The 57,671-nt window shown below is 64.6% G+C and carries 48 protein-coding genes, 1 tRNA gene and 3 pseudogenes; 30 read left to right on the forward strand and 22 right to left on the reverse strand.

Translation table 11 applies throughout. The features are described from left to right. A pseudogene (locus tag AC1D2L_RS16650) lies at positions 1-245 on the forward strand (ferredoxin--NADP reductase); the annotation flags it as partial. A 91-nt stretch (positions 246-336) separates the two neighbouring features. Beyond that, a pseudogene (locus tag AC1D2L_RS16655) lies at positions 337-932 on the forward strand (nitroreductase family protein). Between the two features lie 456 nt (positions 933-1,388). Here the strand turns inward: AC1D2L_RS16655 and AC1D2L_RS16660 are convergent. The 3 genes from AC1D2L_RS16660 to AC1D2L_RS16670 all read right to left on the reverse strand — a co-directional run bounded on the left by AC1D2L_RS16660 (position 1,389) and on the right by AC1D2L_RS16670 (position 4,617). Then, the gene (locus AC1D2L_RS16660; protein WP_476847005.1) at positions 1,389-2,459 is read right to left on the reverse strand and encodes a GDP-mannose 4,6-dehydratase; all 1,071 of its coding nucleotides are present in this window, start codon (positions 2,457-2,459) and stop codon (positions 1,389-1,391) included. Next, positions 2,419-3,120: a sugar phosphate nucleotidyltransferase gene (locus tag AC1D2L_RS16665; RefSeq protein ID WP_476847006.1), complete on the reverse strand. Its 702-nt coding sequence runs from the start codon at positions 3,118-3,120 to the stop codon at positions 2,419-2,421. Before AC1D2L_RS16665 ends, AC1D2L_RS16660 begins: the two co-directional genes overlap by 41 nt. Before the next feature lie 225 nt (positions 3,121-3,345). Then, complete coding sequence (locus tag AC1D2L_RS16670) at positions 3,346-4,617, reverse strand: polysaccharide biosynthesis/export family protein (protein WP_476847007.1); 1,272 nt, start codon at positions 4,615-4,617, stop codon at positions 3,346-3,348. Positions 4,618-5,116: 499 nt separating this feature from the next. Here AC1D2L_RS16670 and AC1D2L_RS16675 point away from each other — a divergent pair, with 499 nt between their 5' ends. From AC1D2L_RS16675 to AC1D2L_RS16720, 10 genes are read left to right on the forward strand one after another with little or no spacing between them, the layout of a single operon-like run. Next, positions 5,117-6,670 (forward strand): GumC domain-containing protein, encoded by a 1,554-nt coding sequence (locus AC1D2L_RS16675; RefSeq protein ID WP_476847008.1) that lies wholly within the window; start codon positions 5,117-5,119, stop codon positions 6,668-6,670. A gap of 12 nt (positions 6,671-6,682) precedes the next feature. After that, positions 6,683-7,684, forward strand: coding sequence for a glycosyltransferase family 2 protein (locus tag AC1D2L_RS16680; protein WP_476847009.1), 1,002 nt, complete (start codon positions 6,683-6,685; stop codon positions 7,682-7,684). Beyond that, entirely contained in the window at positions 7,681-8,991 is a 1,311-nt protein-coding gene (locus AC1D2L_RS16685) for a lipopolysaccharide biosynthesis protein (protein ID WP_476847010.1), read from the forward strand. Before AC1D2L_RS16680 ends, AC1D2L_RS16685 begins: the two co-directional genes overlap by 4 nt. Beyond that, complete coding sequence (locus AC1D2L_RS16690) at positions 8,970-10,424, forward strand: O-antigen ligase family protein (protein ID WP_476847011.1); 1,455 nt, start codon at positions 8,970-8,972, stop codon at positions 10,422-10,424. The genes AC1D2L_RS16685 and AC1D2L_RS16690 overlap by 22 nt, the downstream gene beginning before the upstream one ends. Beyond that, positions 10,421-11,371, forward strand: a complete 951-nt coding sequence (locus AC1D2L_RS16695) for a hypothetical protein (protein ID WP_476847012.1) — start codon at positions 10,421-10,423, stop codon at positions 11,369-11,371. Before AC1D2L_RS16690 ends, AC1D2L_RS16695 begins: the two co-directional genes overlap by 4 nt. Next, on the forward strand, positions 11,371-12,528 hold the full coding sequence (locus tag AC1D2L_RS16700; RefSeq protein WP_476847013.1) for a glycosyltransferase family 4 protein: 1,158 nt from the start codon (positions 11,371-11,373) through the stop codon (positions 12,526-12,528). The genes AC1D2L_RS16695 and AC1D2L_RS16700 overlap by 1 nt, the downstream gene beginning before the upstream one ends. After that, a complete protein-coding gene (locus AC1D2L_RS16705) occupies positions 12,518-13,702 on the forward strand; it encodes a glycosyltransferase family 4 protein (RefSeq protein WP_476847014.1) in 1,185 nt (394 codons plus the stop codon). Before AC1D2L_RS16700 ends, AC1D2L_RS16705 begins: the two co-directional genes overlap by 11 nt. Continuing rightward, positions 13,699-14,544 (forward strand): glycosyltransferase family 2 protein, encoded by an 846-nt coding sequence (locus AC1D2L_RS16710; RefSeq protein ID WP_476847015.1) that lies wholly within the window; start codon positions 13,699-13,701, stop codon positions 14,542-14,544. Before AC1D2L_RS16705 ends, AC1D2L_RS16710 begins: the two co-directional genes overlap by 4 nt. Then, on the forward strand, positions 14,541-15,641 hold the full coding sequence (locus AC1D2L_RS16715) for a glycoside hydrolase family protein (RefSeq protein ID WP_476847016.1): 1,101 nt from the start codon (positions 14,541-14,543) through the stop codon (positions 15,639-15,641). The genes AC1D2L_RS16710 and AC1D2L_RS16715 overlap by 4 nt, the downstream gene beginning before the upstream one ends. Continuing rightward, positions 15,638-16,645 carry a polysaccharide deacetylase family protein gene (locus AC1D2L_RS16720; protein ID WP_476847017.1) on the forward strand — a complete coding sequence of 336 codons (1,008 nt, stop codon included), beginning with the start codon at positions 15,638-15,640 and terminating at the stop codon, positions 16,643-16,645. The genes AC1D2L_RS16715 and AC1D2L_RS16720 overlap by 4 nt, the downstream gene beginning before the upstream one ends. Positions 16,646-16,657: 12 nt before the next feature. Here AC1D2L_RS16720 and AC1D2L_RS16725 read toward each other — a convergent pair whose 3' ends face one another. After that, entirely contained in the window at positions 16,658-17,488 is an 831-nt protein-coding gene (locus AC1D2L_RS16725; RefSeq protein WP_476847018.1) for a class I SAM-dependent methyltransferase, read from the reverse strand. 151 nt (positions 17,489-17,639) lie between these two features. On the opposite strand from AC1D2L_RS16725, the gene AC1D2L_RS16730 reads away from it, so the two are divergent. From AC1D2L_RS16730 to AC1D2L_RS16745, 4 genes are read left to right on the forward strand one after another with little or no spacing between them, the layout of a single operon-like run. After that, the gene (locus AC1D2L_RS16730; RefSeq protein WP_476847019.1) at positions 17,640-18,617 is read left to right on the forward strand and encodes an NAD-dependent epimerase/dehydratase family protein; all 978 of its coding nucleotides are present in this window, start codon (positions 17,640-17,642) and stop codon (positions 18,615-18,617) included. Next, a complete protein-coding gene (locus AC1D2L_RS16735; protein WP_476847020.1) occupies positions 18,614-19,606 on the forward strand; it encodes an SDR family NAD(P)-dependent oxidoreductase in 993 nt (330 codons plus the stop codon). The genes AC1D2L_RS16730 and AC1D2L_RS16735 overlap by 4 nt, the downstream gene beginning before the upstream one ends. Before the next feature lie 27 nt (positions 19,607-19,633). Next, positions 19,634-20,350 carry a sugar phosphate nucleotidyltransferase gene (locus AC1D2L_RS16740; RefSeq protein ID WP_476847021.1) on the forward strand — a complete coding sequence of 239 codons (717 nt, stop codon included), beginning with the start codon at positions 19,634-19,636 and terminating at the stop codon, positions 20,348-20,350. Between the two features lie 33 nt (positions 20,351-20,383). Further along, positions 20,384-21,703, forward strand: coding sequence for a methyltransferase domain-containing protein (locus AC1D2L_RS16745; RefSeq protein ID WP_476847022.1), 1,320 nt, complete (start codon positions 20,384-20,386; stop codon positions 21,701-21,703). Between the two features lie 7 nt (positions 21,704-21,710). Here the strand turns inward: AC1D2L_RS16745 and AC1D2L_RS16750 are convergent, their stop codons facing one another. After that, on the reverse strand, positions 21,711-22,580 hold the full coding sequence (locus AC1D2L_RS16750) for an NAD-dependent epimerase/dehydratase family protein (RefSeq protein WP_476847023.1): 870 nt from the start codon (positions 22,578-22,580) through the stop codon (positions 21,711-21,713). Positions 22,581-22,584: 4 nt separating this feature from the next. Then, complete coding sequence (gene rfbC / locus AC1D2L_RS16755; protein ID WP_476847024.1) at positions 22,585-23,136, reverse strand: dTDP-4-dehydrorhamnose 3,5-epimerase; 552 nt, start codon at positions 23,134-23,136, stop codon at positions 22,585-22,587. 461 nt (positions 23,137-23,597) lie between these two features. Here rfbC and AC1D2L_RS16760 point away from each other — a divergent pair, with 461 nt between their 5' ends. After that, positions 23,598-24,446, forward strand: coding sequence for a sugar transferase (locus AC1D2L_RS16760; protein ID WP_476847025.1), 849 nt, complete (start codon positions 23,598-23,600; stop codon positions 24,444-24,446). Positions 24,447-24,816: 370 nt separating this feature from the next. Here the strand turns inward: AC1D2L_RS16760 and AC1D2L_RS16765 are convergent, their stop codons facing one another. Further along, a complete protein-coding gene (locus AC1D2L_RS16765) occupies positions 24,817-24,948 on the reverse strand; it encodes a hypothetical protein (protein WP_476847026.1) in 132 nt (43 codons plus the stop codon). Between the two features lie 166 nt (positions 24,949-25,114). On the opposite strand from AC1D2L_RS16765, the pseudogene AC1D2L_RS16770 reads away from it, so the two are divergent. Then, positions 25,115-25,291, forward strand: a pseudogene (locus AC1D2L_RS16770) (IS6 family transposase); the annotation flags it as partial. Positions 25,292-26,250: 959 nt separating this feature from the next. Here AC1D2L_RS16770 and AC1D2L_RS16775 read toward each other — a convergent pair. Then, a tRNA-Glu gene (locus AC1D2L_RS16775) sits at positions 26,251-26,325 on the reverse strand. Between the two features lie 128 nt (positions 26,326-26,453). Beyond that, positions 26,454-27,566, reverse strand: a complete 1,113-nt coding sequence (locus tag AC1D2L_RS16780) for an alkene reductase (protein WP_476847027.1) — start codon at positions 27,564-27,566, stop codon at positions 26,454-26,456. Between the two features lie 180 nt (positions 27,567-27,746). On the opposite strand from AC1D2L_RS16780, the gene AC1D2L_RS16785 reads away from it, so the two are divergent. The 4 genes from AC1D2L_RS16785 (at position 27,747) to AC1D2L_RS16800 (ending at position 30,625) form a co-directional block, all read left to right on the forward strand. Further along, positions 27,747-28,547, forward strand: a complete 801-nt coding sequence (locus AC1D2L_RS16785; RefSeq protein ID WP_476847028.1) for a ComF family protein — start codon at positions 27,747-27,749, stop codon at positions 28,545-28,547. Between the two features lie 72 nt (positions 28,548-28,619). Beyond that, positions 28,620-28,877 carry a glutaredoxin 3 gene (gene grxC, locus AC1D2L_RS16790; protein WP_476847029.1) on the forward strand — a complete coding sequence of 86 codons (258 nt, stop codon included), beginning with the start codon at positions 28,620-28,622 and terminating at the stop codon, positions 28,875-28,877. Positions 28,878-28,904: 27 nt separating this feature from the next. Beyond that, a complete protein-coding gene (locus AC1D2L_RS16795; RefSeq protein WP_476847030.1) occupies positions 28,905-29,390 on the forward strand; it encodes a DUF1178 family protein in 486 nt (161 codons plus the stop codon). A gap of 71 nt (positions 29,391-29,461) precedes the next feature. After that, a complete protein-coding gene (locus AC1D2L_RS16800; RefSeq protein ID WP_476847031.1) occupies positions 29,462-30,625 on the forward strand; it encodes a mandelate racemase/muconate lactonizing enzyme family protein in 1,164 nt (387 codons plus the stop codon). A 130-nt stretch (positions 30,626-30,755) separates the two neighbouring features. Here the strand turns inward: AC1D2L_RS16800 and putA are convergent, their stop codons facing one another. After that, entirely contained in the window at positions 30,756-33,869 is a 3,114-nt protein-coding gene (gene putA, locus AC1D2L_RS16805) for a bifunctional proline dehydrogenase/L-glutamate gamma-semialdehyde dehydrogenase PutA (protein WP_476847032.1), read from the reverse strand. A gap of 133 nt (positions 33,870-34,002) precedes the next feature. On the opposite strand from putA, the gene AC1D2L_RS16810 reads away from it, so the two are divergent. The 3 genes from AC1D2L_RS16810 (at position 34,003) to AC1D2L_RS16820 (ending at position 37,499) form a co-directional block, all read left to right on the forward strand. Further along, entirely contained in the window at positions 34,003-34,458 is a 456-nt protein-coding gene (locus AC1D2L_RS16810) for an Lrp/AsnC ligand binding domain-containing protein (protein ID WP_476847033.1), read from the forward strand. A gap of 192 nt (positions 34,459-34,650) precedes the next feature. Next, positions 34,651-35,727: an ABC transporter substrate-binding protein gene (locus tag AC1D2L_RS16815; protein ID WP_476847034.1), complete on the forward strand. Its 1,077-nt coding sequence runs from the start codon at positions 34,651-34,653 to the stop codon at positions 35,725-35,727. Between the two features lie 152 nt (positions 35,728-35,879). Continuing rightward, on the forward strand, positions 35,880-37,499 hold the full coding sequence (locus tag AC1D2L_RS16820) for an AMP-binding protein (RefSeq protein ID WP_476847035.1): 1,620 nt from the start codon (positions 35,880-35,882) through the stop codon (positions 37,497-37,499). Here AC1D2L_RS16820 and AC1D2L_RS16825 read toward each other — a convergent pair. The 4 genes from AC1D2L_RS16825 to AC1D2L_RS16840 form a co-directional block, all read right to left on the reverse strand. After that, positions 37,471-38,595: a GNAT family N-acetyltransferase gene (locus tag AC1D2L_RS16825; RefSeq protein ID WP_476847036.1), complete on the reverse strand. Its 1,125-nt coding sequence runs from the start codon at positions 38,593-38,595 to the stop codon at positions 37,471-37,473. The two genes, AC1D2L_RS16820 and AC1D2L_RS16825, sit on opposite strands and share 29 nt — an antisense overlap. A gap of 122 nt (positions 38,596-38,717) precedes the next feature. Then, positions 38,718-39,851 (reverse strand): CobW family GTP-binding protein, encoded by a 1,134-nt coding sequence (locus AC1D2L_RS16830; protein ID WP_476847037.1) that lies wholly within the window; start codon positions 39,849-39,851, stop codon positions 38,718-38,720. A gap of 14 nt (positions 39,852-39,865) precedes the next feature. Further along, positions 39,866-40,768, reverse strand: a complete 903-nt coding sequence (locus tag AC1D2L_RS16835) for a DMT family transporter (RefSeq protein ID WP_476847038.1) — start codon at positions 40,766-40,768, stop codon at positions 39,866-39,868. Positions 40,769-40,778: 10 nt separating this feature from the next. Continuing rightward, positions 40,779-42,374 (reverse strand): D-alanyl-D-alanine carboxypeptidase family protein, encoded by a 1,596-nt coding sequence (locus AC1D2L_RS16840; protein ID WP_476847039.1) that lies wholly within the window; start codon positions 42,372-42,374, stop codon positions 40,779-40,781. Positions 42,375-42,586: 212 nt separating this feature from the next. Here AC1D2L_RS16840 and AC1D2L_RS16845 point away from each other — a divergent pair, with 212 nt between their 5' ends. From AC1D2L_RS16845 to AC1D2L_RS16855, 3 genes are all read left to right on the forward strand, one after another. Then, positions 42,587-43,492 carry an EamA family transporter gene (locus AC1D2L_RS16845; protein WP_476847040.1) on the forward strand — a complete coding sequence of 302 codons (906 nt, stop codon included), beginning with the start codon at positions 42,587-42,589 and terminating at the stop codon, positions 43,490-43,492. 141 nt (positions 43,493-43,633) lie between these two features. Further along, on the forward strand, positions 43,634-44,803 hold the full coding sequence (locus AC1D2L_RS16850) for an acetyl-CoA acetyltransferase (RefSeq protein WP_476847041.1): 1,170 nt from the start codon (positions 43,634-43,636) through the stop codon (positions 44,801-44,803). 100 nt (positions 44,804-44,903) lie between these two features. Next, entirely contained in the window at positions 44,904-46,094 is a 1,191-nt protein-coding gene (locus AC1D2L_RS16855; protein WP_476847042.1) for an MFS transporter, read from the forward strand. Between the two features lie 3 nt (positions 46,095-46,097). On the opposite strand, the gene AC1D2L_RS16860 is transcribed toward AC1D2L_RS16855, so the two are convergent. Next, positions 46,098-46,370, reverse strand: a complete 273-nt coding sequence (locus AC1D2L_RS16860) for a BolA family protein (RefSeq protein WP_476847043.1) — start codon at positions 46,368-46,370, stop codon at positions 46,098-46,100. Between the two features lie 141 nt (positions 46,371-46,511). Between AC1D2L_RS16860 and AC1D2L_RS16865 the strand changes: the two genes are divergently transcribed. After that, positions 46,512-47,126 carry a J domain-containing protein gene (locus tag AC1D2L_RS16865; protein WP_476847044.1) on the forward strand — a complete coding sequence of 205 codons (615 nt, stop codon included), beginning with the start codon at positions 46,512-46,514 and terminating at the stop codon, positions 47,124-47,126. Between the two features lie 23 nt (positions 47,127-47,149). On the opposite strand, the gene AC1D2L_RS16870 is transcribed toward AC1D2L_RS16865, so the two are convergent. Continuing rightward, on the reverse strand, positions 47,150-49,138 hold the full coding sequence (locus AC1D2L_RS16870) for a methylmalonyl-CoA mutase family protein (RefSeq protein ID WP_476847045.1): 1,989 nt from the start codon (positions 49,136-49,138) through the stop codon (positions 47,150-47,152). Between the two features lie 167 nt (positions 49,139-49,305). Between AC1D2L_RS16870 and AC1D2L_RS16875 the strand changes: the two genes are divergently transcribed. Continuing rightward, on the forward strand, positions 49,306-49,812 hold the full coding sequence (locus tag AC1D2L_RS16875) for an RNA pyrophosphohydrolase (protein ID WP_476847046.1): 507 nt from the start codon (positions 49,306-49,308) through the stop codon (positions 49,810-49,812). 219 nt (positions 49,813-50,031) lie between these two features. On the opposite strand, the gene AC1D2L_RS16880 is transcribed toward AC1D2L_RS16875, so the two are convergent. The 6 genes from AC1D2L_RS16880 to AC1D2L_RS16905 all read right to left on the reverse strand — a co-directional run bounded on the left by AC1D2L_RS16880 (position 50,032) and on the right by AC1D2L_RS16905 (position 57,539). Next, entirely contained in the window at positions 50,032-50,445 is a 414-nt protein-coding gene (locus AC1D2L_RS16880) for a F0F1 ATP synthase subunit epsilon (protein ID WP_476847047.1), read from the reverse strand. Positions 50,446-50,472: 27 nt separating this feature from the next. Then, positions 50,473-51,945, reverse strand: coding sequence for a F0F1 ATP synthase subunit beta (atpD, locus tag AC1D2L_RS16885; RefSeq protein ID WP_476847048.1), 1,473 nt, complete (start codon positions 51,943-51,945; stop codon positions 50,473-50,475). A 75-nt stretch (positions 51,946-52,020) separates the two neighbouring features. After that, entirely contained in the window at positions 52,021-52,890 is an 870-nt protein-coding gene (locus AC1D2L_RS16890; RefSeq protein WP_476847049.1) for a F0F1 ATP synthase subunit gamma, read from the reverse strand. A 135-nt stretch (positions 52,891-53,025) separates the two neighbouring features. Further along, positions 53,026-54,555: a F0F1 ATP synthase subunit alpha gene (atpA, locus tag AC1D2L_RS16895; RefSeq protein WP_476847050.1), complete on the reverse strand. Its 1,530-nt coding sequence runs from the start codon at positions 54,553-54,555 to the stop codon at positions 53,026-53,028. Then, positions 54,555-55,127 carry a F0F1 ATP synthase subunit delta gene (locus AC1D2L_RS16900; RefSeq protein WP_476847051.1) on the reverse strand — a complete coding sequence of 191 codons (573 nt, stop codon included), beginning with the start codon at positions 55,125-55,127 and terminating at the stop codon, positions 54,555-54,557. Before AC1D2L_RS16900 ends, atpA begins: the two co-directional genes overlap by 1 nt. Before the next feature lie 210 nt (positions 55,128-55,337). After that, a complete protein-coding gene (locus AC1D2L_RS16905) occupies positions 55,338-57,539 on the reverse strand; it encodes a primosomal protein N' (RefSeq protein WP_476847052.1) in 2,202 nt (733 codons plus the stop codon). Between the last annotated feature and the right edge of the window lie 132 nt (positions 57,540-57,671).

Here is a 57,671-nt window from a genome sequence, read left to right on the forward strand (position 1 = left end):
ACCCGACGGTGACGCGCGAGCCCTTCCGCAACCGCGGCCGCGTCACGGAACTGCTGACCTCGGGCAAGCTGGCGCAGGATATCGGCCTGCCGCCGATGGACCCCGAGACCGACCGCTTCATGATGTGCGGCAGCCCGCAGATGATGACCGATCTCAAGGCGATCTTCACCGAGGCCGGCTTCAGCGAAGGCAACCACGGCGAGGCCGGCGAATTCGTGCTGGAAAGAGCCTTCGCCGAACGGTAGGAGCAGCGGCTTGCCGGCCAGCCAGCGCTTTTTTGCCTTGCTTCGGCGGGCATTTTCCGGGCGCCCTTATTCCTTCTGCGAGACGAGTTTCATGACCGCCACGTCCAACCGCACTGCCGATTATCAGATCTCTGACATCTTCCTGGAGCGCTGGTCGCCGCGCGCTTTCTCTCCGGTCGAGATTGGCCGTGACGAGTTGTTCAGCCTCTTCGAGGCGGCGCGCTGGGCCCCATCGGCTTTCAACGCCCAACCCTGGCAGTTCATCTATGCGCGCCGCGGTGATGCGCATTGGGACAGCTTCGTGGGGCTTCTGAACCCGTTCAACGCCGGCTGGGCCAAAGAAGCCTCGGCCCTTGTCGCCGTCTTCTCCAAGACCACTTTGCAGGCAAAGCAGGACGCTCCCGAAACCGCCAACTACAGCCACTCCTTCGACGCCGGCGCCGCCTGGGCCTGCCTGGCCCTGCAAGCCTCACAGCTTGGCTGGCAGGCGCATGGCATGGCCGGCTTCGACCATGAGCGCGCCGTGCAGGAACTCGGCGTACCCCCGAACTACCGGCCCGAGGCTATGATCGCGATCGGCCGCCCGGCGACAAGGAAACCCTGTCCGAAGCCCTGCAGGCTCGCGAAACGCCAAGCCAGCGTGATCCCATCATCAGCCGCGTCTTTGAAGGCACGTTTGGCGGCTGATCACGATACAGCGCCCATGCGCGGCGACGCCGCGACATGGGCGCCAGGCACGCTTGACGCGACATCGCTGTCGAGTGTCACGTCCCGGCAAGTTGCCGCTGTAACGGGACGACAGGCAATGTCATGATGTTCGAATTGGACTTCAGGCTCGAGTTCGGCGGTAAAAACCGTCCGGACGATCAATCATGGCCTCTCGCCACGATCCGTCGATGAGGAACGTCAGCAATCTGTTCTCGAGGTCGTGCCACGGTCGAAGAACTGGGATCTGCCCATCGGGGCTCTCAAGACTGAGAAGGCTACGAAATTCGAAGAGACGTTCTGGCTTCATACTATCAGTCGGCCCGATCGCGAGTCGCACCTCACGAAGCATCTTTGCCATCAACTGCCGAGTATACGTCGTGACTTTATGGGACGGAAGCGCACGATGCGCGGGGCTCGCCGTTCCAGCCTAAGAAATCACGAAGTCAGCTTTTGCCCGGCCAGCCAGTCGCGGTACCAGACGACAGTCTCCGCCAACGCTGTCGCAAGACTGTACGACGGCGACCATCCAAGCAGCGCGCGCGCCTTGGCTGCTGACAGATGCTGCGCGGGGATCTCGTGCGTCGCCTCGCCGAGGACTGTCGGTTCGAGATCCTCGCGTCGCGCCGCCACCAGGATCCGTCGCACGAGATCGATAACCGACAGGGGCTGTTCAGTCGAGAAATTGAACGCTTGACCATGCAGGTCGCTGTCTTCCATCTTCTCGGCCAGGTTAAGATAGGCCAGCACGACGTCGCGCACATAGATGTAGTCGCGTATCATCGAGCCATCAGAACGCAGCACAGGCCGCTGGCCGTTGATCGCCCAACGGGCTACTCCTGGAACGATCCGGTTGAAATTGAGATCGCGGCCGCCGAAAAAATTACCCGATCGCGTCACGCAGACGGGCAAACCATACGTGTTGTGATAAGTCTGCGCGATGATGTCCGTGCAGGATTTCGAGGCGTCATAGGGATGACGGCCATTCAGCGGCATTGTTTCATCATAAGGTAGCGTCGGGGCTGCCCCATAGGCTTTGTCCGAAGAGGCAACGATGATGCGCCTGACGCGACGTCCCAGTTCCCGGCAGGCATCCAGCACATTCCATGTGCCGCGTATATTGGTCTCGAAGGTGGACCGCGGATTGGTTGTGGCAATGCCGACGATCGGCTGCGCGGCCAGATGAAAAACTGTGTCGGCTTCGTGCTCGTTGATCGCGCGCAGCAGCGTTTCGTAGTCTTCCAGGCGGCCGGACACCACGAACTGCGGTTCGGTCGCCGGGTCCTCGCGCCGAGAAAGATGCCAGCCGCCGTCGCGAACATAGCCGATTGTGGTCGCTCCCCGACGATTCAGTTCCTGCACCATCCATGAGCCCAGGAAGCCCGACGAGCCGGTTATGAAAACGCGCTTGTCTGCCCAGAAATCGGGCTTGACTACGGCCTGTTCGCGCGACGTCGCGCTTTCGCTGTCAGGCGACATTTTGGACCCAGGGCGTCGCGCCTTCGACATACATGGCCTCAATCTCCTGTTGGTCCTTGTAGGTGTCCATCGATTTGAAAAAACCATCATGACGATAGGTTACGAGATGGCGATCGGGCAAAAGCGCCGGCAGCACGTCGCGCTCTAAGCTGTCACCGCGCCAATGGTCGAATACGCGCTTTTCCATCACAAAGAATCCGGCATTGATCCAATGGCCGCGTAACACCGGCTTCTCGCGGAAATCGCTAATCAGGCCCGTCGGGTCCGCTTCGATCGTCCCGTATTGCGAGCGCAGCGGAACCGACGTGATCGTGACGAGGCGTCCTGCCTCGCGATGGAATGCCAGCAGATCGGGCAGAATGACGTCAGAGAGCCCGTCGCCATAAGTGGCCATGAATGTGTCGCCGAGCATGTGGCGGCAACCCCAGATCCTCCCGCCCGTATCGGTTTGGGCGCCCGTGTCGACGATGTCGATCGTCCAGCCGAAGCTTCGTCCATCGAAGTAGTCGATGATTACTTCCTTGCGGTGGCCTACCGATATGACGAACTCGGTGAGGCCCTGGCTTGCATAGATCTCCATCACGCGCAGCAGGATCGGCTTGCCCCCGACCGGCATCATAGGTTTAGGGAGATATTCCGTGAACGGATAGGCGCGCGTGCCGGAGCCGCCCGCCAAGATCACGACCTTCATCGTCACCTCCTCCATCGTTGTCACGCGCGCGCAACCTATCCACCGGCACCACTTGCGGCGAATGTCGTCAGAGCGCCAATATTGTGTGACCTGGCCTAAGTCCCCCGCAGCCCGGACTACCCAACTTGTCTTGCCCATGCCGCCCCAATCGGGATCCGGGCGGTACAAATCTGTCGCTTGCTGAACTCGTACTGCAATCCCTGCAGCGGGAAGCCCCGGCCAAAGTCACTGCTTGGCCTCCCGAGGGGCGCTTGCGGCTGTCTCCTCCGGTACGCCACCCGAGGCCAGCCGGCGCATCAGCACACCATCCTCGGGCGTGGCGTCGACGAGATCGCCCGGCATCAGTTCTGTCTGCGCCTCGGCTTTGATGCGCTGCGGCGGCCCGGAGCGCACCCGCAAGATCGAGACGACCCCCGGCTGGCTGGGGCCGAGCGGTTCATCGTCACCTGGAAGCGCGTCTCGCAACTGCGCCAAGCCCGCACGGCCCTCTTCGATTCCGACCCGCAGCGTGGCAATCGTATCGTCAACGTCTTTGAGCGCAGTGGCGATCTCCAGCCGGCGCGATGTGATGGAGGTGATCCGCGTTTGCTCTAACCGCACGATCTCCTGCCGGGCGCGCGCAGCGAAGGCCTGAATCTGCCGCCGGTCCCCTTCGACCTGCACGGCGAAGCGCGCAAGTTCGCTCACGCGGCTCGTTCGCGGCGATAGGCCCTTCCGGATGAGATCGTCGAGATAGGTGCTCTCGTCCGTCAGCAGTTGGAGTTCGCGCCCCTTGGTGGCGTCCTGGTCCGTCAGAGCGCGAATTTCATCCTCATAGGAAGTCGTCTGCGTGGCGAGCATCGTGATCGTGCTCGTGTGCGCGGCAAGGCGTCGTCGCATGATCTCCTGCTCCGCCTCGACGGTCTGGCGTAGCCGTTCTTCGGAGAGGTGGCGCACTGTGAGGGACGAAACCTTCAGCTCCTCCTGCTCCGCAGCTTCTGCACGTAGCCGCGCTTGTCGGACCAAAGCGACGCCGAGCGCGTCCTGAGCCAAGCGGAGCTTCTCCCGCAAACGAAGAACTTCGATACGTGCCCCGATCTCGTCTGGCTCGAAACGCCGTAGTCCGCCCGCAGCAGCCAGCGCATGACCGACTGTCATGCCGAACTGAAAAGGATATTGGCCCGGCCGGCGTACAGAACCCGCAACCAGGATCGGCTGCATCTCGGATATTTCGACAGAGACGCGGGGATCCAGCAGTCCAGCATCCTCTCTCAGCCGTTGGGCGATAAGATCGCGGATCTGGTCGATGGGGCGGTTGGCAACAGCCAGGTTGCCGACGAGAGGCAGAGAGAGCGCTCCGCTCGGGAGGACGCGAAATTCGCCGGACAGGTCAGCCCGCCGATGAACGGTGACAGATAGACGATCTCCCGGGCCGGCCACAAAAGTCTCCACGGCCTTGCTGGGCTCTGCCCACACGGTGCATGTCGCGAGAATGACTGCGATCGCCCTGCCGATCATCTAACGCCTTTCAAGCTTAAAAACCTGGCGTCGTACGCGAATGCTCGTTGAGTGGCGCATCAATCGCCGAACGCGAGATCAGGACGCCACGCACTGACGTACAAGACCGTCCATGAAAGCGTCACGCCTCACGGTAACATCCGACTACTCTTTTTGCGCCGCCAAACTTCTCCATTACGGACAGTAATAGACCAGTCGATCGAGACCTAATTCGTGAACTTTTAAATGCCGAGTTGTAAGCGAACAGATCTGCATGTATAATGCTCCATTCATATGTACCGTCAACGGATTTTAATGAGCCCGCGAAGGTCATGAGGCGAATACAGATAAATCTGCATCTTAATACGCCAGATTGGCGTTGCGTAATCATGGCGATACTACCTCGAAATCGCAGGGCTAATCATCCTTACGCGCATTTCGCAGTATCGCGCCCAGAAGTCGGAGCGATCCACGTGCCAAGCCCCTTCTATGGCAGCCGGCCATGAGGCGGGAAGATCTGATGGAGGGCCCGCGTCAGATCGCCAGCGAACTGCAGTTATCTGCACCGGCGCGGGGCCGATTGATCCCGACTGACTTTTTCGGGTTACTCAATCTGCTCCGTCGCTACTGGCTGCTGATGCTGGGATGTTGCATCGCGTGTGTTGTGGCGATGGTTGCCTCGTCCATTTTGATCAGCGGTCGCAGTTACGAGGTCACTGCGAAGGTCATGGTAAATCTGGGACCGGAGATGATCGGTTCTCCCTTGCTCGCCGTGCGAGAGGGGACGGCTGCCGCTCCAGCCATGCGCAGACCCGAGGATTCTGCGACAGGAGCCGAGATATTCGCCAACCCTAGATTGGTTCGTGAACTTGTGAAGCAACTGGGCGAGAGGTTCTTTGCGGATCCGCCTGCTGTGACCGTGTTCCAGCGCATCAAGCAGGCCGGAAAACAGGCAGTGAGCAGGCTACGTGCTTCCGCGCGTGAGGCCTCGGTTCTCCTCGGGATTACCCCCCGCACGACGCAAGCCGACCGTCTTGCGCTGGCTATCGGCAACGCTCTGCGCGTCGAGCCGGTGCGGCGGTCCGACGTGATCAACCTGATCCTCACATTTCCTGATCCCCGTGCCGGTGAGGTCATCTTGAATCGGTTCATTTCTATCGCTCTGGCCGGACACATCCATGCCTATCGCACGCCCGGCGTGACAGAATTCTTTCGAAACGCTCGCGCCGAGCGCCGAGCCGAGTTCGATGCCGTAGAGAAGCGGCTGCTCGCGATGCGGGTGCATTCGGAACAACCGGTCTGGTCCGTGGCAGAACAGCGCTCGGGGTTGATCCGGTCAGAGTCGGACCTGCAACAGCAACTCAGGCAGGTTTCCGGAGCGATCGCCGCGACCGAGGCAGAGATCGCCCGCGCTGAGACAACGTTGGGCACCCTCCCGGGCGAAATCGATCTTACCTCCGTCCAATCGCGAAATCCCGCCGCTGATGCTTTGCACGGGCGCTTGGCTCAACTGCGCCTAGACCTGGCTGTTCAGCAGTCTCGTTATGGCGAGGACAGCACCGAGATTTCAGATATCCGGCGACAGATGGCGGCGCTGATGGAGCTGTTGAAGGCGGAGGTCCCCTACCGTCTAGATCAGGTGACCAAAGGCGTAAGTCAGCTCCATCAATCGCTCGTACGCGACATCGTCACCCGGCGCATTGATCTGGAGGGTCAACGCGGCCGGGCGCGGCGCCTCGCCCAAGACATCGGGACCGTACGCGAGCAGCTGCAGGATATTGAGACCGCCGCGATTGGTATCGCGCAACTCGAGCAGGACCTGGCAAGGCTGCGCCGCTCGCTGGATGTCTATGAGCGCGGCTATGACGATGCGCGGATTGCTGAAGCGATGGAAGCCGTCCAGCTTTCGGGTTTGCGCGTAATCATGCCGCCGACCGCTGAAATCTTGCCGTCCTCACCATCGCTGCGCCGGACACTGTTGCTGGGCTTGGCGGCGGGTCTCGTGCTGGCCTTTGCGGTGGTCTTGTTTCTCGAATATCGGGCTTCGCTGTCAGGCACAACTGCGACAGGGTGAAGGAGGGGTAACATGAAGTCCGCCGACCCTCGCGTGACGGTGGTTCTGCCGACCTTCAATGCCGCTCACTGGCTCCCAGGGGCTGTCGAAAGCGTGCTGGCGCAGAGTTTCCCCCAATTCGAGCTGCTGGTGCTCGACAACGCTTCTACCGACAACACAGCAGATGTGATGCTTCGATATGACGACCCGCGCGTGATCTACCAAGTGAATGATCACAATATCGGCTTTGCCGGTAACGTTCACCTTGGGATCCGCCTGGCGCGCGGCGACTTCGTCCTCATCCTCGGCGCAGATGACATCCTGTTGCCGGAATTCCTCCAAGCTGCGGTTGCCTTCATGGACGCGCAACCGCACTGCAGCATGGTGCACGGGCACGCGGCCTGGATCGACGCGGACGGATCGCGCACAGGAAGGACTGGATCCGGCTGGCAGCGCATGACTCCCGGACCAGCGGCGATTCTCGATATCTTTCGCCACGGTTTCTGTCTGACGACAATGGTCATGCGGACGGCCGCAATCCGCGCAAGCGGCCCGTTTGACGAAAGTTGGCTGGAGTTGATCGATCTTTGGCTTTTTTGCCGCCTCTGCTTTGTGGGTGACATCGGCCATCTCGATCAGTTGTGCGTCGAATACCGCGTTCACGACAGCGCGATGTCGATGCCCATGTATCGCTCGAACGCAATGTTCCGAAAGCAGATTGCAGCCGTACGCGAAGCTTTCGTTTGGCCGGAAGCTCAAGTCGCAGGCGTGTCCAGTCAGCGTGCGGTGGCAGAACTCCACATCGCGCGCATAGCGATCGATATCCTGCATGTCTGCCGGGCAGACGGGTATGGCCGGTATCTCGCCAATCTAGCCGAGATCATCCGCACGGTGCCGACGGTGGCGCTGAGACCCGTCACCTGGCTGCGCGTCGGGTTTGGCCTTTTGCCAGCGCCGACGCTGTTAGCCATTTCATCTTTGCGGCGTCAGCTCTTTGAACAGAAGGAAGCACGCGCCGGAAAGCACACAGCATGAAGGAGCGCGCGACCCGGCACGGGTTGATGGTCGTCGTTGGCCGGATTGGCTTCGTGGGGCTCTGGTTTGGGGCCGTGTTGCTTGTCTATCGTGGCCTCGGGCAGGACGAGGCGGGGCTCGTGCAAGCCGGGCTCTTCGCGATCACGATCGCAATCGTCAAGCTCGCATCGGGCTGCATTGTGGATCCAGGCGACGTGGCCCTGATGAGTCGGGCTCCGGGCCTGTTACGTGCCGAGCCGGAGGCTGCCTACCGGTTGTTCAGATCTGCGTTCTTGCTACGTCTGGGGGCGACCGTCTTCGTTTCCTGCATGCTCTTGTGTTTGGCCGGGGTGGTCGACCAGATCGCTTCGCGAGGACAATCTATCGCGCCGCTGATGGGTTGGGTGGTGGCGGCGATCATGGCCGATATGCTGTTCCGCTCGGTCATGGTGGTGCTTCAGACACAGGAGCGCTTCCGGGCTCTTGTCCTGCTTGAAGGCGCCCTGCAGATCGCCCGTCTTGCGGCGATCCTGATATTATGGGGGAATGGCTGGATCACCGTGAAAGCCGTGCTTGCCGTCTATATCGGCGCCGCACTCCTGATGGCAGCGGTAGGCGCAGCGAGATTGATGCCGCGCGGCTTGTTTACCGATTTTGGGATCAGGCGCGCGGATCTGATCGAACTTCTCGGAGCTCTTAAATGGCTCGTGCCGGGTATGCTTCTGGGAGTCATAAGCGATCGGTTGGACCTTTTTCTGGTCTACACGTTCGGAGGTGCCGACGACGCTGGTCGCTACGGCGCGATGGTGACGCTGGCTCTTGTACCTGACCTCATCGCAGGCAGCCTCGCGGCTATTCTGCAGCCCCGCATTACACGCATGCGGAACGATGGAAGCTATCACACCAACCAGCGCAACTTCCTGCGCATCTCCATTCCCGGCGTCGTGCTCTCCTATGCGATGGCCGTGGCAGTCGCGTCGCCTGCGATCGGCATCGTTCTCGGAACCAGCTACACAGCCGGTGTCCCGATCCTGCTTTGGCTGCTTGCCGGCACGCTATGCTGGCTCGCGGTTACGCCGCTGCCGCTTGCAATGGTAGCCGTCCATGCGCCGCAGCGGCTTGCGCTCGTTGCCCTCCTTCAGTCCGGCCTCATCGTGTTTGCTGGACTGCCGCTGTTCTGGCTGTTTGGCGAGGTCGGCATGGCCCAAGGCGTTTGTATTATGCGAACTGGCGTGGCCTTCACGCTCGTTGCAATGGCGCGGCGCCTTTCCCCGAGGCCAGTTGCTGCACTCTCTGGGGAGGGCACATGCGCTTCCCTCGTCCGCTGATCCCTGTGGCTGTCGGCGCAGGGCTGTTCACAGCCTCGGCCCTATTGGGACCCGTGCTGGCAGCAGGCGGTGTCCTGGCGGTCGCCCTGGCGGCGCTCATTTATGCGTTGCCGGTGGTTGGACTCGCGTTCATGCTGGTTTCGGGCACCGTTTTGCAGGTCCTCGGCGCCGAACACATAATCGGATTACCGCTCAGCCTCAACAAGATCGCAGCCGGCATGACTTTAGCCGTCTGGGCGCTCCGCTCTGTCCTGTTTCGCACGCCAATGACATGGTCGCCCCAGATGCCGGCTATGGTGTGCTTCATAGTGGCCGTCGCCATCGCCGCGCTGGTTTCGCCCGACGGCGCAGAGTCGATGGACGGGCTGACGCGCTATGTTCAGGTTGCGCTGCTGATGGTGCTCATAGCCAACATCGCCGGGGAGTCCAGGCGAGCGCTCGATCTATCCTGCGTCGCATTGACCGCCGCCCTGACAGCCTCTGCGATACTAGGGTTCATGGAATTCTTCCTGCCCGCACTCGCGATCGACTACGACGATCCCCGCCTGATGCTGGGCAATATCGGGGCCGTTATTGACAGTGATTCACTCGAAGGCGTCGAGATCAAGCGCGTCACGGGCGGCTTGGGCGACTCCAATTGGTTTGGATACACGCTGGTGTGTGTCTTGCCAGTCAATCTCTATCTTTATCATCGTTACCCTGCGACGTGGGCGCGGCTACTGATCCTTTGTGGCAGCTCACTCCAGAGCATGGGAATTGTCCTCTCGTTCACGCGTTCGGCAATCATTGCTGCAGTGGTCTCGATACTCTGGCTGGTGATCCGGGGACGACTGCCCCTGAAGCCCCTGTTGGTCGCGACAACGGTAGGCATTGCCGGCCTGTTATTGTGGAATCCTGCGGGTCTCCAGCGCATATATTCGACGAGCTATGCGCAGGAGGGCAGCACACCGATCCGTGAGTATATGCTCCGGGGCGCCTGGGAGTTGATACAAGACCGACCGATTGCGGGGTACGGCTTTGGCCAATTCGGCCCCAATCTGCGCGACTGGCTGGCCAAGCAACCGTCACTGCCGCCCTATGTCGAAGCATGGGAAAGCGACCTGGAGCAACGCGTCGCCACGGATGTAGACCGCTACGAATGGGTCAACGCCCATAACACCTATGCGCAGCTCTGGGTCGAGTTTGGGCTGCCCGGCATGCTCGCTTTCGCCGCCCTTTACGGTTTGATGTTTCGTGACTTGTATCTCGTCGACCGCGCAGGCGATCCGGACTGGAGTTTGCTGGCCGATTGTCTCGTCGCTGCAGCTATCGGCTTCTTGGTCTGTTGCGCGTTTGGCTCCTTGCTGTTGATCAAGGTGGCGTGGATCGTCACCGGCTTCGCCGCCGCGCTGCGGCGTGTCGCAATCCTGGAGCCAACGGGCGCGCGCCCATGACAAAGGCCGCTGATCTTGCTCGAAGAGCGGGCCTGGTCATGGGGACGGGTTACGTGCTCGCGTTTTTCTCCGAGACAGTCTTTTGGTCGTTCTGGCGCTCGAACGACGGGGTGCCGGGGCGAGTTCTCACCTGGCTGCTCTACAGTCTCTTTGGCTACCTGACCCTCGCTGTCGTCCGGTCCTTCCGCATCATCGACGGCTGGGTCCTCCTTCTGGCGGGCGCATTCTTCGGCTGGGTCTGCGAGGGCGTCTACGCGATGACAGTCTACGGCGACCCCTCGATGCCTTTCCCCCTGACGATCGCCTGGACCGCACTGGCCTGGCATGGTCCGCTGTCGCTGGTCCTCGGCTGGTTTTGGCTCGGTCTCGCATTGCGGTCCGGGCACCCAATGCGAACCACTCTGCTGAGCCTTTCTATAGGTCTGTTCTGGGGGGTGTGGGCATTAGGCTGGGGGGCTGAGACGCCACCATTGGTCGTTCCGCCGCACGAGTTTCTCCTGCATGCAGCCGTCACAACCGGCGGTCTCGCCTTGGCGCATATGGCAGTCGCGGCCGGGCACCCGGAGAGCTACACACCTTCCCGTCTCGGACTCGCCCTCGCCAGCGGGGTCATAATCGGGTTTTTCGCGCTGGTCACCGTCCCGGCGGTTCCTATGGCGCTGATTGTTCTCCCCGCACTGCTCGGCATCGTCTGGCTAGCGCTGCGGCGGGAGCGGGCGCGGCGCCCGGATGACAGCGTGCTCTCGCTCCTGGCTTCGCCGATCAGGTTACAAAATTTGCCCGGTCTCGCCCTGATCCCGCTGACAGGGACGGCGGTCTACGCGGCTGGGCAGAGCACGTTTGTGCCGCCTGCCTCGATACATCCAGTCTTGGCAGGGGTGACGAGCCTCACGGGGCTGGTCTTGTTTTGCTTTGCGGGTGCTCGTGCAATCCGAGGGAGGGCGTGATGAGCGACGGCCTCGGCCCCCCGATCCCGCTCATTATCGCCAAGAGCGCTTATGACAGCGTCGGCGGGCCGGAGTCACTTCTTCAGATTATGGCAGATGGCCTGAACCGGAATCGGTTCCCTCCGCATTTAGCCCTTCTGGCGCGGCCGGAGCACGACTTGCCATCGGTCCTGGCAAAGGTGGCTGCGCAGATGCCCACGACACGTGTGGATTGGAAAGGGCTGACAGGCGTGCTCACCGCGAGCCGCGATCTTGCAGCTTTGGTGACGCATCCCGGCGCACTGCTTCACACCAACGACATGCGCGCCAACTTGCTGGCCTGGATGATCCGCCGGGTACGGCGCGTCCCCTGGATCGCCCATGTCCATGGCTGGCTCGGCCCTACACACTCCGGCCGCCACCGCTTGTTCGAGGACATCGATCGTCGCCTCGTCCGCTTCGCCGATCTCGTTCTAGTGGGCTCGACAGCCATGCGTGACGAGGTCCGTCGTGCGGGAGCCCGGCGTGTTGAAATCGTTACAAACGGAGTTTCCCCTGCAAACCCGGCCGAGCACATGGCCGAAGGCGCCCGGATCCGCGCAAGCATCGCGCCCCGGGGGAGGCTGATCGCCGGCGTTTTGGGCCGGCTTCATCCCGGCAAAGGACAGGCGCTCCTGCTCGAGGCCGTTGCGGAGCTCAGCAACAAAGGCATCGACATCATGGCAGCGATCGTGGGTGCCGGACCGGCAGAGACGGAGTACCGCGCGCGCGCGAGAGAGCTAGGACTTGGTGAAAGGGTCCACTTCGCAGGCCTGGTTCCGGACGTCCGGCCGTGGTTACAGGCAATGGACATGCTCTGCGTGCCCTCGCTGAAGGACAGTATGCCGCTGAGCGCCATGGAGGCGATGAGCCTCGGGCTTCCGGTAATTGCCTCGCGAACCGGCGAACTGCCGATAGCCATCAGGCATGGGCATAGCGGTCTCATCGTTGATGTAGGCTCCGTGCCTTCGCTGATGGCTGCGATTGAAAGATTGGCCCTGTCACCAGTGGAGCGGGCCCTTTTTGGCGCCGCCGGACGGCAAAGGCTGATCGAGGACTACTCGCCGGAGGCAATGCTGCGCCAGTTCGAGGGCTTCTGCACCCAGGTGGCAAGAGGGGAGACCGCGCGTGCGCGCTGAACGCAAACGTATCCTCTATGTTCATCCAAACAACGAGGTGGGCGGCTCCGATATTGCCTTGTTGCGCCTGCTGCAAGGCATCGACCGCACCCGCATCGACCCGATCGTGGTGGTGCCAGGCGACGGGCCGATCACGCCGCTTCTGCTCGCTGAGCGCATCGAGATGCATGTCGTGCCAATGATGCAATTGCGCACCCTGCCCTCTCTTTCATATCAGGCGCGGTATCTGGCGCGGATGTGGCCGACTGTGCGAAGGCTCGCGGGCCTCATGCGGGCCGCTCGAGCAGATCTCGTTCACACCAACTCGCTGTATTGCCTCTATGGCGGATTTGCCGCCCGGCTCGCTGGCGTACCTCATCTCTGGCACGTCCGGGAGATTCCGCCCGCCATCCCGATCGCAAGGCCGGCGCTCGGGCGCCTTGTGCTGAGCTTGTCGCAGCTGGTGATATGCATGACCAATGCCTGCTCAAGATCGTTGTTCGGCCCACGGGCGGACGATCCGCGGATCCGCCATCTGGGAGAAGGTGTCGATCTCGCATTCTGGTCGCCCGAGGCAGTGACCCGCTCGATCCGGAATGAACTTGGGATCTTGCCGGGAACTCCCATCGTCGGGTTCGTCGCCAGGCTGGACCCATGGAAGGGCCTCGATGTGTTCATTGATGCTGCCGCCCAGGTCGCCACGCTCTTCCCGGACGCTGTGTTCGTCGTCTCGGGCGACGCGCCGTCTGGCATGGAGGCCTATCGCGACCGGATGGTGGCGCGCGCAGCCGCGCTTAATATCGGCGATCGCGTGCGCTTTCTTGGCTGGCGCTACCGGCTGAGCGACATGCCGGCAGTAATGGGAGCGCTCGACGTTTTCTGCCACACCTCGGTCGCGCCGGAGCCGTTCGGGATGGTGATCATCGAGGCCATGGCCATGCGCTGCCCGGTCATAGCTTCGAACGCCGGGGGGCCAATGGAAATCGTCGAGGACGGCGTGAGCGGCCTGCTTGTGGAGCCGCGAAATCCGAATGCTCTCGCCGCCGCCATCGTAGCAATCTTAGGCGATCCGGCTTTGCAGCGCAGGCTTTCCGACGGTGGCCAGGCGCGGGTCGCTGCGCGTTACTCGCGCGATGTGCATTCCGCGGAGCTCAGGGCAATCTGCGAAGAGGCCCTCGCGGGGCCGTCCGCATGAGCAAGCTTCCAGACATTTCGATCGTCGTTGTCAGTCACGGGCATGAGGCTATGCTCCCGCGCTGTATCGCATCGCTCGACAGGGCGATTGACGGCACCATCGCGGAAATCTTGATTGTCGACAATCTGCCGGGAGGGCATGCTGCGGCGGTACTTCCTGACCCCCAGATTCGCATCATCGAGAATCCGGTCCCCCTTGGATTCGCCGCGAACGTCAATCGTGGAGCCGCAGCGACAACAGGCCATTATATCCTGTTCCTGAACCCCGACACTGAGCATCTCGGCGGGCGGCTTGCCGATGCACTGGGCTTCCTGGGCGATCACCCTGAGATCGGCCTCCTGGGGTGCAAGCTCATTGGGGAAGACGGCGCGCCGCAACAGAGCTTCAGGCGATTTCCTTCGCCCGCGGTTCCAATTGCTCGTGGTCTGGGCGCTGACCGCTGGCCTTGGCAGCCGGCCTGGTACCGGCGGGCAATGATGACGAAGGGAGACAGCGACGAGCCATTTAGGGCCGACTGGATCTTCGGCGCATTCCTGCTCATGCGCAGGGTGGATTTTCAGCGTGTGGGCGGGATGGACGAGGGCTATCGCCTTTACTACGAAGACGTTGATCTTGCTTGGCGTCTGCGCCGCGCCGGACTGGCAGCGTGGGTGTTTCCTGACATCCGGTTCCGGCACGCCCATCAGCGCAGCAGTGCAAAACGCCCGTTGAGCCGACACTGGCGCTGGCATGTCGCGAGCGCTCTACGTTACTGCGCGCGAACGGTGGGACGCTCACCAGATGGCCCCGCACAAGTGACCGATCCTGGCGCGCGAGCTCAAACCAGCAAAGGTGACCCATGAGCCGTTATCGTCCCCAGGCCGCCGTTTTTCCGCTCCTGATGGTTCTCGCCTCGGTTGCACCTGCCGCGGCGCAGCGCTGCAAATTTCCAGGCCCGTGGACACGTGTGGAGCCGCCGGCACAGCTGGCGGATGGCGGACCGCTGGTGCCAATTCGCATCGCCGCCGATCCCTCGGTTATCCGCCGCAATGGTCGTTACGAAATGTTCTTTACGACGGCCGGCAGCAATCATGTCTCCGGCATTGCCCGCGCCGAAAGCTCCGATGGCAAAATCTGGTCAGTTTGGCGCGCCCCGGTGCGGCCCGACGCGTTGACCGATCTCGTGTTGCCGACGCCGCCCCACGGCTGGGAGGCGCCTGGCATTGAAACTGCCGACGTACTAATCGGCCCCGACGGGCTGTGGCGGATGTACTATACGGGCAACCGCCCGCCTCTGGGCAGCGCAACCTATGCCATCGGGCTCGCGACTTCTCTCGACGGCATCACTTGGACGCGACGTACTGCCCCCGTCCTGGAACCGGAGAACGACTGGGAGAAGCCGATCTGCAGCACCCCGAGCGTCCCCACGACGTGTCAGCGCGGGGGGGTGCTTGAGCCGAGTGTGCTCTACGATCCCACGACCAAGCTCTACCGCATGTACTATTCCGGCCTGGGCGAACCGAAGAATTCTTTCCGGACCTTCCGTATTGGTATGGCGACCTCACCAGACGGTATCACCTGGACGCGGCGGCCACAGCCGGTTTTCCACTTGGGCGCGCCCGGACGCTGGGACGAGATGTGGACCAGCCATGTCAACGTCGTAGCTGATCCCGGGGGCGGTTATCACATGTTCTATTTCGGCAGCGCTCCAAGCGATTATCGCGAGGGCGTCGAATTGCAGCGCGGCTCGATTGGGCATGCCTTTAGCAGCGATGGGTTAAGTTGGCAGCGCAATCCAGGCAACCCTATCCTGTCGCCCCGCCCTGGCCAGGCTGACGAATGGCAAGTCGGGGGACCTAGCGCGGTCATCGAAGACCAGCGGATCCGCTTGTTTCATTTCGGCAGCCGCACCGGGGGACTGGTCTCCGATATCCTTCTGGCCGAGGCACCGTGTCCGTGAAGGAACTCCTCGTGCGCCTCGGCCTCGCGGCGATCGCACGCCCGCTGTTGGGCGGAGTTGGAGCAATTTTCGTTCTCCACCGCGTGCGCGAGCGTGATCCGGAGCTACGTTTCGAGGTCAACCACCGTAACAGCATTGCTCCGCACCGCTTCGAACAGCTTCTAGATACGCTGGAGTCGGCCGGCGTCTCTGTCGTCAGTCTCGACGAGGCAATGGTCCGCCTCGCAGCATCACGCATGGACCGCTTCGCCTGCCTCACCTTCGACGACGGCTATCGCGATAACCACGACACGCTGCTCCCCATCCTCGAGGCGAGGCGCTTGCCAGCCACGGTGTATGTCGCGCCGGGTCTCCTCGACGGTACGGCACCGTTGTGGTGGTACGCACTTGACGAGGCAATCGCACGGGAATCTTACCTTCGGCTCCCTCTGCCTACCGAAATCAGGCTTGACACGGGGAATGCCGTATCAAAACAGCGCGCCTTTGAGACCATCGCGCATGTGATGGTTTCGTCACCAGCATCGACGCGGGACGGGGTCCTGCGCGCACTCGCTGCGCGTTATGGTATGGATGCTCAAGCCCTCGCCGCGCGTCACATGATGGACTGGGCGGCGCTGCACAGCCTCGCAGCCTCGCCTTTCGTCGAAATCGGCGCGCACACGCTGACTCACCCGCCGCTGGCGACACTGTCCATCGAGGCTGCTTGCGCCGAGATGGCGGGCAGCCGCGATCGGCTTGAGCGAGAAATAGGGCAACCCGTTCGCCACTTTGCGTTTCCGTACGGCGTACCCGGCACGGCAGGCGCGCGCGAACAGGAGTTGGCGGCACGGCTGGGGTTCTCTACGGCAGTTACAGCGGATCCGGGCAATCTATCGCTTCGGCATGCGGCGCGGCCGCATGCCTTGCCGCGCCACGGTGTCGGGCCGGCCGACGGCCCAGCCTCGGTCAGGTTGAAACTTGCAGGCGTTAGAAATCCGTTGCGAGTGAGCATGCCCAACCGTTGAGTTGGGAGCGCATCAGGTCCTGTTCATGCCGACGATGCCAAAATAGCTCAGCCATCCCAGGCCGGACATACGTCCCAGAACCCGATCCATGCCGTGCAGCGCGGCAGCCGATCGTGGGCCCTGCAGTGTCTCCAGATAGCACAGCATGCGGAAACACACGGTGACCGGCATCTCGACCTCGACGCGCCCCGGAAATCTGGCGCGAAGGCGAGCCAGGCCCCTGCGTCCAATGGGAGCCTCGTCCTCCGACGACGCTTTCTCGATGCCAAAGCGCCCTGCGAGCACGGCGCGCGCAGCCGACAGCGCCGGATTGAAGGCTAACGTCTCGATAAATGCCGCGGGTGCACCGGGCTTCAATACGCGTCCGAGCTCGCGTGCCGAATCTTCGAGATTTGTATGATGCAACACAAAGAGCCCGCATGCAGCGTCGCATGAGGCCTCCGGCAAACCGGTGTTCTCAGCCGATGCGAGACGGAACTCGATGCGATCGGCCACGCCGCTGAGCTCAGACCGGCGGCGCGCGAGAGCATGTGACGATGGCGAGACATCGACAGCTATCACCTTGGCTCCGCGTAGCGCCAGTGCCACAGCCAGAAAACCATTGCCAGTTCCCAGATCCAGGACAGTCCTTCCGCTCAAGTCGCCCAGCCTATCGAACAACCGCGTGGTGATCGCGGGCAAGTCGAGATAATCTAGCCACGGCTTGAGACGGTCATGGAGATCGTTCTCACGGACCAGTAGCGCATCGGGGTGGCTGGCCGCCTCGGTGGCTGCCACGGCATCCCAATGCGCTCGCTCACGCCTAACGCGTTCCGCTTCTGCCTCGGATTTCGTATTGCCCATCTCACCCGCGCCCTGCTGCTATAACAATTCCCGGAATCTCAGGCATGACTTTTGGATAGACGTAAGAGAAGATACCAACTATTCTAGCATTGACCAAATGGATACCCCGTCGCCCTTCGTTGGGCCTCTGACGGAAAGAGGTAGCCTGGCGATGGAGTTCGATGGCCTCGACGGTAAAGTCGTTCTGGTTACCGGCGGCTCTGGCTTCATCGGCTCGGCCCTTCTTCCGTTACTTTCAGCTTACTCACGAAAAGTTATCTCGTTGAGCAGACGCCCGGGGCTGAGTGCCACGCCGACTGCGATCTGCCATGTAGCCTGCGACATTCTTGACGGCCCTTCGCTAGCCTCAGCCTTCGACGCCCAAAGGCCAGACATCGTCATTCATCTGGCAGGCCTCTCGCTTCCACCCAAGGACGCGGCCGCTCGGCGCGCCATGATCGATATAAACCTCACCGCGACCGACATGGTGTTGGCGGAGGCGGCGAGACACGAGGTGGAACTTGCAGTCGTGGCGGGATCGGCTGCGCAGTATGGCCCCATGGAACGAGAGGACCGCGGGCTTAGGGAAGACGATCCCTGCCGGCCCTCTGGTCTATACGGTATCACGAAGGCTGCTGCTGGAGCGCTGGCCCTGGATTTCGGCCGTACCACAGGCCTCCCGGTCACGCTGGCACTGCCATTCAACGTAATAGGACCGTCGCAGGCTGCCCATTTCGTGCCGGCGACTTTCATCCAGCAATTGGCAGATGCGCCAGGCGCCGGCGCTGTGTGTCTCGCGGTTGGCGATTTGGATGCGCGCCGTGACTGGGTCGATGTCCGCGACGTTGCGCGGGCTCTTGCGCTTCTGGCAGCGGCAAAACAACCGGGGGCATTCAACATCTGTACGGGCCAAGCCGTCTCCGTATCTGCACTGCTGGAGGCGCTCTGCACGGCCAGTGGTCGCCCGCTCGAATGGAGAAGTCAGCCCCAGCGGCGGCGTCCGGACCTGCCTTCGGTGAATTTTGGAGACCCGGCGAAGATCAGGGCGATGACCGGCTGGCGTGCACAGATCGGACTAGCGACTTCGCTGACTGACATGCTGCGTGCCTCCGGCGGAACGTTCAATGATGCGGAGCATCGAATCGCATGAGTTTCTGGCGCGCAAAGAGGGTCCTCGTAACCGGTGGGGCGGGCTTCATCGGTTCTCATTTATGCGAGGCATTGCTGGCTCGGGGAGCCGAGGTCACCGTATTTACACGCTACAGTTCCCGCGGCGTTGCAGGCGCGCTCGATGATATACCGGCAACGTCGCGGGAAGCCCTGCGGATAATAATGGGCGACCTTAAAGATCCCGCCGGCGTCGATGCCGCGACTTCCGACCAGGAGATCGTGTTTCATCTCGCTGCACATATCGGGATCCCATACTCCTACGTCCACCCCTTGGACGTCATGCAGACGAACGCGATCGGCACGGCCCATGTGCTTGAGGCGTCTCGGCGACATGGCGTGGCCAAGATCGTCGTGTTCTCGACCAGCGAGGTCTACGGCTCAGCCCGATACGCGCCAATCGATGAAGCACACCCGCTGCAGGCGCAGTCACCCTATGCTGCCAGCAAGATTGCAGCCGACGCGCTCGCCATGAGCTATGTTCAATCTTTCGGCACACCTATCGCGCTGTGCCGACCGTTTAACACGTTCGGGCCGCGCCAGCCGGCCCGTGCGGTGTTGCCGACGATCATCGCCCAGGCTTTATGGGACGACAGCATCCGGCTCGGATCGCTGACACCACGGCGCGACTTCCTCTTCGTCGAGGATACGGCCGCGGGAGCGATCGCCGTCGCGGAATCGCCCGATACGGTTGGCGAGGCTGTCAATCTCGGTACAGGGACCGATATAACGATCGGTGAGGCCGCAGCCTTGGTCCTTCGCGCCGTCGGCCGTGACCTGCCAATCGTGGAGGACGTGGGACGGATCCGACCCGCCAACAGCGAGGTGGTCCGCCTGATTGCAGATGCAGGGAAGGCCGGACGCTTGTTCGGCTGGAGCCCGAAGACGAGCTTCGAAGACGGCATCGCCAGAACCGTTGAATGGGTACGGCGCCACCCGGGCTTCCTGAAAAACGGCAGCTATCACGTCTGATTATCTACGCGGCTGGAGGGACAACCCATGAAAGCGGTGATCATGGCGGGCGGCAAGGGCATGCGCTTGCGCCCGTTCACCACGGTGCTGCCAAAGCCGTTGATGCCAGTGGGGGAAGTGCCGATCCTCGAGATCGTCCTGAGACAGCTGGAGCGCGCGGGAGTGACGGAAGCCGTGATCTCAATTGGCTACCTCGGCTCGCTTATCCGCAGCTATCTCGATCACAGCGCCATCTCGAAACGCATCCGCATTCGCTACCAGACGGAAGATGAGCCACTCGGCACCGCAGGTGCCGTGGGCATGATCGAGGGCTTGAACGAGCCCTTTATCGTCATGAACGGCGATATCTTAACCACACTCGACTTCGCCGATCTCTATCGCAGCCATCTTGCCAATGGCGCTGAACTCACCGTCGGCGTGGTGCAGCATCGCATGCGGATAGAACTCGGCGTTTTGAATCTCGATGCCGACGGCTGCGTCACCGGCTACGACGAGAAGCCGACTAAGATCTACGCCGCCAGTATGGGCATCTATGTTTATTCGCCGAGCGTGCGCGACCTCATCCCGGCAGGGCAGTATCTTGACGCCCCTACGCTCGTCTTGAAGTTGATTGAACTCGGGAGACCTGTGCACGGATATTCGCCCGATGCCATTTGGCTCGATTTGGGCAATGCGGGAGAGCTGGAACGGGCGCAGGAGATCTTCGCCGACCAGCACAGCGAGTTCCTGCCGTCGGAGCCGTAACGGCGCCGTCCTACCGCCCCGGAGCATGCGGACATGGCAGACCGAGAGCAATCGCCTCAGGGGATACAGGATGATAGCGGGGAAAGCTTCCCGGAGGCTCTCGTCGGCCTGCTGCGCTGCCCCGTCGACAAAGCGCCGCTGCGGGTCGAACCCCTTGGGAGCGGCGAGATTCTGCTTGCTGGTCCCTCACTGTCTTATCCCGTGCTTTTGGGCATTCCACGTCTGATCGATGACCCGCTAAGACGTCAGCTCGTGGCGCTTATGCGGGCCGGCCATCACGATGCCGCCGAGCGCCTCGTCTTGCGGTGGCCTACGTTCTCGCTCGTCCCAAGGCTCAGGCGTCGCTTCGCACAAGAACTATGCGCTATGGCGCCAGACGCCGTCTGGCTCGGCTTGCTGCTGTCTCGCTTGGTCGACGGCGGCGCCATCCGGCAATCATACGCAAGCTTCGTCAACCTCGTCCGAACGCACAGCTCGGGCCTCTACGGCGATTGGTTCGCCTACCGATTTACCGCCCGGACCTTTCTTCCGATCGCCGGGCTCTCGAAACTGTTGCCGTCTGCGGGTCCGATCCTGGAGATCGGACCCGGATGCGGACACAGCACGTTCATCCTTGGTCGGCATCTTTGCGGCGAGCCAATCGTGGCAGTCGACCATCAGTTCGCGCAACTCTACGCTGCAAAGCGCTTTATGGCGCCGCGCGCCCATTATATCTGCGCCGATGTCGAGCAGGGGCTGCCGCTTGCGGCGGATGCGTTCACCGCGGTCGTGATGAGTGACACGTTTCATTTCGTTCATGCCAAGCAACAGCTGGCGGGTGAGATAGGACGCGTGGCACAAGGCGATGCAACTTTGGTGCTAAGTCAGGTCCACAACGGCTTGTTCCCTGAACTTTGGGCAGGAGAACCGCTTGTGCCGGCCGGTTATGCCGCGCTGTTTGCCGCGTGGGCCCCCCGGATCATTCGCAACGACCGTCTGATAGAGCGCATGACTACGGAGGACAGTTTCGACCTGACCGATCCCGGACTTGCGGCCGACATTTCCAGCGAACGTTCCCTTTCGCTGGTGGGGCAGCGCGGAGCCGGGCAAACGGACCGCGTTGTGGCTATCTCTCACGGCGTGCTGGCGCGTAAGACCCGCCTCGTGCTCGACCCTGCGGTGAACTGGACCGCCGGGCGATTGGAACCGCGCAACGGGATCGATCCCGTTGTCGCTCAAATCGTGATGCCGCCTTACCTAGTAGGGCTTGATAATGTGGCTGACGCTCCCGACCCGGAGCAAAGCGATCCTACAACAACTGCAGACCTGCTACGCAGGCGGATACTGCTGGACGTGCCGGCACAGTACCTGTGAGGCCTGGTCAACCAGCGCGATCACGACGCTCGATCAGCAATTCGCGAAGCCCATCTTCAAGGCTCACTTGCGCCATCCATCCCGGAGGCGTCGGGGTGTCCGGGAACAGTGCGAACCGCTCGCGCGGCCGATAGGGATAAACGCCTGGGCGGATGAAGTCGGCTTGATCGAGGCCAGCCAGTCGCGTCAGCATCTCCACGATCTCCAATATCGTCACCGGTTTGCCCGAGCGCACCGAAAAAACCAGATGATGACTGGGCCGCGAGTCGCGCAGCAGTGCCAGCGTGAGATCGATCGCCGCAAGTACGTCGCGGATATGAACGAGTTCGATCACCTGCCTTCCTGACGACATGGGAAGGTCACTGCGGTGGATAATCGCGTCGGCGATCAGGTTCACCACCTTGTTACGGAAATCTCCCGGCCCGTAGGTGTCATAGAGCCGGAGAGTAGCCAACTTGACGCCATCCAGGGCGAAATGCGCCAGGAAATTTTCCGCCGCACTCTTTGATGCAGCATAAGCGTTGAATGGCTCGGCTACGCCAGTCTCGCTGGTCTGCCATGATGTTCCAAAGGTCAGAAGCTGGCACTCGGGCGCGTTATCGCGCAGGATGACAGCGATCGCTGCCGGAAGCACGACGTTCGATAAGGACAATTCTGTCAAGCTGGACGGGTCGTCGCGCCCGCTCTGCGATGCCCCCGCGTGAATGACCAGATCCGGCGCGGACGTCGCCACGCGCATTCGGAAGGAATCGACAAAAGCCTCGTGGCACCCCGGCCGGTAGCTCAGTGTTTCGACATCTTGGCCCCGCGCCCTCAGATGGGTCACGAGGTGGGAGCCCAGGAAGCCCCGGGCGCCGATGACGATCGCACTGCTCACGGTATCAACCGCCCACTGCCGGTTGGGCTAGGACAAGGTTTGGCCAGGCGCGGTCCTTGTCGGAAACATCGACAGGTCGGATGGGCCAAACGATACCGATCGACGGATCATCGAAGCGTACGCCGCGCTCGGCTGCCGGCGCATAATACGCACTCGACATGTAAATCACCTCAACATCCTCGGTGAGTGACAGGAAGCCATGTGCACACCCGGGCGGCACGTACATCATCCTTCGGCTGAAGTCGTCTAGTTGCGCGCCGAACCATTTCCCAAAACTCGGCGACCCCGACCGAACGTCCACAATGACATCAAAAATTGCGCCGCGAACGACACGCATCAGTTTCGCCTCGGCATGGGGTTGCTCCTGATAATGTAATCCCCGCAGGGTCCCCCGCCGCACGCTCGTCGAATTATTGATCTGGACGAAACGACTTTCCAGTCCAGCCTCTACAAAAGTCCGCTCGCAGAAGATCCGTGCAAAAAAGCCACGATGATCAACGCGCCGCTCCGGATCGACTTCATACGCACCTTCTATGGATGTCTCAGAGAACTTCATCCCGCCGCCCTCTTCCAGTAGCTGCGGCCCGACGAGCTCAATCGGAAATCGACCCGCTCATGCGAGGCTCAATGCAACAAGAGAATAGAGAGACTGCGTTTCGTTGCAATAAGGTCTTCCCGCGAGAGAACCAGGGCATCGGACCACCCGGCCGTTCGACATTGCTGTCCCGGGGTCGGACTGGGAACACGGTATATCACGCTGCGGTGGTCACGAAAGCTCCCGAAGTCAGCTAAGACAGAAACAAAAACATGTTGTTTCTCATCATCTTGTGAAAAGCGCATCCGCGACACTCTGGGTCCAGGTGGAGGCGATCCGCCGGAGTGGCGAGCTTCCGCGCCCCAGCCAGCTCAGACCCTCCCCTCTGCACATAACTCTTAAGAGTTAATTGACGCAAGGTTGACCGGATGGGAGCTTCCAGACGCGGATAAGACCAGCCTTCCCTTATGAAAGGGAATAGCATGAAATTCGGAAAACCGCCACGTAAGCACGTCTTCGATGTGGTACTTATTGTCACCTTGTCGCCGGTGATACTTGTTGTTTTTTCGATTGCTGCGCTGTCTATCATGATCAGCGATGGCCTTCCGATCGTTTATAGGTCACCGCGACGTATCTACAGAAATAAAACCAGGGTTATTACCAAGTTCAGGACCATGCGCAGGGACGCTGAACGGATCGCCAATCGAGAGACGGTGGCGGTCGAGCGCACGCGATTCTTGAACATCGCAAGCTCCTCCCCGCTTTACACGCCGGCGGGGCGGTGGATCGAACGGTTGATGATTACCGAAATGCCGCAATTGCTTCACGTGATCGCCGGCTGGATGAGTATTGTCGGCAATCGGCCCCTGCCTGAAAATGTAATATCCTCGCTCAAGGAAGAATTCCCAGATGCAGAGGCTCGCTTCCTCGCGGTGTCCGGCCTGACAGGTCCAATCCAGTTGATTGGCCGCGATGCGATCACCGACGCCGATAGGCTCCGCCTGGAACACGATTATTGCTGCCTCGTCCTCGAAAGCTATTCGATGATGCTCGACGTCAAGATACTGATTTATACCGTATTCATTGGTCTCCACCTGCGTAAGCCAATGAGCGTGGATCAGGTCGAGAATCTTCTGGCAAATGAAGCCGCCCGTCAGAATGCAATCCGATCGGCACAGAGCCGGAGTGCCCGTGCGGGACTGGCCCTGGCAACACTTATCCCCAGCGCGGCAAGCCGCCGGTCCCAATCGACGGAACTCCCGGCCTCCGCCCTCGAACGCCAGCGCATCCGTATGATCTCCAGCGCTAAAGGTCTCCACGGACATCCTTGACCCCCCCAAAGACATAAGCAGCGCGTTGGCAATAACGAAGGCATTTGATCGATAGCTGCGCGGTAAAATTCGGCAATCCAGAGACGAGGGCGGCGCAAGACCATTCTTGGTATTCAGGGTGACTTTTGTCTTCGGCGGAAGTGTTTCCGATGGGGGTCTGCGTGGCGACTTGTCATCACGATATAGATCGAGAGTGAGAGCCGCCGGGGGGCGGCTCTTGTTTTCGGGTCTGAGCCGCAGGCTGGAGGATGATGTGCCGTCTTTCGCTGCCGTTCGGGTACACTGAACGCAGAGTTTCAGCTTTTTTCGGGTGACGACGCTAGCTCCGTCCGCGCGTAGCCCGTCACCATTTGTAGCCCGCAGCAAAGCCCTAACAGGCCGCTGAAGAGGACGCCCGCCTGTTATTGAGGATGGCCTCGTCACCGTTGCAATAGGCGAATGTGATACCGATCAGGGCGTCGGCGAGCAGTTCGGCGGGGCCATCGCCGGCGACTTCGTCCATCTCGTCGAAGCCGGCCCATGTGATGAAGGCAATGGGGGAGGTTGGGGATGTCGAGCCTGGCCTTCATCGCCCCGAAGGCGAACTCGCCACGGCTGTCAGCGCCGACGACGATGGGGCGTTGTCACGTTAACGTCGGCGTGGCGGGAAGTGGTGTAGCTGGCCGAGGATGAGCCTGCCCTGTGTCAGCTACAAGCGCCATCGGTTCCCACCTGCGATCATTGCGCATGCGGTGTGGCTGTATTTTCGCTTCCCGCTGAGCCTTCGCCTGGTGGAGGAAATGCTGCTGGAACGCGGCATCGTCGTCTCCTATGAGACGGCGCGGCGCTGGGCGTTGAAATTCGGGCGGGATCTCTCCGACACTCGTATCGCCGTGCAGCTCGGTGAAACGTCGAACAGCGTTGGCTGCTTCCATCGCCGTTAGGGGGCGGGGTTTCCGAGAGCCCCGTACGCCGCTGCCGTCTTTCCAAGAGGCGATAGCCTCGGAAAGGAGCGGCCCGAGCTTGTCGTTGGCCTCTGCCAGATTGAACCCAGTTTCAAAAAGCGCATCGGACGGCGTAAATGGCACGCCCTTCAAGTCAGCCAAGGCGAGCCGGCTGCCTTCAACACTGGCCCGGCGCACGAGGTCGATCAAACGCCATATTACCTTGCCGTCCGATCGACATCCACGACAGGAAGGTGACGCGTGATGGCGCCAACGGCGCTGTCAATGTGAGGCCAACCCGCCCCAAGCAAATGTGATCGGCGGTGTGTTGCACCCGCTCGTTACCCTCTTCGTCATGGCGGTCGCTCACTCGGGCGAGCGTGTCAGACCATTCCTCGACGAGTTCGCCCCGATCCTCGCTGTCGATTGGGGGACTAACAGCGGCCGCTTCGACACAAGCGCGTCACCAAGCGTTCCAACTCGGCCCGGCTAAACTTGCTCAGGTCATGGCGGATTATCTTCGCAGCAAAAGCCATTTCGGCGTCACCCGGGCGACGCAGCTCGTCAAACCGAGCCAAGTAGAAGCTTAGCTTCTTGGCCATCTCGCGAAGCGCCTGCTTCCGGTCCTTGGTCTTGAGGCTCTCCCGGATAGTCGCGGTCGTGCGGTCGGCTCCGGTCTTGCGCTTGTACTTAGCTTTTTATGCGTCGACCACGTCCTCCGGCACGCGCATATCGAAATAGAACCGGCCGTTGCGGACGATCAGATAGGGAATTTTAGGCACGATTTTGCTGCTCATGACTGCCAAAATGTATGACACCCCGAGCTGAGTAAACCGTTGATTTACCGGAAGCTTAAGCCCTGCAAGGGCTTAGCTGGCCGATGGCGCTCCCATGGGGAATCGAACCCCAGTTTTCGCCGTGAGAGGGCGACGTCCTAACCGCTAGACGATGGGAGCAGCGCGGCAGGGCTGCTGTGTAGTCGGCCTGCCGTGAGACCGCAACCGTTTTTCTGCATCCGCGTAGAAAATTCGTATCGGAGGCCAACGCCCTCCGATACGAAGCGATCGCCCGGGCGCCGAGGTCCTTACGCCGCCTTCTCGGCCAGGGCGGGATAGTCCGTGTAGCCCACCGCATCTCCGCCGTAGAAGGTCCCGACATCGGGCGTGTTGAGCGGCGCGTTGTGCGTCAGGCGCTCGACCAGGTCGGGATTGGCGATGAACAGGCGGCCAAAGGCGACGGCGTCGGCAGCCCCGCTCGCCACGGCCTCGATCGCGAGTTCGCGGTCGAACCCGTTATTGGCGATGTAGGCCCCCTTGAATGCGCGCCGCAGCGGCGCGTAGTCGAACTCCATGTAGTCGCGCGCCTCGCGTGTCGCGCCCTCGACGACATGGATGAAGGCGATGCCGGCCTCGCTGAGCTTGCCGACGAGATGCGTGAACAGGGCCTGCGGATCGGAATCGCGCGCGTCGTTGGCCGGGCTCACCGGCGAAATGCGGATGCCGACGCGCCCCTTCGGGAACACCGTCGAGACGGCCTCCACGACCTCCAGCGCGAAGCGCACGCGGTTCTCGATCGAGCCGCCATAGGCGTCCGTGCGGGTGTTGGAGCCGTCGCGCAAAAACTGGTCGATCAGGTAGCCATGGGCGCCGTGCAGTTCGATGCCGTCGAAACCTGCGGCCTTGGCGTTCTCGGCGGCGGCGACGAACTCGCCGATCACGGCGGGAATCTCGTCCAGGCTGAGCTCGCGTGGCGGCGAGACCGGGGCGAAGCCCGATTCGATATAGGTCTTCGTGTTGGCGACCAGCGGCGACGGGCTGACCGGAGCCTGATGGCCCGGCTGCAGCGAGACATGGCTGACGCGCCCGACATGCCAGAGCTGGGCGATGATCTTGCCACCCGCCTCGTGGACGGCATCCGTCACGGCCCGCCAGCCCGCGATCTGCACCTCGCTATACATGCCAGGGGTCCAGACATAGCCCTGGCCCTGCTGCGAGACCTGCGTGCCCTCGGTGATGATGAGGCCGGCACCGGCGCGCTGGCGATAATATTCGACATTCAGCGCGTTGGGCGCATCATTGCCGCGCGTCGCGCGGTTGCGGGTCAGCGGCGCCATGACGACGCGGTTCTTGAGGGTGATGTCGCCGAGCTGGAGCGGCGTGAACAGCTCGGGCGTGGAGGCGATGGACGTGACGGTCATGCTCGGTCTCTCTCGTTCAGCTGGCTGCGGGCGCGGATCGGCAGCTTCGTGGCGGGACACGTCTGTCGTCAATCGCACCGGTTCCGGTCCTAGATGGGCATTGCCCGTGACAATGGCAGAGGCACGGCGCCCAGCCGGAGTGCGTTCGGAAAATTCATCCGGGGCGGGAGCGCGCTTCAGATGAACGAAAGCGCCGGAGACGGCCAAAAGAGATCGAACCCCTCCCGGCGCCTGCTGGCACAGGGCCGCACTGCGCTTCGTGCAGGGCTGAATGCCGTCATTGGCGTGGTCTATCCGCCGAGTTGCATCGCCTGCCACGCGGCGGTTGGCCAGGCGCAGGCGCTCTGTCCCGGCTGCTGGTCCGGCATCGGCTTCATCGAGCGGCCCTATTGCGAAAGGCTGGGCACGCCCTTCGCGGTCGATCTCGGCGCTGGCCTGCTTTCGCCCGCCGCCATCGCCGATCCGCCGGTCTTCGGGCGGGCGCGCGCGGTCTGCCGCTTCGACGGCACCGCCCGCGACCTCGTTCACAAGCTGAAATATGGCGACCGGCAGGAACTCGCGCTGACGCTCGGGCGCATGATGGCGCAGGCGGGCCGGGAGCTTTTGCCCGATGCGGACCTCCTCGTGCCCGTGCCGCTGCATCGCACTCGGCTCTGGACGCGACGCTTCAACCAGGCCTCGGCTCTGGGCGCCGTGGTGGCGCGCCTCGCAGGCCTGCCGCTCCAACCTGTCGCGCTGGCGCGGGTGAAGCGCACGCGCCAGCAGATCGGGCTCACCCGCGCGCAGCGCGCCGACAATCTGCAAGGCGCCTTCAAGGTGCCGCCCGACTCCAAGCCAGCGATCGAGGGCCGCAGCGTGCTGCTCGTCGACGACGTCCTGACGACCGGCGCCACGGTCAACGCGGCGGCGCGCGCGCTGCTGAGGGCCGGGGCAACCCGAGTCGACGTGCTGACCTTCGCGCGCGTCGTCACCGATGCGTGATAGCGGACGCCGCCGAGGCGCACTATATGCAGATCAGTTTCGCCCTCACCCGAAAAGCCGATGGATTACGCGATGCCTCCGGTTACGATCTACACGACCTCCTGGTGCCCCTACTGCCAGTCCGCCAAGGCTCTGCTGACGAAGAAGGGCGTCGCCTTCGACGAGATCGACGTCGAGAGCGCGCCGGACCTGCGCCCGGCGATGACCGAGCGCGCCGGCGGCCGCACCTCGGTGCCCCAGATCTTCATTGGCGACCTGCATGTCGGCGGCAGCGATGACATCCATGCGCTGGAGTCGCGCGGCAAGCTCGACGCCCTGCTGGCGGGATGAGGCGGATATCCGTCCGGTTGACCTGACATGATCCGCTACGCCCTGATCTGCGACAATGCCCACGGCTTCGAGAGCTGGTTTTCGACCTCCGCCAGCTTCGAGGACCAGGCCAGTCGCGGCTTCGTCACCTGCCCGGTCTGCAACAGTGCCAAGGTCGAGCGCGCGATCATGTCGCCCAATGTCGCTCGCACCGACCGCGAGCGCGCCATGGTCGCGACGGCGCCCGAGCCCACGGCGCCGATCTCGGCGGTGGCCTCGCCTGCGGCGCCTCTTGCCCTGATGGGCGAAAAGGAGATCGCCTTTCGCGAAGTGCTGGCCGCGGTACACAAGCATGTCACCGAGAACGCCGAGCATGTCGGCAAACGCTTCGCCGAAGAGGCGCTCAAGATCCATCACGGCGAGACTGACAGCCGGCCGATCTATGGCGAGGCGAGCCACGACGACGCCCGGATGCTGCATGAGGAAGGCGTCGAGTTCATGCCGCTGCCGGGATTGCCGGGCGCACGCAACTGAGCCTGCCTCGACGGTAGCATCGCATCGACAGGCGTGGCATCTGGAATCCCCGTCCATCTGAAGGGATAGCCATGCGCATCGTCGATGTCCGCGAGATCACGCAGCCGATCGCCTCCCCCATCCGCAATGCCTATATCGACTTCAGCAAGATGACGACGAGCCTCGTGGCCGTCGTTACCGACGTCGTCCGGGACGGCCGCCGTGTGGTCGGCTACGGCTTCAACTCGAACGGGCGCTACGGCCAGGGCGGGCTGATCCGCGAGCGCTTCGCGCCACGCCTGCTTGAGGCCGAGCCCAAGAGCCTGCTCGACGATTCCGGCGACAATCTCGACCCCGACCGCGCCTGGACCGCGATGATGCGCAACGAGAAGCCCGGCGGCCATGGCGAGCGCTCGGTCGCGGTGGGCACGCTCGACATGGCCATCTGGGATGCGACGGCCAAGATTGCCGGCCAGCCGCTCTTCCGGCTGCTGGCGCAGCGCCATGGCCGCCAGGCCGATCCCCGCGTCTTCGTCTATGCGGCCGGCGGCTACTATTATCCCGGCAAGGACGATGATGCGCTCCGGGCCGAGATGCGCAGCTATCTCGACCGCGGCTACAGGGTCGTGAAGATGAAGATCGGCGGAGCTTCGCTGGCCGAGGACCGCCGCCGCATCGAGGCTGTGCTCGCCGAGATCGGGGGGGAAGCGCAACTCGCCGTCGACGCCAATGGCCGCTTCGACCTCGAGACCGCGATCGCCTATGCCAAGGCGCTGAACGACTATCCGCTGTTCTGGTACGAGGAGGCCGGCGATCCGCTCGACTATGCCCTGCAGGCGGCGCTGGCTGAATTCTATCCCGGCCCGATGGCAACAGGCGAGAACCTGTTCAGCCATCAGGATGCGCGCAACCTGCTGCGCCATGGCGGCATGCGGCCGGACCGCGACTGGCTGCAGTTCGACTGCGCCCTGAGCTATGGCCTGTGCGAGTACCAGCGCACGCTGGCGGCCCTGAAGGTCGCGGGCTGGGGCTGGGACCGCTGCATCCCGCATGGGGGCCACCAGATGTCGCTGAACATCGCCGCCGGCCTGGGCCTTGGCGGCAATGAGAGCTATCCGGACCTGTTCCAGCCCTATGGCGGCTTCCCCGACAGCGTCCGCGTCGAGGACAGCCACATCACCATGCCGGAGCTTGCGGGCATCGGCTTCGAAGGCAAGAGCGACCTGATCAAGGTGATGCGGGAGCTGGCGGAGTAGGTTCCGCCGCTTCCTGCATCACGCCTTCGTCATTGCGGGGAGCGCGGCGACGAAGCAGTCCAGAGAGTCGCAGAGCTCGACCGCCCCTGGATTGCTTCGCTGCGCTCGCAATGACGCCCCGAGTGAAACCTCACTCCCCCATCGCGATCAGGCTGGCATTGCCACCTGCTGCCGCGGTGTTGACCGTCACCGTCTGCTCGGTCGCGAAGCGCATCAGGTAGTGCGGGCCGCCGGCCTTGGGTCCTGTTCCCGAGAGGCCGTGGCCGCCGAAGGGCTGCACGCCGACAACCGCGCCAATGATGTTGCGGTTGACGTAGATATTGCCGGTCGAGAGCCGCTCGACGACGCGTTCGACGGTGGTCTCGATGCGCGAATGCACGCCGAGCGTCAGGCCGTAGCCGGTGGCGTCGATCGCGGCGATGACCTTGTCGAGTTCGCCCGACTTCCAGCGTACGACATGCAGGATCGGCCCGAAATGCTCCTGGTTGAGCTCGTCGACGCTCTTCAGTGAAATCACATGCGGCGCGACATATGTGCCGCCGAGGTCAGGCGTCGTGCCCGCCCAGCTGACGCGGCCGAGCTTGCGCATCGCCGCGACGTGGTCGTCGAGGCGCTTGCGGGCGGCGGCGTCGATCACCGGGCCGATATGGGTCTCGATCTCGCGGGGATCGCCAAGTGCGAGCACGCCGGTCGCACCGGTAATCATCTCGATCATCTTGTCGGCGACATCGTCCTGCACGACCAGCAGGCGCAGCGCCGAGCAGCGCTGTCCCGCCGAGCGGAAGGCCGACATCACGACATCGTCGGCGACCTGCTCGGCCAGCGCCGTGGCATCGACGATCACGGCATTCAAGCCGCCGGTCTCGGCGATCAGCGGCACGATCGGCCCGTCCTTGGCGGCCAGCGCCCGGTTGATCGCGCGCGCCGTTGCTGTTGATCCGGTAAAGGCCACACCGGCCACCGCAGGATGCGCGACCAGCGCCGCGCCCAGCGCGCCATCCCCCGGCATCAAGTGCAGCGCCGAGACCGGCACGCCGGCCTCGTGCAGCAGGCGCACCGTGACAGCCGCGATTAGCGGAGTCTGCGGCGCCGGCTTGGCGACGACGCTGTTGCCGGCGACCAGCGCAGCCGCGACCTGTCCGGCGAAGATCGCGAGCGGAAAGTTCCAGGGCGCGATGCACAGGAACGGCCCGCGACCGCGCAGGATCAGCCTATTCTCCTCGCCGGTCGGACCGGGGAGCAGCGTCGAGGTGGCGAACTTCGCCTCGGCCTCGGCAGCGTAGTAGCGACAGAAATCGACGGCCTCGCGCACCTCCGAGATGGCGTCGTCCAGCGTCTTGCCGGCCTCGGCCTGAAGCAGGGCGAGCAGCAGGCCACGCCGCTCCTCCATCAGGTCTGCGGCCTTGCGCAGGGCGGCAGCGCGCGCGCGGGCCGGCGTCTGGCTCCAGCGCGCAAAACCAGCCTTGGCGGCCCGTACCGCACGGTCTGCCAGCGCTGCATCGGCCTCGGCGACCGTGCCGATCGCCTTGCCATCGATCGGCGAGAAGACGGTGCGAGGCGCCCCGCCCTCGGCCTTGCCGTCGATGATCGCGCTCGCGGCCGGGAACGGCTTTGCCGTCGCGCTGGCGATCTCCGCCAGCAGGGCGTCCAGGCTCTCCTCATGGCCGAGTTCGACACCGGCCGAGTTCTTGCGCGAGGGGCCGAAAAGATCGCTCGGCAAGGGAATGCGGCGGTGGCGCGCGGCGCCGGCATTGCCGATGATGTCGGCGGGCGGCACCAGCAAGGTCGCCACCGGCACATCGGGATCACCGGAGACGCTGACGAAGGACGAGTTCGCCCCGTTTTCGAGCAGGCGGCGCACGAGATAGGCGAGCAGGTCCTGATGGCCGCCGACCGGCGCATAGGTGCGGCAGGCGTAGGCCGCCTTGTCGGCGAGCAGCCGCTCGTAGAGCGCCTCGCCCATGCCGTGCAGGCGCTGGAACTCGAAGCCTTCGGCATCGCCCGCCATCTCGGCGACGGTCGCGACGGTGAGTGCGTTATGGGTCGCAAATTGCGGGATGATATGCGGCCGCAGGGCCAGCAACTGGGCGGCGCAGGCCTCGTAGTTGAGGTCCGTCATCGCCTTGCGGGTGAAGACGGGATAATCGACGAGCCCGCGCTCCTGCGCCCGCTTCAGTTCGGTGTCCCAATAGGCGCCCTTGACGAGGCGCACCATCATCCGGCCGCCATGCGCTTCCGCCAGCGCCCCGATATGGTCGATCACCGCCGAGGCGCGCTTCTGATAGGCCTGGATCGCGAGGCCAAAGCCGTCCCAACCCGCCAGCGACGGATCGGCGAAGACGGCGTCGATCACGTCGAGCGAAAGCTCGAGCCGGTCGGCCTCCTCGGCATCGATGGTGAAGTTGAGGTCGTAGCCCTTGGCCTGCCGGGCGAGTTCGATCACCTTCGGAACCAGCTCCGCCAGCACGCGCTCGTGGTTGGTCGCGTCATAGCGCGGATGCAGCGCCGAGAGCTTTACGGAGATGCCGGGCCGGTTGGGCAGCGCGTCATTGCCGGCGGACTTGCCGATGGCTTCGATCGCCGCGGCGTAGGACGCCAGATAGCGGTCGGCGTCGGCTTGCGTGCGGGCGCCCTCGCCCAGCATGTCGAAGGAATAGCGGTAGAGCTTACCGGTCTTGGAGCCGGCGCGCTTCAGCGCCTCCTGGATCGTCTGCCCGAGCACGAAATGGTTGCCCATCACGCGCATGGCCTGGCGGGTCGCGGTGCGCACGGTCGGCACGCCCAGCCGCTTGGCGAGACCGCCGATAATGCCCGTCGGCGTCTCGCCCGGCTGGATCACGCGGGCAGTGATGCCCAGCGCCCAGGCCGAGGCCGAGACCAGGAAGGCGTCGGACTTCGATTCGTGGTTGGCGAAATCGCCTTGGCCGAGCTTGTCCTCGATCAACTGGTCGGCGGTCGCAGCATCCGGCACGCGCAGCAGCGCCTCGGCCAGCACCATCAGCGCCAACCCCTCCTTGGTGGAGAGCGAATATTCGCGCAGCAGTTCCTCGATCCCGCCGAGGCCGACCTTGCGGGTGCGGATGGCGTCGATCAGGTCGGTCGCGCGAGCATCGATACGCGCCTTCGCAGCCGGTTCGCGCCGCGTGCCAGCGAGCAAACGCGTCGCGATGGCGCCGTCATCCTCCGCATAGGGTGCGCGGAACGCCGGCACGGAGGCGGCGAGCTTGGAGGCGGTGACGGCCATGAAAAAGGCTCCGGATCAGAAGCGACGGGATGATCTCAACCATCTCGCCTTGAGTGGCGCATATCAATTGGCATTTTTCGAATTCGACCTTTAGGAATACCGGACATTCGCCTCTTCAAAAGAGAATTATCCCGTGCTCGACCGGACCGACCGTCGCATCCTGACGCTAGTGCAATCCGACGGCCGCATCGCCGGTGTCGAGCTGGCCGAAAAGGTCGGGCTGTCGCCCACCGCAGTCGGCGAGCGGCTGAAGCGCCTGACCCGTGACGGCTACATCACCGGCTATCGCGCGACACTCGATCCGCTGAAGCTCGGGCTGAACCTGCTCGTCTTCGTCGAGGTCTATCTCGACAAGACCACGCCGGACGCCTTCGAGCGTTTCGCCGCCGCCGTGAAGCACGCGCCCGAGGTCCTGGAATGCCATATGGTTGCGGGCGGCTTCGACTATCTCGTCAAGACGCGCGTCGCCGATATGAACGCCTATCGCCGCTTCCTCGGCGAAGTCCTGCTGGCCCTGCCGGCCGTGCGCGAAACCCGGACCTATGCGGTGATGGAAGAGGTCAAGACCGACGGCGCGCTGCCTCTCTAGATTCATTCGGATTTGAAGGCGCCGGGGCGCTCTGTTCATCCTGTGGCAGGACTTGTTGTGGCACAGTGCCGTCACGACAGTGTCCTTGCGCGAGACCTGCCGCTTTGCGCGTCAGCAGCCTCGGCCGGGGACACGGCCTTTTTTCCCTGGTGCGAGTTCGGGACCGCCAATGGCGTCCGCGCGGAGTTTGTGATGTTCAGGAGCCTGCATGCCGCTGCCATGTCGTTCTCACGGCATTGCCTCGTCCGCATCGTAGCTGCGGCAGCGTTGGTGTCGGGCGCCCCGATGGCAGGCCCGCAGGCGGCACAGGCCCAGACGCCGGTCCGCTTCACGCTCGACTGGCGTTTCGAGGGGCCATCCGCACTGTTCCTGATGGCCCAGGAAAAGGGCTACTTCAAAGCCGAGGGCCTGGACGTTACCATCGAGACCGGCAACGGCTCCCGCGACACGGTACAGCGCGTCGCCTCTGGCAATTTCGATGTCGGCTTCGGCGACGTGAATTCGCTGATCCGCTTTCGCGACGAAAACCCCAGCATCGACCTCAAGGCCGTGATGATGGTCTATGACAAGCCGCCTTTCGCCATCACCGGGCGCAAGAGCCGCGGCGTCACGAGCGAGGCCAAGAGCCTGGAGGGGCGCAAGCTCGGCGCACCCGCCGCGGATGCCGCCTTCGCGCAATGGCCGATCTTCAAGACGCTCAACAAGCTCGACGACAGCAAGATCCGGCTGGAGAACATCGGCTTCCCGGTGCGCGAGCCCATGCTCGCCTCGGGCGAGGTCGATGCGGTCTTCGGCTTTGCCAGCTCGTCCTACGTGAATCTTAAATCGCGCGGCGTGCCCGTCGACGACATCGTCGTGATGCTGATGGCCGATTACGGCCTGGAGCTCTACGGCAACGCCGTGATGGTGGCGCCCAAATTCCTGGCCGAGAAGCCCGACGTGGTTCGCGGCCTGCTGCGCGCTCTGGTCCGGAGCATCCAGGACACCGTCGCCGACCCCGATCTCGGGGCGCAGATCGTGATCAAGCGCAACGATATCGCCAGGATCGAAGTCGAACTGGAGCGGCTGAAGATGACGCTGGAACAGAGCGTGATGACGCCCTATGCGCGCGCCAACGGCTTCGGTGGCGTTGATCCCGCACGCTGGGGCCGCGCGCTCGACCAGATCGGCCTGACTTTCGATTTTCGCAACAAGGCAAAGGCCGGCGAAGCCTTCACCGACGCGTACCTGCCGCCCGCGACGGAGCGGATGTTCCCCGCAACGCCCTGACCCGTGCATCCCCGGCGGCTGTCGCCAAGGCGCCCGCGCGACATGAGCACGCGGCGCCCCGGTGCCGATGCATGGCGCTTTGACCTAAGGCCACGGTGACAGCGCGCCGCCGGCTCCCTATCGTGCCGCGCCTTTCCCACCGGACGATTGAATTGAACCTCCCCGACCTGCGCGACTACGCTTCCCTGCGCGCCGCTTTCCGCTGGCAGATCCCCGAGCGCTACAACATCGCCGTCGACATCTGCGACCGCTGGGCCGCGATCGCGCCGCAGCGCACCGCCATCATCGAGGTCTCGCAGGACTGGCAGGTGACCCCCGTCAGCTTCGCCGCGTTGCGCGAGGCGTCAAACCGCCTCGCAAACGCCCTTCGCGCCCGGGGCATCTCTCGCGGCGACCGGATCGCCATCCTGCTGCCTCAGGGCAAGGCCGTGCTCACGGCCCATCTCGCCGCCTACAAGCTCGGCGCCATCGCGGTGCCGCTGGCCGCGCTGTTCGGGGTCGATGCGCTGGCCTATCGCCTGGTCGATTCAGGCGCCAGGGTCGTGATCGCCAATGCTGCAGGTCTCGCCAAGATCGGCGAGATCGCCGAACCGTTGCCGGAACTCGACCTCCTCGTCTCGACCGATGGCCCCGCCTCCGGCGTCCTGGACTGGGACGCGATACTGGCCGCAGCGAGCCCCGAATTCGCGCCGGTCGACACCAGCCCCGACGATCCCGCCTTGATGATCTACACCTCCGGCACAACCGGCAATCCCAAGGGCGCGCTGCATGGCCACCGCGTGCTGCCGGGCCATCTGCCCGGCGTACAGTTTGCCCATGAGTTCTTTCCGCAGGGCGGAGACCTCGCCTGGACGCCGGCCGACTGGGCCTGGGCCGGCGGGCTGCTCAACATGCTTTTGCCGGCACTGCATTTCGGGATCGCGGTCGTCGCGCGCCCGGTGACGCGCTTCGAGCCCGAGGAGGCGTTTCGCCTGCTGGCTGATTTGCGCATCCGCAATGCCTTCGTGCCGCCGACGGCACTACGGATGCTGCGCAGCGTCGACGCGCCGCGCCGGTCCTTCGCTTTCGACCTGCGCACGGTCGCGGCCGCTGGCGAGGCGCTCGGCGCGCCGACGCTCGAATGGGGCCGCGATGCGCTCGGCCTCACCGTTAATGAGGCCTATGGCCAGACCGAATGCAATCTCGTGCTCGGCTCCTGCGCCGCGCTCGGCGTCACCCGCCCGGGCTTCATCGGCAAGGCCGTCCCTGGCCATGAAGTCGCGATCATCCGTCCCGACGGCAGCGTCTGCGAGGGGGAGGAAGAGGGTCAGATCGCGGTGCGCCGCCCCGATCCCGTGATGTTCCTGGGCTATTGGCGCAATCCGGAGGCAACCGAAGCCAAGTTCATCGGCGACTGGATGACGACCGGCGACCAGGGTGTCCAGGACCGCGACGGTTATGTCCGCTTCATCGGCCGCGACGACGATGTGATCACCTCGTCCGGCTATCGCATCGGCCCCGGCGAGATCGAGGACTGCCTGCTCAAGCACGAGGCGGTGTCGCTGGCAGCCGTGGTTGGCAAGCCCGATGCGCTACGCACCGAGATCGTCAAAGCCTTCGTGGTGCTGAAGGCGGGCCGCGCGCCCTCGCCCGAATTGGCGCGCGAGCTTCAGGCCTTCGTCCGCAAGCGCCTGTCGGCCCATGAATATCCGCGCGAGATCGCCTTCCGGGACGAACTGCCCCTGACGACGACCGGCAAGATCATCAGGCGTGTCCTGCGCGCGGAAGCCTGAAGCCGCGCTGCAGCGCCGCCCGGGCACGGCCGGCGAGGTCGCGCGGCCTGAGCGCCGCTCGCGGGGTCAGGTCGAGGTCGCCGAAGCCGGCGCAGGCCGGCAGGCCGGGATGCAGGATCTCACGTGTCGGCGCCGCCTGTTGCATCATTGCGAGCAGGATGCGCTCGGGCGCGAAGGCCGCGTAGGTCTCGTCATGGCTCAGCATGTGCAGCCAGCCGCGCCGCGATCGCCCCAGCACCAGCGCCCCCGCGATGGGCCTGCCGTCCAGCGTCAACAGTGAGACCCGACATTGCCGCGAACCGGCAAGCCCACGCGTCATGGCGCGCAGGAACGCGACCTCCCTCGCGTCCTGAAGCAGCGCCCTGCCGAGCCGCCCGCGCTGCCCCGATGCGTCCAGCGCCAGCAGCAACTCGACATGGTCGCGCAGATCGCTGCGGGAGCTGGCCTCGACAAGGGCGAGCTTGCCCAGTTCGGCCAATGACCGTCGCCGCGCCTCGATGTCGGGGGCCGCGTCTGCCGCGACCGGCGGACGTACCATCGGGTGCAGCGTCGCGGACAGGCTGAGCTGTTCGGCCGCGCGCAGCAGCGGCGTCACCAGCGGACTGTCGAGATCGACCCGGCGCAGCATGAGGCCGCGCCCCAGAAGTTCCCAGCCGCGCCGAAGGCTGAGCACGGCGGCGATCACAGCTTGCGCCTGCCTGGCGTCCAGCAGCGGCGCGCCGTTGAGAATGCGCGCGTCGGACAGGCCGATCAGTTGTTCGGGGAGGAAAAGACGGTTGCGCGGGAAGCACGGGATGAACCCCACGAGCCTGCGCCGCGCATCGCCGGCCTCGCCTTGCCAGACCAGGATCGCGCAGGCGTCGCGAAACGCGATCAGATGCTGGCTGGCGGCGAGCAGGAATTCAGGCTCGAAGAACAGGTTGGGCTCCAGCGTGCGCGCTGCCAGATCGCACCACTCCTGCCGGATCTCGGCACATGCCGAGAGCAGGCGGATGTCGATGCGGATAGGCAACTCGCTTGGCATGCCGGCCGCGCCGGTCGGAGGGCTCGAGCCCGCGTTGGTTGCCGGCCCCCTCAACGCCATGATCTGGTTCATCTGCCCTGCCCGTCCCGGCTTGGACCGTCGCGGCAGGCGGCTTGTCCCGGAATGGCAAGCTCACGCGGCGCGAATGGTCACCCGGGCCATCGGCTTCAAGAACGGGGCCGTTGAAGATCGTCTCAGGCGGGGACGCCATGCCCGCCGGCGTCACTGGCCTGGACCTGGCCGAGGAAGGCCGACCAGAGCCGCTGCACCACGGCTTCCTCGATATCCCGCACGATCAGGACCAGCCGCGAGCGGTGGTCGCCATCCGGCCAGCCGTCGAGCCGCAGTGGCGGATGCAGGATCTGCTGTACGGCATGGACCAGCAGCGGCTGGCCCGGATGCTCGGCAATGTCGACAAGCCCCTTCAGCCGCAGCAGCTTCGAGCCGTGGGTCGAGCGCAGGAGGGTCCAGAACAGGTCGAAGGTCGATTGCGCGATCGGCCGGTCAGCCGAAAGCGCAAAGGCCCGGATGCTTTCGTCGTGGCGGTTGACGTCGTGATGGTGATCTCCATGACCATGATGATCGCCGTGACCATGCTGATGGCCGTCGTGATGATCTGGGTCATGCGGATGGTCGTGGTGGTGACGACCGCCGCCGGGCGCCTCCTGCGCCAGCCAGCGCCTCAGCTCGGCGGGGCGCTGCGCGAGGTCGTAGAGGCCGGCGCCGATGATCGCATCGGCGGGGGCATCGGGGCCGAGCATGACGACGCCGGGATTGAGCGCCGAAAGCCGCGCCCGCAATGGCGCGAGCTCCGCCTCGTCCGACACGAGGTCCGCCTTGCTCAGGACGATGCGGTCTGCCGCCACGGCCTGCTTGCGCGCCTCCTCATGGGCATCCAGCGTCGCCATGCCATTGACCGCATCGACCAGGGTGACCACGCCATCGAGGCGAAAGCGCATGGCCAGATAAGGATGGTTGATCAGCACGTTCAGGATCGGCGCGGGGTCGGCGAGCCCGGTGGTCTCGATGACGACGCGAGTGAAGGGCACGATGCGGCCATTGTCGTGCCGCCGCAGCAGATCCTCCAGCGTGACGATCAGATCCTCGCGGATGGTGCAGCACAGGCAGCCCGAGGCGAGCAGGATCATGCTGTCCTCGACACCCTCGATCATCAGGTGATCGAGCCCAATCTCGCCGAACTCGTTGACGATCACGACGGTCTGCGCCAGCGCCGGGTCCTTGAGCAGGCGGTTGAGCAGCGTCGTCTTGCCCGCGCCCAGGAAGCCGGTCAGCAGGGTCAGCGGGATCGGGGTGGGTCTGGTGGTCATGGCAAGCTGGGCTCTCAGGCCGGCGCCAGGGGACGCCGCTTTTGTTCTAACATAACATTGGCCATGATCGCCGCCACGACAAGTCCGCCGCCGGCATATTGCAGCCCGCCCAGGCGCTCGCCCAGCACCACCGCCGCGATCGCGACTGCAAAGACCGGCTCGGCACAGAAGGCAAGCCCTGCCGCGCCGGGCGCGACGCGCATCAGCGCCAGGACCTGGAACACGAAGCCGAACAGGTAACCGCCCAGCGTGATCGCGACCGCCCATGGCGCGCGCATCAGCGCGTCGGGTGGCAGGAAGCCGCTGGTGAGGACGAGGATCGCCGCCGTGACCGGCAGGATGATCAGATGCGACCAAAGCAGCTTCGGCAGCACCGGCGTCGCGGCGCTGGCGGATCCTGCGAAGAACTGGCCGGCAGCCAGCAGGCTAGCCGCCAGGGCAAGGGCCAGCCCGCGCGGATCGAGCCCGTGAAGATCGGGCCCGACGACAAGCGCCACCCCGACGAAGGCGACGAGCGCAACGAGCAGGCGATCGAGGCTGAAGCGCGCGCTGGTCAGAAGGGGCTCGGTCAGCACGATCAGGACCGGAAAGGTGTAGAACACCACCGCAGCGACGGAGACCGGCACGAACGCGACCGAGGACAGATAGGCCGAGCCGACAAGCGCGCTGGTCAGCCCGAACATCAGGACCGAGCGGCGCTGCTGGCGCGGCACCGCAAGCGAGACCCGCCAGAGCAGCGCCACGCCGACGACCAGAGCGAGCATGATGAAGACGCGGTAGAATACCAGCAGCGGGCCGTTCAGCCCGGCCTGCCCCGCAATCTGCGCGCTGACGATATTGGTCCCGAAGGCGGCGGCCGAGCCCAGCGCCAGCATCATCCCCTGCCGTCGCGCGGCCTGCTCGTCGCCCCCGGTCACGCCGCCGGGCTCAGGCGTCGCTGGGTTTGGGCTTCGGCTTTGCAGTCGTCTTGGGCTTGGCGGCCGGCTTCACGGGCTCGGGCTTCGCGGGCTCGGGCTTCGCGGCGGCCTGCGAGGGTTTTGCCTTTGCGGGTTGAGCCTTGCCCAGCTCCACCTTCTGCGAATCCGGCTTTGCCAGCAGGGGCTTTGCAGGCGGGCGGGCGGCGGGCCGGATGCCGGCGGCGGCTCCGGGGCGCAGGGTCGTGGCGGTTGCGCGCCCGGTCTGCACCGCGCCCTGCAGCGTCAGCGGACCCGACTGGAAACTATCCGTCGGCGGCTGGAGTTCGGCGGCCGGGGCAAAGGCGCTCGTGGTGCCGGGAATCGCGCCATTGCCTGAAACCGTGCGACGGCGCGCCGTGGCACCGAGACGTGCCGCGACTGGCGCTGTCGGCGCAAGTGTCGGCACTGCTCCGCGCGCAAGCTGGCTGTCACCGCGTCCGGCGACATTGGCGGCGAGCGGGGCGGACGCAGAGCCCGGCGTGCGACCGAAAGCCACCGGGAACGGCTGCGAAACAGCGCGGGGACCGAGCACGATCCGGCCCGACGGCGCGCGCGACAGCATGGCACCCGTGGCGCGCGGCTGCGGCGCCATCTTCGCAAAGCGGTCGGCGGTGCCATCCCCATTGCCACCGACAGCAAGCGCGGCGCTGTGCGCGATTGGGCCGGAGACGTCGACGTCGTCGGCGAGCGCAGCGCCGCCGCCCTTGCGACGGACCTCGTCGCAGATGTTGAAGGCGCGCGTGCCGCTGGCCGGGAGGCTTGCGACGGTGTAGCCCGAGCCACCCCACTTGCTGAAGCCATCGTCCAGCAACTGGGCAGCCTTGACGGTCCGCTCGGCGCCCGACAGCGCACCCAGCACCACCGCGATCAGCGTACGCCCACCGCGGTTTGCGACGGCGACGACATTGAAGCCCGAGGCGCAGACGAAGCCGGTCTTCATGCCGCTGATGCCGGAATAGCGACCGACGAGCCCGTTGGTGTTGTTCAGCACCTGCTTGCCGAGCTGGACGGCCGGCGTATTCCAGTAGTCGGAATAGTCGGGAAACTCGCGCATCAGCGCCATGGCCAGGATCGCGAGGTCGCGCGCGCTGACCTGCTGGTCGGGGTCGTGCCAGCCATTGGGGTTGGTGAAGCGGGTGTCGCGCATGCCCAGGCTCGCGGCCTGGGCGTTCATCATGCCGACAAAGGTCTCGACATCGCCGCCGAGGCCTTCCGCGATCACATAGGCGATGTCGTTGGCCGACTTCACCATCATGATGCGCAGGGCGTTGTCGAGCGTGATCTCCTGCCCGGCCTTGATGTAGACCTTCACGCGCGGCTGGCTCGCGGCGCGCTTCGAGGCCGGAATCGCCGTCTCGAGCCCGATCCGGCGATCGCGAACCGCCTTCAGCGCGAGATAGATGGTCATCATCTTGGTGGTCGAGGCAGGGTGCCAGGCCTGCGAGGCATTCTCGCTGGAGAGAACCTCGCCGCTCGAGGCGTCGATCACCAGGCTGGTCCCCGCCAGCGCCGGTCCGGAGACAGCAAGACCAAGGGCGAGGACGGCGGCGAAGCGGAATGGATTCATCGTGCGGTCTTGAACCTAATGGGAACGCGGGAGGCGGAAGGCTGGCGGGTTCAACGCGACGCGTGCGGCATTTTCGAGACGGCGGATGAATTCTTGTCCGTCTGCACACGCATACCTACCCGGAGCGGAGCGATTTGCCTAGTCGCGGTCGGCAGTCCAGAAGCAAAGGCGCGGCTGCTAGCGCACTATCTTGCTTTTCGGGATCCCCTGCATTGAGCTTCGCCCTTCTCTGGATCCCCGCGACGATCGCTGCCTCCCTGCTGCAGACCGCGCGCAACCTCACGCAGCGCTCGCTTACCGACATCATCGGTGTGGTCGGCGCGACGCAGGTGCGCTTCCTGTTCGGACTGCCCTTCGCGCTGCTGTTCCTCGTCATCGTCTGCCTCGTCGTCGGCAGCGCGCCGCCCGCTCTCAATGGCAGCGTGCTCGGCTATGCGCTCTGGGGCGCGCTGACGCAGATCGCCGCGACCGCGCTGATGCTCGCGGCCATGCGGGTGCACTCCTTTGCCGTGACCACCGCCTACACCAAGACCGAGCCGGTGCAGGTCGCGCTGTTTGGCGCCCTGCTTCTCGGAGATCAGCTCGGCTGGCCGAAATTCGCAGCGATCGTGTTCGCGACCATCGGCGTCATCGTCGTCTCGTGGAAGCCCGGCCAGAAGCTTTCCGCGGCCGGCCTGCGCCCCGCCGTGCTCGGCATCACCGCCGGCGCCTTCTTCGCGCTGTCGGCCATCGGTTTCCGTGGTGCGATCCTGGCCTTGCCCGAGGGCGGCTTCTTCATCCGGGCCACCACGATCCTGGCGCTCGGCCTGCTGATGCAGACCGTCATCCTGACCGCCTACATGCTGATCGCGGACCGTTCCGCGCTGGTCCTGAGCCTGCGCAACTGGCGCCGCTCGCTGTCGGCCGGCTTTCTCGGCGCCGCCGCCTCGCAATGCTGGTTCATCGGATTTTCGCTGACGAGCGCCGCCAATGTCCGGACCTTGGCGCTGATCGAGGTGCCCCTGGCGCAGATCGCCTCGCGACGGATCTTTTCGGAGAATACGAGCCGCCGCGAACTGATCGGCATGGCGATGATCGTCATCGGCGTAGGCTGCCTTCTGATGCTGTCGTTGCGGTAGACAGGCGAGACGGGTAGTGATGCCCCAGCCGCCGGCCCCGAAGGCCAGTCCGTGCACGGCGGGAATGCGCGCTTGCCGGCTTGCCCTCTACGGCCAGCATGCAAATGTAGTGTGTATATGCACATCACTAGGGAGTTCGTCATGAACGCTGCAATCGTCGGCTGGGCTCATACACCGTTCGGCAAGCAGGACGCCGAGACCATCGAGAGCCTGATCGTGCGCGTCGCCACAGACGCACTGGTCGATGCCGGCATCACCGCCGACCAGGTCGATGAGATCGTGCTCGGGCACTACAATGCCGGCTTCTCCGCCCAGGATTTCACCGCATCACTGGTGCTGCAGGCCGATCCCGCCCTGCGCTTCAAGCCGACCACCCGCGTCGAGAACGCCTGTGCCACCGGCTCGGCGGCCGTGCATCAGGGCGCCCGCGCAATCAAGGCCGGCGCCGCCAAGATCGTGCTTGTGGTCGGCGTCGAGCAGATGACCAAGACCCCGTCCGCCGATATCGGCAAGTTCCTGCTGAAGGCGTCCTATCTCAAGGAGGACGCCGATACCCCGGCGGGCTTCGCCGGCGTCTTCGGCAACATCGCCGCGTCCTACTTCCAGCGCCATGGCGACCAGTCGGATGCGCTCGCGATGATCGCCGCCAAGAACCACAAGAACGGCGTCGACAATCCCTATGCGCAGATGCGCAAGGATTTGGGCTACGCGTTCTGCCGCGAGGAGAGCGAGAAGAACCCCTATGTCGCCGGCCCGCTGAAGCGCACCGACTGCTCGCTGGTCTCCGACGGCGCCGCTGCGATCGTGCTCGCCGACGAGGAGACCGCGATGCAGATGCGCCGCGCCGTCGGCTTCCGCGGCATGGCCCATGTCCAGGATTTCCTGCCGATGTCGAAGCGCGACATCCTGAAGTTCGAGGGCTGCTCGCTGGCCTGGAAGCAGGCACTCGCCCAGGCCGGGATCGCGCTCGACGACCTCTCCTTCGTCGAGACGCATGACTGCTTCACCGTCGCCGAGCTGATCGAATACGAGGCGATGGGCCTGACCCGGGAAGGCGACGGCGCGCGCGCCATCAAGGAGGGCTGGACGCTGAAGGACGGCAAGCTGCCGGTCAACGTCTCCGGCGGCCTGAAGTCGAAGGGCCACCCGATCGGTGCCACCGGCGTCTCGATGCATGTGCTGAGCGCGATGCAGCTTGTCAGCGAGGCGCCCGAAGGCATGCAGCTGAACGACGCCCGCCTCGGCGGCATCTTCAACATGGGCGGCGCCGCAGTCGCCAACTACGTCTCCGTCCTCGAGCGGATCAAGTGATCCGCCTCTGATCCTTTGACACGGCCGGGCTGAGCGCCGGGCGGAACCAGGTTTCGGTTCCGCCGGCGGACAGCGGGCTCAAGCAGGCGATTGACCCACCGTGACCATCTTCTTCGCGCTGCTTCCGGCCTATTTCCTGTCCATCTTCTACCGCTCCTGCCTCAGCGTGATCGCCAACCCGCTGATGACGGACCTCGGCATGGGGCCGCGCGAGCTCGGATTTCTCGGAGCGGCCTGGTTCATCGCCTTCGCGGCCTCGCAGTTCCCGATCGGCTGGGCGCTCGACCGGATCGGGCCACGGCGCACGGTATCGGTCTGCATGGCGGCGGGCTCCGTCGGGGCCTTCCTGTTCGCCACAGCCGGCAGCGCGCTGACTGCGACGCTCGCCATGGCGCTGATCGGCGTCGGTTGCGCGCCGATCTTCATGGCTAGCCTGTTCCTATTCGCGCGCACCGAAGCACCCGCGCGCTTCGCCTTCCTGACCTCGGTCTTCATCGGGCTCGGCTCGCTTGGCAACATCGTCGGCGCGGCCCCGCTGGCGATTGCAGCCGCGCGCTTCGGCTGGCGCCCCTCGATGCTGGCGATGGCCGTGTGCTTCGTGCTGGCGACCGCTCTGGCGGCGCTCCTGCTGCGCGACCCGCCTCGCGCCGAGCAGGAATCCGGCAAGGCCGAGGGGCTGATCGAGGGCCTCGCCAGCATCCTGCGGCTGCGGCCGCTCTGGCTGCTCGCGCCGATCACGCTGACCGCCTACGGCATACTCGCCACGGCCCGCGGCCTCTGGGTCGCTCCCTTTATGGCCGATGTTCATGGCTTCGACGCCGTCAGCGCCGGCAACGCGGCAAGCGCCATGGCCGTCGCCATGGTGGCGGGCGCCTTCATTTATGGCGGGTTGGAGAAGTCGCTGCGCCGGGCCAAGCCGCTCGTGGTCTGGGGCACCGTCTTGACGGCGCTTGCGTTCATGGCGCTCGCGCTGTGGAGTTCGTCGGCCTGGGCCTCGATCGCCTTGTTTGCGTTCATCGGCTCGGCCGGCTTCACCTACGCCATCCTGATGGCGCATGCGCGGCTGTTCTTCCCGGCCCATCTGATCGGGCGCGGCATGACGGCGGTCAACTTCCTGTTCATCGCCGGCGCCGCCCTCATCCAGTCGGGCTCGGGCTGGTTCATCGCGACGCAACGGGCATCGGGCCTCGATGCGGCAACGACCTTCGCCAATCTGCACTGGGTCTTCGCAGGCCTCTTGCTGGTGCCCGCTGCCGTCTATGCGTTTACGCCGGAGCGCGCTGCGACATAGGCCTCAGGCCTCGCCGGGCGCTTTCGCGGCAATGGCCAGCGCGTGCACCCGCTCGGCCAGTTCCTGCGCCAGCGCCGCATTGACGAGGCGATGGCGGTCGAGCCGGCTCTTGCCGGAGAAGGCCTCGGACACGATATCCACCCTGAAATGGGTTTCACCGCCCTCGCGCCAGCCGCCATGGCCCTGATGAAGATGCGACTCGTCGATTACTGCGAGGCGCTGTGGCGCCAGAGCCTCGTCCAGTTTCTTTGTGATCCGTTCAGCCATTGTGGTCATGATCGCGACATTGTCCTGATGATGGTGGGCTGACGATCACAGTCCGATGAACCATTCGCCCGACGCGCCCGACACAACATGCGATTTCCATGTTGCGCCGCACTTGCCGGTTCCGCCTTCGAGTCTCATAACCGTTCGACCATGAACTTCAACTCACGCCTCTTTGACAGCATCCGGATCGGCTCTTCCACGGAGGAAGTGGTCGAGAAGATTCGCGGCACGCCCTGCGACCATGCCGGGTGCCGACGCGCGGGCGAATTCAAGGCCCCCCAGGGCCGCGGCCGCGAGGGCAAGTTCTTCCTGTTCTGCATGGAGCATGTGAAGGCCTACAACGCGACCTACAACTATTTCGCCGGCATGGACGACGAGGCCCTGGCCGCCTACGCCAAGCAGGAAGAGATCGGCCATCGCCCGACCTGGAAGCTCGGCGTCAACTCCAAGGCCGCGCGCATGGCCCAGCGCGGGCGGGTCGCCAATGGCGGCGAGGCCGAGACCCAGGACGCCTTCAACATCTTCGGGCACCGCCGCAACCAGGAGGCTGCCAATCCCGAGCCGCGGGTCGGCGTCGTCGCGCGCAAGGCGCTCGAGACGATGAACCTCGATTTCACGGCCGATGCCGTCGCGATCAAGGCGCGCTACAAGGAACTGGTGAAGCGCTTCCACCCCGACGCCAATGGCGGCGACCGGTCGCGCGAAGGCACGCTGCAGGAGATCCTGAAGGCATACCAGCAGCTGAAACAGGTCGGGATGGTCTGACGGCCAAGAGCGGCCGCCCTCCGCTACCGCCCCTTCGCCGCCAGCCCCGCCACGTCGGCGATGATGCCGTCCAGCTCAAAATCCTTGGGCGTGTAGACCGCCGCCACGCCCATATTGCGCAGGGCGTTCTCGTCATCGGGCGGAATAATGCCGCCGACCACGACGGGAACGGTCATCCCCGCCACCCGTAGTCGCGCCGTCACGTCGCGCACCAGCGGCAGATGCGAGCCCGACAGGATCGAGAGCCCGATGATATCGGCCTGCGTCTCCTGGGCCTGCGCCACGATCTCCTCGGGCGTCTGGCGGATGCCGCCATAGTTCACCGCCATGCCGGCGTCGCGCGCCCTCACCGCGATCTGCTCGGCGCCGTTGGAGTGGCCGTCGAGGCCGGGCTTGCCGACAAGGAAGCGCGGGGGCCGACCGAGCGTCTCGGTCGCACGCGCGACCGCGGCCTTGACCGTCGCCAGCCCCGCATCGTCGCCGAGCTTGCTGGTGTCCACCCCGGTCGGGGCACGGTACTCGCCAAAGATCTCCCGCAGGGTCTGGGCCCATTCGCCGGTGGTGACGCCGGCCTTGGCGCAGGCGATCGAGACCGGCATGACGTTGCGGCCCTCCCGCGCGGCGGAGGCAAGCTCGGCGAGTGTGGCCTCGGCGGCGTTCGCATCGCGCGCCGAGCGCCAGGCCTTCAGCCTTCCGATGGCCTCCAGCTCGACCGAATCCGGGACGGTGACGACATTGCCTTCGCCGGCGGACAGTGGCGACGGCTCGCTGCTGGTGAACTTGTTGACGCCGACCACGATCTGCTCGCCGCGCTCGATCGCCTCGATGCGGCGCGCACCGTTCTCGACCAGAGCCCGCTTCATATAGCCGGTCTCGATGGCGGCCAGCGCGCCACCCATGTCGTCGATCTTGGCAAGCTCCTCCAAGGCAGCCGCCTTGAGGTCGGTGACTTTGGCGGAGATCACCGAGGAGCCGTCAAAGATGTCGCCGAACTCCAAAAGGTCGGTCTCGTAGGCCAGCACCTGCTGCATGCGCAGGGACCATTGCTGGTCGAAGGGCCGCGGCAGGCCCAGTGCCTCGTTCCAGGCAGGCAGCTGGACGGCCCGGGCGCGGGCGTTTTTGGACAGCGTCACGGCCAGCATCTCGATCAGGATGCGGTAGACATTGTTTTCCGCCTGAGGCTCGGTCAGCCCCAGCGAGTTGACCTGCACGCCATAGCGGAAGCGCCGCATCTGCTCGTCCAGAACGCCGTAGCGGCCAAGCGTGATCTCGTCCCAGAGCTCGACGAAAGCCCGCATCTTGCAGAGTTCGGTGACGAATCGCATGCCGGCGTTGACGAAGAAGGAAATGCGCCCGACGACCTCCGGAAACTCCTCCGCCGAGACCTCGGGCCGCGCCCTGATCGAATCCAGCAGGGCGATTGCGGTGGCCAACGCAAAGGACAGCTCCTGTACCGGCGAGGCGCCGGCCTCCTGCAGGTGGTAGGAGCAGACGTTCGTCGGGTTCCATTTCGGCAATTCGCGGGCCGTGAACACGACGATATCGGTGGTGAGCTGCATCGAGGGACGCGGCGGGAAGACATAGGTGCCGCGCGACAGATACTCCTTCACGAGGTCGTTCTGGGTCGTGCCCTGCAAGGCGCTGCGCGGCGCGCCCTGTTCGTCGGCTACCGCGATGTAGAGCGAGAGCAGCCAGGCCGCCGTCGCGTTGATCGTCATCGAGGTGTTCATCTGCGCCAGCGGGATCTCGGCGAACAGCGCCCGCATGTCGCCGAGATGCGTGATCGGCACGCCGACCTTGCCGACCTCGCCGCGCGCCAGCACATGGTCGGGGTCGTAGCCCGTCTGTGTCGGCAGGTCGAAGGCGACCGAAAGGCCCGTCTGCCCCTTGGCGAGGTTGTTGCGATAGAGCCTGTTGGATTCCGAGGCATCCGAATGGCCGGCATAGGTTCGGAAGATCCAGGGCCTGTCGCGCGGCGCCGTTTTCCCGTTGCTGGGATCGATCGCGGTCATCGTCGCTTCCTCGCCATCTGCGGATGCGTGTGCCCCCTCATTGTTGCACTGCAGCGAAGATAGCGCCAGTGGCCGGCCCCGTCGCCCGCGATGTTGGGATAAGCCGGGTTCCAATCCCGGGGTCGATATGGAAGGACTTGGCTCACCTTCCGCGCGGATAAATCCGGATGCCCCTAGACGCCCTGCCCTACCGCCCCAATGTCGGCATCGCGCTGTTCAACCGCGATGGCCTGGTGTTTGCCGGCCGCTCCCGCAGCGCCGGCCCCGAGATCGTGCTGCCGGGGCTCGAATGGCAGATGCCGCAGGGCGGCATCGACGCGCAGGAGGATATCGTCGCCGCCGCGCGTCGCGAACTGGCGGAGGAGACCGGCGTCACCCGGGCGACGTTGCTGGCTGCGACCGAGGCGTGGTGGGACTATGATTTCCCGCCCTACGCAGGCCCGACGCACAAGCTCTGCGCCTTTCGCGGCCAGCGCCAGCGCTGGGTCGCCCTTCGCTTCGACGGTACGGATGCCGACATCGACATCACCAGCCCCAATGGCGACGAGCCTGCCGAATTCAGCGAATGGGCCTGGCTGCCGCTGGCAGAGTTGCCGGCGCGCGTCGTGCCGTTCAAGCGCGAGACGTACACCAAGGTTGCGGCGGCCTTCGCCCGCTTTGCCGTCAGCGGCTGAGGTTGGCGCAGCTTCCGAGTTGAAGCATCACCGTCATTGCGAGGAGCAAAGCGACGAAGCAATCCAGAAGGGCGTAGAGCACTGCCGCCCCTGGATTGCTTCGCTGACGCTCGCAATGACGGCTCAGTCTGGCCAAGAGATGGGCAGGTCCCTACACAAAGAAAAAGGGCCGCTCGCGCGGCCCTCTTGATCTCTGTCGCTGATCTCGCCCTGCGGCGATCAGGCAGCCCTGCGCTCGGCAAAGACGCCCTTGAACTCGCGCAGTTGAACCAGCACGTCGTGCAGGCGCTTCTGCTCTTCGTCGTCGCGGGCGCCGGCCAGCCTGGTCTCGGCGCTCAGGATTTCCGCATCGAGCACGGCGGTATCAACGTCCTCGATGAAGCGGCCCTGCTCGGCCAGGATCGTCGTCGAGGCCTGGTTGACCTCCACGAGGCCGCCATTGACGAAGAATTCCTTGCCGTTGTCCGCAGTCGTCTGAACGAACACGATGCCGGTCTTCAGCGTCGCGACGAGCGGAGCATGACCCGCAAGCACCGTCATCTCGCCCTCGGTCGAGGGCACGATGACGCTGATGGCATCGCCGGAGAACAGGATGCGCTCAGGCGAGACGAGTTCGAACTTGAATGTAGCCATCGTTTATGTCCCGCCGCTTGCCGTAGATCAGGCCGCTTCCGCAGCCAGGCGCTGGGCCTTCTCGATGGCTTCGTCGATCGAGCCGACCATGTAGAAGGCGGCTTCCGGCAGGTGATCGTACTTGCCTTCGACCAGGCCCTTGAAGCCCTTGATGGTGTCTTCCAGCGCGACGAGCTTGCCCGGCGAACCCGTGAAGATTTCCGCGACGAAGAACGGCTGCGACAGGAAGCGCTCGATCTTGCGGGCGCGGGCGACCGAGATCTTGTCCTCTTCCGAGAGCTCGTCCATGCCCAGGATCGCGATGATGTCCTGGAGAGCCTTGTAGCGCTGCAGGATCTGCTGGACCTGACGGGCGACACCGTAGTGCTCCTCACCGACAATGTCGGCCGAGAGCATGCGCGAGGTCGAGTCGAGCGGATCCACCGCCGGGTAGATGCCCTTTTCCGCGATCGAACGCGACAGCACGGTCGTGGCGTCCAAGTGGGCGAAGGAGGCGGCAGGCGCCGGGTCGGTCAGATCGTCGGCGGGCACGTAGATCGCCTGCACCGAGGTGATCGAGCCCTTGTTGGTGGTGGTGATGCGCTCCTGCAGGTTGCCCATGTCGGTCGCCAGCGTCGGCTGGTAACCCACCGCCGACGGGATGCGGCCGAGCAGCGCGGACACTTCCGAGCCGGCCTGCGTGAAGCGGAAGATGTTGTCGACGAAGAACAGCACGTCCTGGCCCTTGTCGCGGAAGTCTTCCGCAACGGTGAGGCCCGACAGGGCGACGCGCATGCGGGCGCCCGGGGGTTCGTTCATCTGGCCGTAGACAAGGGCGCACTTGGAGCCTTCGCCGCCGCCCTTCTTGTTCACGCCGGACTCGATCATCTCGTGATAGAGGTCGTTGCCTTCACGGGTACGCTCGCCGACGCCGGCGAACACGGAATAACCACCGTGGGCCTTCGCGACGTTGTTGATGAGCTCCATGATCAGCACGGTCTTGCCGACGCCGGCGCCGCCGAACAGGCCGATCTTGCCGCCCTTGGCGTAAGGCGCCAGCAGGTCGACGACCTTGATGCCGGTGACGAGGATCTGCGCGTCGGTCGCCTGGTCGGCATAGGACGGAGCCGGCTGGTGAATGCCGCGGCGGGCCGAGGTCAGGATCGGACCGGCCTCGTCGACGGGCTCGCCGATGACGTTCATGATGCGGCCCAGGCACTCGTCGCCGACGGGAACCATGATCGGGGAGCCGGTGTCGGTGACAGCCTGGCCGCGAACCAGACCCTCTGAGGAGTCCATCGCGATGGTGCGGACGGTGTTCTCGCCGAGATGCTGGGCGACTTCGAGCACCAGGCGGTTGCCGAGGTTGTCGGTCTCGAGCGCGTTCAGGATCTCAGGCAGTTCGCCGTCGAACTGCACGTCGACGACGGCGCCGATGACCTGGACGACGCGGCCGGTGCCGGTGTTGGCAGGCTTCGCCTCGGGAGTGGTCTTGGTGGTCTTGGTTGCGGCTTTGGCCATGGTCTTGAACCTCGATGCGCGTTCAGCTTGTCGAAATGGCCTGCGGGCGAGCGCCGCACAGGCCGTTTAAGGCGTCTAGAGCGCTTCCGCGCCGGAAATGATTTCGATGAGTTCCTTGGTGATCATCGCCTGACGCGAGCGGTTGTAGAGCTGCGTCTGCTTCTTGATCATCTCGCCGGCGTTGCGCGTGGCGGAATCCATCGCCGACATGCGCGCACCCTGCTCGGAGGCGGCGTTCTCAAGGATCGCCCGCAGCACCTGAACCGCAAGATTGCGCGGCAGCAGCGTCTCGAGGATCTCGCCCTCGTCGGGCTCGTAATCGTAGACCGCGTCGGTAGCGGTGGTCCCGGCCGGGATCTCGGCGGGAATGATGCGCTGCGCGGTCGGGATCTGCGCGATCACGGACTTGAACTTCGAGAAGAACAAGGTCGCGACGTCGAACTCGCCGGCGTTGAAGCGCGCCAGGATATTCTGGGCGATGGCCTCGGCATTGACGAAGCCGACCTGCTTGAAGGCGCGCAGGTCGATGAGCTCGATGATGTCCTTCTCGAACTGGCGGCGAAGGATGTCATAACCCTTCTTGCCGACGCAGATGATCTTGACCGTCTTGCCTTCGGCCTTGAGAGCGTTCGCCTTGTCGCGCGCCAGACGCGCGATCGAGGAGTTGAAGGCGCCGCACAGGCCGCGCTCGGCGGTGCAGACCACCAGAAGCTGAACCTTGTCCGAGCCCGTGCCGCCGATCAGCCGGGGCGCGCTCGATCCGGTCACGCCCGAAGCGAGGTTGGCCAGCACCGTCTCCATGCGCTCTGCATAGGGGCGTGCCGCCTCGGCCGCAGCCTGCGCCCGGCGCAGCTTCGCAGCCGCCACCATCTGCATGGCCTTGGTGATCTTCTGCGTCGCCTTCACGGAAGCGATGCGGTTTCTCAGGTCCTTCAATGAAGGCATAGGTTTTTTCTCACCCCGTCATGCCCGGTCTTGTCCCGAGCATCCACGTCTTCACCCACTTCGACCCCGCCGGCACCCTGCTCGCGGAGAGCAGGGCGTGGATGGCCGGCACGAGGCCGACCAAGACGGGAGGACTTACGAGAACGACTTGGCGTAGCCCGCAACGATATCCTTCAGCTTCGCGGCATTCGCGTCCGAAAGATCCTTGGTCTTGCCGATTTCGGCCAGCAGGTCGGCATGCTTGCCACGAACCAGCGCGAGCAGGCCGTCCTCGAAGGCGCGAACCTTGTTGACCGCCAGCGGATCGAGATAGCCGTTCACGCCAGCATAGATCACGACCGTCTGCTCTTCCATCTTCAGGGGCGAGAACTGCGCCTGCTTCAGGAGTTCGGTCAGGCGGGCGCCGCGGTTGAGCAGGCGCTGCGTAACAGCGTCGAGGTCCGAGCCGAACTGCGCGAAGGCAGCCATTTCGCGATACTGGGCGAGCTCGCCCTTGATCTTGCCGGCGACCTTCTTGGTGGCCTTGGTCTGCGCGGCGGAGCCGACGCGCGACACCGAGAGGCCGACGTTCACCGCCGGGCGGATGCCCTGGTAGAACAGGTCAGTCTCGAGGAAGATCTGGCCGTCGGTGATCGAGATCACGTTGGTCGGGATGTAGGCGGACACGTCGTTCGCCTGGGTCTCGATGACCGGCAGAGCGGTCAGCGAACCGTTGCCGGCCTCGTCGCCCATCTTGGCGGCGCGCTCGAGCAGGCGGGAGTGGAGATAGAACACGTCGCCGGGATAGGCTTCGCGGCCCGGCGGGCGACGCAGCAGCAGCGACATCTGGCGATAGGCGACGGCCTGCTTGGACAGATCGTCATAGATGATGACGGCATGCATGCCGTTGTCGCGGAAATACTCGCCCATGGCGCAGCCGGCGAAGGGAGCCAGGAACTGCATCGGGGCAGCGTCCGAAGCGGTCGCGGCGACGACGATCGAATATTCCATGGCGCCGCGCTCTTCGAGCACCTTCACGAACTGCGCGACGGTCGAACGCTTCTGGCCGATCGCGACATAGACGCAATACAGCTTCTGGTTCTCGTCGGTGCCTTCGTTATTGGCCTTCTGGTTCAGGATCGTGTCGAGCGCCACGGCGGTCTTGCCGGTCTGGCGGTCGCCGATGATCAGCTCGCGCTGGCCACGGCCGATCGGGATCAGGGCGTCGATCGCCTTGAGGCCGGTCGCCATCGGCTCATGCACCGACTTGCGCGGGATAATGCCGGGAGCCTTGACGTCGACGCGCGAGCGCTGGGTCGCCTTGATCGGGCCCTTGCCGTCGATCGGGTTGCCGAGCGCGTCGACGACGCGGCCGAGCAGCTCCTTGCCGACCGGCACGTCCACGATCGCGCCGGTGCGCTTGACCGTCTGGCCTTCCTTGATCTCACGGTCGGAACCGAAGATCACGACGCCGACATTGTCGCTCTCGAGGTTCAGCGCCATACCGCGGACGCCGGACTCGAACTCGACCATCTCGCCGGCCTGGACCTTGTCGAGACCGTAGACGCGGGCGATACCGTCGCCGACGGAGAGAACCTGGCCGACCTCGGTGACGGAGGCTTCGGACCCAAAGTTCGAAATCTGGGCCTTCAGGATCGCGGAGATTTCAGCGGGGCGGATTTCCATCAGCCGACCTCTTTCATGGCAAGACGAATTGAATTGAGCTTGGTTTTCAGTGAGGCGTCGACCATGCGGGAGCCCATCTTGACGATGAGACCGCCGATCAGCGCCGGATCGACCTTGATCGCGACATCGACATCCTTGCCGGCAACGCTGGCGAGCGCGGCGCGGATCTCGTCGACGCGCTTGGGCGTCGGGGCTTCGGCGACCGTGACTTCGGCGCTGACGATGCCCTTGGCCTGAGCCACCAGATTCTTGTAGCCCTGGATCATGCCAGGCAGCGCGAACAGGCGACGCTTGCTGGCGACCAGGCTGATGAAGTTCCCGGCGATACCGCCGATGCCGGCCTTCGCGAGCACGGCCTTGATCGCGCCTGTCTGCTCCTCGGCCGAAAAGGCCGGGCTCTCGATCAGGCGGCGAAGATCCTCGCTCTCGGCCAGCATGGCCTTGAAGGAGTCGAGATCGGCGGAAACGGCATCGATGGTCTGAGCCTCACTCGCCAGCTCGAAAAGCGCCGTAGCATAGCGCCCGGCAACGCCCGACACCAATGTCCGATCCTGCGATCCGCCTTCAGCCACGCTTCACGTCTCTCGTTTCAAGGGACCGCACCGGCGACCCTCTTCGACAAGGGCGGAGTGCATCGTCCCAGCGCTGCGATGTATCCGTAGGCGGGAAGCGCAAACTGCGGCCCCACGCCCGAAATGTGGCGGTGCACTAGCATGTGGTTTTGGGGTGCGCAATCCGTAGATGACATTCGGGCGCCGCCGAAACGCCTTTGCGCCATGCGTTCACAGGAAACTTTGGGGGTCGACATCGACTGCGACCCTGACCGAGCCCTTCGGTTTGGGGGCGCGCTTGAGCCAGCTGCGGAGATATTCCTGCAGGTTGATCTCGCGCCCGGTCTTGACGATCAGGCGCACCCGATGGCGCCCGCGCAGCACCGCAAGCGGGGCTTCGGCCGGTCCGAGCACATGGATGCCCTCAGGGGCTTCCGCACAGCGCGCCAGCGCCCTTGCGTGCCCTTCCGCCTCAGCCGCGCTGCTGGCGGAGATGATCAGCCCGGCCAGGCGCCCGAAAGGCGGCAGGCCGGCCGCCTCGCGGGAGGCCGTCTCTGCGGCATAAAACCGCTCCGGGTCCCCCGAGATCAGGGCCTTCAGGACGGGGTGGCTGGGGTCATGCGTCTGCAGCAGCGCTCGGCCGGGTCTCTCGCCGCGCCCTGCCCGCCCGGTGACCTGCCGGAGCACCTGGAACGTCCGCTCGGCGGCGCGCGGATCTCCCGAGGTCAGGCCGAGATCGGCATCGACGACACCGACCAGCGTCATGCCCGGGAAATTGTGGCCCTTGGCGACGAGCTGCGTCCCGATGACGATGTCGAACTCGCCATTGGCGACGGCCATCAGCTCCTGTTTTAGCCGGTCGGTGCCGCCGGGAAAATCGCTGGACAGGACGATGCCGCGCGCATCGGGAAACAGCGCTGCGACCTCTTCCGCCAGCCGCTCGACGCCCGGCCCGCAGGCCGCCAGGCTGTCGGCGGCATGACAGCTAGGACACTCGTTGGGCCGGCGCTCGACATGGCCGCAATGATGGCAGACCAGCGCCCGCCGGAAGCGATGGTCGACCAGCCAGGTCGAGCAGTTCGGGCACTGGAAGCGATGTCCGCAATCGCGGCACAGTGTCAGAGGGGCATAGCCGCGCCGGTTCAGGAACAGCAGCGACTGCTCCTTGGCCTCGAGATTATCCGCGATGGCCTTGATCAGCGCCCCGGAAATCCAGCGCCCGCGCTCGGGCTTGTCGAGCTTGAGGTCGACGAGCGCGATGCTGGGGAGGGTGCGGCCGCCGAAACGCTCGGACAGCTTGAGATGGACATAACGCCCGCGCTCGGCGTTGACGCGGGTTTCCAGCGAGGGCGTGGCCGACGTCAGGATGACAGGCGCGTTCTCGATGCGGCCGCGCACCACGGCCATGTCGCGGGCGTGATAGGTCACGCCGTCCTCCTGCTTGTAGGCGGCCTCATGCTCCTCATCGACCACGATCAACCCGAGGTCCCTATAGGGCAGGAACAGCGCCGAGCGTGCGCCCGCGACCACCCTTGCCTCGCCGCTTGCGATCGCGGCCTGAAGGCGCTCGCGGCGCCGCCCCGTCACCGCCGAGTGCCACAATCCCGGCCGCACTCCGAACCGGGCCTCGAACCGGTCGATGAACTGCGCCGTCAGGGCGATTTCCGGCATCAGTATCAGGCTCTGCCGGCCCTGCCGGATCGCCTCCGCCACAGCCTCGAAATAGACTTCCGTCTTGCCGGAGCCGGTGACGCCCTCGAGCAGCGTCACGCTGAAGCAATCGGCCTGCACGGATGCGACCAGCGCAGCGGCAGCGCCCGCCTGGTTCTCGGACAGGATCGGCTGGGCATGATCGGGATCGGGATGGGCGGCGATGGCATCGCGCGGCAGCGCCTCGACCGCAAAGGTGCCGGCGTCGACGAGCGAATCGATGACTGCCGCACTCACCGAGGCGCTTTCGGCCAGGGCCGATTTTCCGATCAGCGCACCTCCCTGCGCGGCGGCGATCGCGCGCGACCGCGCCGGGGTCATCCGGCCCGGCGGCGCGCCGACCAGCCGCACCCCCAGCTTCGGGCGCTCCGGTGTGTCGTCGGCGGGCCGCTTCAGGGCCAGCGCCAGCACGGACCCCTTGGGCGCGAGCGTGTACCACGCCACCCAGTCGACAAGCTTCATCAGGGCCTGATCGAGCGGCGGCATGTCGACGAGGCCGACGACCTTTTTCAGGTTGCCGCCGCGCCCCTCGCCCCGGCTCCAGACCACGCCGACCGTCTCGCGAGGACCGAGCGGAACCTGCACGACATCGCCGGGCTTCAGCACGAGGCCGTCGGGAACGGCGTAGCTATAGGCCTGGTCGAGCGCGAGCGGGATCAGCACATCCACCGTGCCGCCTGCCACTGCGCCCTCGGTCGGCGCGCTCTCTGCGAGTTCGTTCATGGCCGCGTGTCTAGCACCGATTCGCGACCTGTTAAGGCAGGGGCGTCATGCTCGGCCTTGGCCGCGCATCTCGGGCCGAGCGCGCGGCAGCGAAGATTTGGACGAGATGGTCGGGTCAAGCCCGCCCATGAC

Source organism: Allobosea sp. P1_B10 (assembly GCF_056406735.1).

Coding starts and splice junctions, on each gene's coding strand:
- AC1D2L_RS16710 (WP_476847015.1), top strand. CDS start 13,699: ATGAGCAAGCTTCCAGACATTTCGATCGTCGTTGTCAGTCACGGGCAT.
- atpD (WP_476847048.1), bottom strand. CDS start 51,945: ATGGCCAAAGCCGCAACCAAGACCACCAAGACCACTCCCGAGGCGAAG.
- AC1D2L_RS16665 (WP_476847006.1), bottom strand. CDS start 3,120: ATGAAGGTCGTGATCTTGGCGGGCGGCTCCGGCACGCGCGCCTATCCG.
- grxC (WP_476847029.1), top strand. CDS start 28,620: ATGCCTCCGGTTACGATCTACACGACCTCCTGGTGCCCCTACTGCCAG.
- AC1D2L_RS16865 (WP_476847044.1), top strand. CDS start 46,512: ATGAACTTCAACTCACGCCTCTTTGACAGCATCCGGATCGGCTCTTCC.
- AC1D2L_RS16730 (WP_476847019.1), top strand. CDS start 17,640: ATGGAGTTCGATGGCCTCGACGGTAAAGTCGTTCTGGTTACCGGCGGC.
- AC1D2L_RS16905 (WP_476847052.1), bottom strand. CDS start 57,539: ATGAACGAACTCGCAGAGAGCGCGCCGACCGAGGGCGCAGTGGCAGGC.
- AC1D2L_RS16795 (WP_476847030.1), top strand. CDS start 28,905: ATGATCCGCTACGCCCTGATCTGCGACAATGCCCACGGCTTCGAGAGC.
- AC1D2L_RS16745 (WP_476847022.1), top strand. CDS start 20,384: ATGGCAGACCGAGAGCAATCGCCTCAGGGGATACAGGATGATAGCGGG.
- AC1D2L_RS16675 (WP_476847008.1), top strand. CDS start 5,117: ATGGAGGGCCCGCGTCAGATCGCCAGCGAACTGCAGTTATCTGCACCG.
- AC1D2L_RS16780 (WP_476847027.1), bottom strand. CDS start 27,566: ATGACCGTCACGTCCATCGCCTCCACGCCCGAGCTGTTCACGCCGCTC.
- AC1D2L_RS16700 (WP_476847013.1), top strand. CDS start 11,371: ATGAGCGACGGCCTCGGCCCCCCGATCCCGCTCATTATCGCCAAGAGC.
- AC1D2L_RS16815 (WP_476847034.1), top strand. CDS start 34,651: ATGTTCAGGAGCCTGCATGCCGCTGCCATGTCGTTCTCACGGCATTGC.
- AC1D2L_RS16830 (WP_476847037.1), bottom strand. CDS start 39,851: ATGACCACCAGACCCACCCCGATCCCGCTGACCCTGCTGACCGGCTTC.
- AC1D2L_RS16760 (WP_476847025.1), top strand. CDS start 23,598: ATGAAATTCGGAAAACCGCCACGTAAGCACGTCTTCGATGTGGTACTT.
- AC1D2L_RS16680 (WP_476847009.1), top strand. CDS start 6,683: ATGAAGTCCGCCGACCCTCGCGTGACGGTGGTTCTGCCGACCTTCAAT.
- AC1D2L_RS16690 (WP_476847011.1), top strand. CDS start 8,970: ATGCGCTTCCCTCGTCCGCTGATCCCTGTGGCTGTCGGCGCAGGGCTG.
- AC1D2L_RS16860 (WP_476847043.1), bottom strand. CDS start 46,370: ATGACCACAATGGCTGAACGGATCACAAAGAAACTGGACGAGGCTCTG.
- AC1D2L_RS16870 (WP_476847045.1), bottom strand. CDS start 49,138: ATGACCGCGATCGATCCCAGCAACGGGAAAACGGCGCCGCGCGACAGG.
- AC1D2L_RS16785 (WP_476847028.1), top strand. CDS start 27,747: ATGAACGAAAGCGCCGGAGACGGCCAAAAGAGATCGAACCCCTCCCGG.
- AC1D2L_RS16660 (WP_476847005.1), bottom strand. CDS start 2,459: ATGTCGAAGGCGCGACGCCCTGGGTCCAAAATGTCGCCTGACAGCGAA.
- rfbC (WP_476847024.1), bottom strand. CDS start 23,136: ATGAAGTTCTCTGAGACATCCATAGAAGGTGCGTATGAAGTCGATCCG.
- AC1D2L_RS16825 (WP_476847036.1), bottom strand. CDS start 38,595: ATGAACCAGATCATGGCGTTGAGGGGGCCGGCAACCAACGCGGGCTCG.
- AC1D2L_RS16670 (WP_476847007.1), bottom strand. CDS start 4,617: ATGATCGGCAGGGCGATCGCAGTCATTCTCGCGACATGCACCGTGTGG.
- AC1D2L_RS16735 (WP_476847020.1), top strand. CDS start 18,614: ATGAGTTTCTGGCGCGCAAAGAGGGTCCTCGTAACCGGTGGGGCGGGC.
- AC1D2L_RS16890 (WP_476847049.1), bottom strand. CDS start 52,890: ATGCCTTCATTGAAGGACCTGAGAAACCGCATCGCTTCCGTGAAGGCG.
- AC1D2L_RS16715 (WP_476847016.1), top strand. CDS start 14,541: ATGAGCCGTTATCGTCCCCAGGCCGCCGTTTTTCCGCTCCTGATGGTT.
- atpA (WP_476847050.1), bottom strand. CDS start 54,555: ATGGAAATCCGCCCCGCTGAAATCTCCGCGATCCTGAAGGCCCAGATT.
- AC1D2L_RS16765 (WP_476847026.1), bottom strand. CDS start 24,948: ATGGACGAAGTCGCCGGCGATGGCCCCGCCGAACTGCTCGCCGACGCC.
- putA (WP_476847032.1), bottom strand. CDS start 33,869: ATGGCCGTCACCGCCTCCAAGCTCGCCGCCTCCGTGCCGGCGTTCCGC.
- AC1D2L_RS16800 (WP_476847031.1), top strand. CDS start 29,462: ATGCGCATCGTCGATGTCCGCGAGATCACGCAGCCGATCGCCTCCCCC.
- AC1D2L_RS16685 (WP_476847010.1), top strand. CDS start 7,681: ATGAAGGAGCGCGCGACCCGGCACGGGTTGATGGTCGTCGTTGGCCGG.
- AC1D2L_RS16725 (WP_476847018.1), bottom strand. CDS start 17,488: ATGGGCAATACGAAATCCGAGGCAGAAGCGGAACGCGTTAGGCGTGAG.
- AC1D2L_RS16875 (WP_476847046.1), top strand. CDS start 49,306: ATGCCCCTAGACGCCCTGCCCTACCGCCCCAATGTCGGCATCGCGCTG.
- AC1D2L_RS16850 (WP_476847041.1), top strand. CDS start 43,634: ATGAACGCTGCAATCGTCGGCTGGGCTCATACACCGTTCGGCAAGCAG.
- AC1D2L_RS16880 (WP_476847047.1), bottom strand. CDS start 50,445: ATGGCTACATTCAAGTTCGAACTCGTCTCGCCTGAGCGCATCCTGTTC.
- AC1D2L_RS16695 (WP_476847012.1), top strand. CDS start 10,421: ATGACAAAGGCCGCTGATCTTGCTCGAAGAGCGGGCCTGGTCATGGGG.
- AC1D2L_RS16740 (WP_476847021.1), top strand. CDS start 19,634: ATGAAAGCGGTGATCATGGCGGGCGGCAAGGGCATGCGCTTGCGCCCG.
- AC1D2L_RS16840 (WP_476847039.1), bottom strand. CDS start 42,374: ATGAATCCATTCCGCTTCGCCGCCGTCCTCGCCCTTGGTCTTGCTGTC.